We start from the raw sequence: 57,671 nt of genomic DNA on the forward strand, positions 1-57,671 counted from the left end.
GTTGAAGATCCAGTCGCCGCCGTCCGCGGTGCCGACGTAGTCGGTGAAGTCCCCTGGCGCCTCGCGCCGCAGCAGGTCACTCGGCTGGGACGCGGCCATCTCCGCCGGCAGGACCGGGTCGATGGGGGCCTTGGAGAACTCGAAGGTCGCGGGCGTCTGCGCGGGGTCGGCGTAGATGTGCTGGTGGACGGTGGCCAGGTCGCGGTCGCGCACCTCATACGGGCCCTTCGGGACCTGGTTGTCCCAGCCGAACGCCAGGTCGTACCGGTAGGGATAGGCGCTCTCGCCGGGATACGGGAAGTCGCCCCCGGTCGACGGCGCGATGCCGTCCCACTGGACGAAGTAGCGCAGCCTTCCGGCAGCCGGGCCCGAGGCCGTCGGTGCGACGTACACATCGGTTCCCGGCTCGCCCTGGAAGTCGGTCCCCTTCGCGCCGTTGACCATCGCCGATATGACGTCCCACTGCCCGGTCGTGCTCTGCAGGCCCCAGGCCACGGTCTGGTTGATCTGCCGGGCCGGCCGCGGGGTGGCCGCCGTGGAGCGCGTCGTGGCGCTCTTCTCGTCCAGGCTCACCGTGGTGACGGCGCCGCTGCCGGCGGCGACGGTGAAGGCGGAGGACGCATAGCGCAGTTCCGTCGGGTTGCCCTGCTCGTCGAACTCGACGAACTGGGCGACCGCGAAGTAGTGGCCTTCCGGCACGGCGATCCGGGCGATCCCGTCGACGGAGGCCAGCGTGGTCGACACGGCCTCGAACGAGTCCATGTCCCACAGCCTGATGATCGCGTCCGCCGGGCCGGTCAGGCCCTGGGTGTCGAACTGCGCGATCTGGTACGCGTGCTGCGGGGTCACCCCCTGGCCGGGCGCGGCGGCGGCCAGCGCCACCCGGTTCACGCCGGGCAGCGGAGTGGTGCCGGCGGGCCTGCCGGCAGCGAGGTCGGCGGCGATCCGGCCGCGCAGGTACGCGGCGAACTCCTGGGCCGAGGAGGGGGTCATGTAGCCCACGGCGCTGATGCCGGCACCGGAGGAGGTGAGGGTGATCCCGGGCGGCGGGGTCGCGCCGGCGCTGCTGAACGACAGCGCCACGGGGATCCTCGCCCCGTCGGTGATGTTGTCGCGCGCCAGCGCGGAGACGTCGAACAGCGTCCAGTCCAGCGACCGGCCGGCGTACGGGGCGGCCACCGCGGGCACGATGTAGCGGTCGCCGTTCGCTCCGGTGTAGTTCAGCGCCGGGCCGCCGTCCTGAACCACCTGCGTGCCGTCGGCGCGCACCAGGACCTTTCCGCCGGTCAGCGTCGTGACGGTCTGCCCGCTCCCGGAGGTCTGCGCGCTGCCGGGAGCCTGCGCTCCGGCGGCCGTCGGTGCGGCGGCCTCGGTGGACGAATCGGCCTGCGCGGGCGCCGCGTTGAGCGCCGCGGTCAGCGACACCGCAAGCAGCGGCGCGGCGAACACGGCCAGCCACCGCGTGGCCCGGCGACTCACCCCCGCAGGCGGCCGCGGGCGACGTCTGGAGTCACTCATCAGTCAACCTCTCCTTGTGTCAGGACATGCGGTTTCGGCAGCGTCGACCGGCGCGCTCGGTGCCTTGCGCTGCTGCGACGATCCAACCGGTGACTCTGGTCCCGGCGAGCCCGGCCAACCATCCGGCGGATCACCTATTTTTGGGCCGCGGGCTGCCGCGCCCCTGGTCACGGGCGTCCGGCTGGGTAAACTCTGCGTTACCCGGGCCCGCGCCGGTGGCGAGCACCGCCAGCGCGGTGCGCGAGGAGACGCCGAGCTTGCGCATCGCGGAACTCAGGTGCTGGGCGACCGTCTTGGGGGACAGGAACAGCGCCTCGGCGATCTGCCGGTTGCTGCGTCCGGTGGCCACCAGGCGGGTGACCTCCAGCTCCCGGGGCGACAACCGGTCGCCGTAGCCGCGCCGGCCGCCGCGCCGGGGCCGCTTCGCCGCGACTCCGTGCTCGCGCAACGTGGCCACCACTCGGTCCGCGTCGCCGAGCGCGCCCAGCCGGATCAGCCGTTCCCGCACGTCGGCCAGCAGGGACAACGCGGCTTCGGTCTGTCCCGCGGCGATCAGGCAGCCGGCCTGCCGCTCCTGGGCCAGCAGCGCCTCGTAGGGCCGGGGAAGGGCCTGCCAGGCCGCGGCCGCGCGGGCGAACAGGCGGGCGGCCGGGACCCGTTCGCCCCGCGCCTCGGCCAGGATCGCCCTGCACGTGGCCAGCCCCGCCCGCGGCGCCGGCGCGTCGCGGCCGCGCAGCCCCCGGGCGAACGCCGCGGTGAGTTTCCCGGCCTCGTCGACGCGGCCGGCGGCGGCCAGCGCGGCCACCCGCGCCGGCCCGAGCTCCGCCGCCCAGATCCAGGTGCGTTTACGGGCGATGACGGCGGCCGGTTCCTCGGTGATCTCCAGCGCCTCCTCGACGCGGCCGCCGGCCAGCACCAGCCGGGACAGCGCCGCGGCCGGCTCCATCGAGTCCGCCAGCGCGCCGCTGCGCATCTCCTCGTCCAGCACCAGCCGCAGCCGCTCGGCGGCCGGCGCGTACGCTCCGGCGGCGGCTTGCAGCAGCCCCGTGATCAGGAGCGACTCCAGCCGGGCCAGCGCGAGGATGTCCTCGCTGTCGGCCAGCGCGGCGGCCCGCTCTGCGAGCCCGTCCCACGCGCCGGTGAACCAGTCCAGATGCGCCCGGGTCACCAGGGCGGCGGACTGATAGCGCCGGTACCGGCGGCGGTCGGCCAGCGCGAGGGCCCGGTCCAGCCGCCGCGCGGCGACGGCGTACCGGCCCCACACCATGGCCATGTCGCCGATGTTCAGGTTCGCGCGGGTGATCTGCTGCCGCTCCGCCGAGACCGCGGCGTCGTCGGGGATCCGGGCCTCGTGCGCCCACCCGTCCGTCTCACCCAGCATGAGCCGCGCGGTCGCCTGGTCCGCGGCGAAGCCGAGCCGGTCCGCGGCCGTCATCGACGGCACCTCCAGCTCGGCCGCGCGCTCCAGCCACCGCAGGTGGGCCGAGACCGGCCAGCTGCTGCTGCGCGGCCAGCCCAGCCGCATCATCGCCCGGGCGGCCTCGGCCGGATCGTGGGCCAGGTGCGGGATCGCCCGCTTCAGCTCGGCGCGGCCCGCGTCGTCCTCGCCCATGAACAGAAGCACGTTGCCGAGTTGTACGCGGACGTCCGCCTCCTGGCCGGGCGCCAGCACTTCGGAGTCCAGGGCGGCGCGAAGCGGCGGCACCAGCTCCCGGAACCGGGCCGGTCCCGCGAAGGACGCGAACGGGAACTTCTTGATCAGCCGGACCGTCGCCGCGGCCGGCAGGCCGGCATTGACGACCAGGTCGTGCAGCAGGGCGCCGGCCGTCGTCTCGTCGCCCGACGCGAGCGCCAGGTCGGCGGCGTCCTCGCCGTACCGGCACCACTCGCCCTTCTCACCGGCCTGACGGAAGTGGTCGGCGAGCTCGGCGACGGGCCGCGGCGCCAGGCGCTCCAGCGTCCGCCCGGCGCGCCGGTGCAGCGTGCGGCGGCGCGGCGGCGGGACCGCGTCGTACACCGCCTGACGGGCCAGCACGTGCCGGAACGCCACCTGTCCCCAGCCGTCGTCGTCCAGCAGTCCGCCGTCGATGGCCTCGCACAGGCCCGCCTGCGCCCGCCCCGCCGTAAGCCCCGCCACCGCCCGCAGCGTCGCCTCGTCGGCCGGCCGGCCGATCACCGCCGCGGCGCGCAGCATCGCCTGCGCCTCGGGGCCGTGCCGTCCCAGCCGTTCCAGCACCATGTCACGGACGGTGGCCGGAACGCCGATCTCGTCGAGGTGCCGGCGCTCCCACCCGCCACCGCGGAAGCTCAGGTCCGCCCGGTCGGCCATGAGCCGCACCGACCCCTCCACCGCCAGCGGCACGCCGTCGGTCCGCCGGTGCACGAATCCCGCGAAGCCGTCGGAGACGTGCTCCCCGGCCAGCATCGACGACACCAGCCGGGCGGTGCCGGCCACATCGAGCGGGCCGAGGGCCAGCCGCAGCCTTCCCGCGGCCGACGCCGAATCCGCGGCGAGCCGGGTGGCCAGCCGCCGCAGCAGCGACCCGCTCGGTACGTCCTCCGGCCGGCAGGTCACCACCAGGCCCACGGGCTGCGGCACGGCGGAGGCCAGGAACAGCAGGAACTCCAGCGTCGCCTCGTCCGCCCAGTGCACGTCCTCCACGGCCAGCACCGTCACCCGCAGACACCGCAACAGCTCGGCCAGCGCCCGGAACACCCGGTGCCGGACCGCCGTCGCGTCCTCGGCCGGCCCCGGCGCGGCCGGCAGGTCCGCGGCCCACTCCGGGAACAGCGGCCGCAGCGCCCCGGCCAGCGGGCTGAGCGGCAGTCCCGCCACCGTGCCGGTCGCCTGCCGTACCGCGTCGACCATGGGGCCAAGGGTCTGCGGGCGGTGCAGCGGGGGACAGCGCGCCACCAGCACCCGGTCCGCCCGGGCCGCCGGCGTGGCCAGGTACTCCCGCAGCAGCCTGCTCTTGCCGATTCCGGCCTCGCCCTCGATCCACACCACGGCCGGCGGCGCGGCGAGCGCCCGCTCGATTTCGGCCGTCTCGCGCTCGCGGCCCACGAATTCCGGAGGCCGCACGACCGCCGTCTGACCAGTGCCACCAGGTTCGGAAACCTCCATGCCGGCCTTTCGTTCCTTGCCGATTGCCCAGGCAGGAGGATATTGCGCCACGCGGCAGGGCCCGTTGGGCCGTCGTGGGCCGGCCCCGTGCGGGGGGCGGCGGTGTCGTCCGGGCGGGGCGTGGTACGGCCGGGCGGGGCCGAACTTTAGGTCACTTGACTCATCGCCGGGTGGCCGAGGCGGTGGCCATACTCACCCGTCAAGCACCGCCTCCCCCGCGACAGCAAACGGAGAACAGCACCGTGAGCCGATCTGGTGAGGACGCCCCGGACGACGGGCGCCCGGCCGGACCGCAGCCCCCGGACGGCCCGACACCGCCCGGGGAAGAGCAGCCCCCGACACCCCGGACCCCGACATCCCCGCCCCCGACTCCCGGCCCCTCGGCGGACCCGGACGACGACGACCCCTTCACGGACTACGAACCCCTGTGACCGGCCGGCCAAGTGACCCCGCGCACCGAAAGGTGACCACGTTTTGAAACGACCCATACCCCTGATCGGGCACCGCAGGAGCCCGCTGTGGGCCCTCGGACTCGCCGCGGCCTGCGGGCTGTTCGTCGTGCCCGCCTCCCACGCGCAGGACGCGGCGCCCGCCGCCTTCACCCGGACGCCCGCCGCCCCGGCCGCCGCCGCGAACTGCCGGGTCACCCTGCTCGGCGGCATCAAGGCCACGGTCACCCCGAACGGTGCCCGACTCGCCGACCCGGCTGCCGCCGCCGGCCTCACGATGCTGAGCTACCGCAGCGGGGGCCACCAGTACCTCGTCCCGTCGTACGTCGCCGCCCAAGCGGGGACGAAGAACCTGGCCGGCTACGACACGACCGCGCTCGCCCAGCAGGCATGCGGCGCGGACGCGTTCGCGCCGGCCGGGGCGCAGACGGCTCCGGCCGGCCACGGCGCGTACACCATGGCCCGGCTCACCACCCACGTGATCGCCACCACCGGACGGCCCGGGGGCGGCATCGTCCTCCTCATCAACGCCGACCACACCACCTACGCCGACCAGGCCTTCGGTGTCGTCGGCGGCACCGTGAAGGTCTCCGTGCCCACCGGCCACTACGAGGCCGTCTTCTACGACGGCTCGCACGTCACCGTCGCGCCCGAGGTGACGGTCACGGACGGGACCGGCATCACCCTGGACGCCCGCACCGCGACCCACACGATCCCGGCGCCGACCACCCCGCGCCCGGCGACGCTCACCAACTCCGAGCTGTCCCTCTACCGCAGCGACGGCACGGCGAGCGGCGACGCCGGGGCACCGGTCCTCCAGCTCCTGCAGACGGGCTCCGCTCCGTTCGGCGACACGATCAACACCACGACGGGCGTCAAGTACGGCCGGTTCGAGGCCGTGACCACCGCGGACCTGGCCTCGCCGGCCGGCACAGCGCAGCCGTACGCCTACCACATCGCCAACACCTACGACCACCTGCCGAGTTCCTACTCGACCTCGGTCGATCCGTCGTCGCTGGCAACGGTCACGCGGACCTACTCCGCGCCCGCCGCAGCGACCGGCATCGACATCCTGGCCGACAACGTGACGCCGGTGTGGGCGGCCAGGGCCGGCACGCAGACCCTCACCTCGTTCGAGGTGTTCACCCCCGGCACGGTGCGCACGGAGTACTTCAGCCAGCCCGCCGGCCTCGACTGGCGCACCCAGTTCGAGGACGAGCAGACGGCCGTCACGTTCACCGGCAAGGACACCGTCTACCGTCCCGGCACCCGGAGTTCCGAGACCTGGCAGGCCGGCGCCCCGCACCCGAGCACTCAGCTCGACACCGGGACCGGCGCCGTCAACTGCGGCGCGTGCGCGAGTGCGGACGCCATGTCCTTCTTCATCGGCTCCGACGGCGACAGCAACCCCGGCACCATCGGTCAGGGTTTCGACGAGACCAGCACCGTCACCCTCGACCGTGACGGCAAGCTCCTGGCCACCGGCACCGGCGGCCTGTTCGGCGTCGGCGTCCCCGTCCCGTCCGGCCGCGCCACCTACCGGCTGGAGGAGCAGACCGCACGCAACAGCGGGACCCTGTCGCCCAGCACCGACACGATGTGGACCTTCACCGCCGACCCGGGCAAGGGCAAGGCCCTGCCGGACCGGGTGCACTGCGCCGGCCTGACCGGCTCCTGCGCCGCGCTGCCGCTGCTGTTCGCCGCCACCGACACCGACGCGGACGTCCAGCACCGGCTCACCGCCGGCCGGCACACCGTCGACCTCCACGTGACGCACGAGCAGTACGCCAACGCCCCGGCGGTCACCGGTGCGCGGCTCCAGGTGTCGTACGACGGCGGCAAGAACTGGCAGAGCCTGCGGGTGACGGGGAGCAACGGCACCTACCGGGCCGACTACACCGTCCCGGCCGGCGCGGTCGGCGGCACCGTCTCCTTCGAGCTCGCCGCCTGGGACGACCTGGGCAACCGGATCGACCAGGTGCTGCCGAGCGCCTACGGGGTGCGGTGACCGTGACCACCACAGCTTCTCAGGAGCCTTCTGTGACGAAGAAACGCCTCATCCGGCCGCTGACCGGCGTGGTCGCGGTCGCCGGAACCGTCGCCGGCCTGATCGCGGTCGTCTCGCCCTCCTCGTTCGGGGCCGCCGGCAGCGACACCGCCGCCGGCACCGCCACCGCCCCGGTGGCCGTCTGCTCCACCCCGCCCCCAGGGCAGTTCGCCTGCCAGGCGGAAGTGATGCCGGACCACTCGGCCGCGGGGGTTCGCTCCTTCACGGCCGGGAACAGCGCCGCACTCCCGGCGGGCATGGGGCCCGCCGACCTCCAGTCCGCGTACGCCATCGCCTCCGATGTCGCGGCGCACGCCGGCCGGGGCCGCACCGTCGCGATCGTCGACGCCTACGACGACCCCACCGCGGAGGCCGACCTCGCGGTCTACCGCGCCACCTACGGGCTGCCGGCCTGCACCACCGCCAACGGCTGCTTCCGCAAGGTGAACCAGCAGGGCGACGCCGCGCCGCTGCCCGCGGTCAACGCCAGCTGGGCGACGGAGATCAGCCTGGACGTGGACGCCGTCTCGGCGGCCTGCCCCGACTGCGGCATCCTCCTGGTCGAGGGTGACCAGCCCTCCCCGGACGACCTCGGCGCGAGTGTCGACACCGCGGTACGGCTCGGCGCCGACGCCGTCTCCAACAGCTACAGCGCCAGCGAGAGCGGGGTCTCGGACACGGCGCCGAACGGCGTGCCCACCAGCGCCGGCTCCTACGACCACCCCGGGGTGCCGATCCTCGCCGCGTCCGGTGACTCCGGCTTCCAGCTCGACGCCCCCTACCCTGCGGACCTCACGTCGGTCATCGCGGTCGGCGGCACCTCGCTGAGCCGCAGTGACACCGCACGAGGCTGGACCGAGACCGCCTGGGGCCCGACCCAGCGTCCCAGCGGCGCGGGAGCGGCCTGCTCGGCACACGTCGACAAGCCGGCCTGGCAGCACGACGCCGCCTGCCCCGGCCGGACCGTCGCCGACATCTCCGCCGACGCCGACCCCTACACGGGACTGGCCGTCTACGACAGCACCCCGGACCTGGCCGACGGTCTCCCCGGCGGCTGGCTGCGCGCCGGGGGCACCAGCGCGGCCACCCCGCTCGTGTCGGCCATGTACGTGATGGCCGGCCCCGCGGTGGGCATCAAGGACGCCTCGGGCCTGTACGCGCATGCCGATCGCCTCAACGACGTCGTCGGCGGTTCGGACAGCATCCCCGGCAGTGGCATGGAGTGCCCCGCCACCAGTTACATGTGCTCCGCTCTCAAGGGCTACGACGGCCCCACCGGACTCGGTTCGCCGGACGGACTGGACTCCCTGCGGTACTGAGACCGGCTCCCGCACCACCTGTGAGGTCTTGCTCTCCTCACCCCTCGCGCGTCCCGCGGCTACCCGGCCACGGACGCGCGGGGGGCGGTGCGGATCATCGACCAGGAGACCGGGGGGAGTTCCGCGGACAGGCTGCTGGGCTCGACGAAGTGGCGGGTGGAGGTGCGCGGTTCGACCCGGCGCGGGGCGCTCTTGGAGTTGGTCGCCAGCAGGTCCTGCCCGCCGAGGACGACGTGCTCGACGACCTCGTGGTCGCCGGCCAGCCGCAGTTGCAGGGTGGCCGCCTGGCGGTCGTCGCGGTTGACCGCGAAGATCGTGGTCTCGCCGGTCTCCGGGTCCCGGGTCGCGGCCACGTCGACCGCGGCCACGTCGCCGAGCGTGGCCGAGTGCAGCATCGGCGAGACCGGCTCGACCCGCAGCACCTCGCCGCGGGCGTGCCGGGCGGTGAGGGCGAAGGGGTAGAAGATGGTCTGCCGCCAGGCCCCGGTGTCCGGCTCGGTCCTGATCGGCGCGATCACATTCACGAGCTGGGCGAGGCAGGCGATGGTCACCCGGTCGCTGTGCCGCAGCAGGCTCATCAGCAGGTTGCCCAGCACGACGGCGTCCTCGACGGTGTACTCGTCCTCGATCAGCCGCGGCGCCCGGGCCCAGTCCAGGTTGTCCTGGCCCGCGAACCGGCTCTCGTACCAGAGGTTCCACTCGTCGAAGGACAGGTTGAGCTTGCGCCGGGAGCGCCGCTTGGCGCCGATGTGGTCGCAGGTCGCGACGACCCCCTCGATGAAGGAGTCCATCACCTGCGCCGAGGCGAGGAAGCCGACCCGGTCGTCGCCGTGCTGCTCGAAGTAGGCGTGCAGGGATATGTAGTCGACCACGTCGTACGCCTCGTCGAGCACCTGGGCCTCCCAGGAGCCGAAGGTCGGCATCCGCTCGTTGGAGCTGCCGCAGGCGACGAGTTCGATGGAGGGGTCGATGCGCCGCATGGCCTTGCCGGTCTCGGCGGCCAGCCGGCCGTATTCGGTGGCGGTCTTCTGCCCGATCTGCCAGGGGCCGTCCATCTCGTTGCCCAGGCACCAGGTCCTGATCCGGTGCGGCTCGCGCACGCCGTGGGCGATGCGCAGGTCGGACCAGCGGGTGCCGCCGGGGAAGTTGGCGTACTCCAGCAGGTTGCAGGCGTCCTCGACGCCGCGGGTGCCGAGGTTGACGGCCATGATCGGCTCGATGTCGGTCTGCCGGGCCCAGGTCATGAACTCGTTGAGCCCGAAGGTGTTCGGCTCGACGGACCGCCAGGCCAGGTCGAGGGTCTGCGGGCGCTGCTCGACCGGGCCGACGCCGTCCTCCCACCGGTAGCCGGAGACGAAGTTGCCGCCGGGGTAGCGCACGGCGGTGACGCCCAGTTCGCGGGTCAGCTTGACGACGTCGGCCCGCAGGCCGTCGACGTCGGCCTCGGGGTGGCCGGGTTCGTACACGCCGCCGTACACGCAGCGGCCCATGTGCTCGATGAACGATCCGAACAGGCGCGGCGGCACCGGCGCGACGGTGAAGGCGGGGTCGATGGTTGCAGTGCAGGTGAGCACACCTGTCTCCGATTTCTCTGCGGTGGAGCGTGAGGTCACTTGATGCCCGTGGTCGCGACGCTCTGCACGAACCAGCGCTGCAGGACGAGGAACGCGACGGCGAGCGGGCTGAGGGAGATCGCGGCGCCCGCCATGAGCGCGGCGTGGTCCACTCCGGACTGGCTGGAGAACAGCGTCAGGGCGGCCGGCAAGGTCTGCATGTCGACGTTGTTCGTGACCACCAGGGGCCACAGGAAGTCGTTCCACAGCGCGGCGAACTGGATGATGAACAGCGAGGCGAGGACGGGCTTGGCGTTGGGCAGGATGATCCGCCAGAACAGGGTGAAGTCGTTCGCCCCGTCGATCCGCGCCGCGTCGTCCAGCTCGCGCGGGAGCTGCATGAAGAACTGCCGCAGCAGGAAGATGCCGAGCGCGCTGGTCGCGCGGGGCACGATCAGCCCCTGGTAGGAGTTGAGCCAACCCAGGTGGAACAGGGTGAGGAAGACCGGCACCAGGGTGACCTGGAACGGCACCATCAAGGTGGCGAGGATCAGCAGGAACACCACGTTGCTGCCGCGGAACTTCAGCCGGGCGAGCGCGAAGGCGGTCATCGAGTCGAACAGCAGCAGCAACAGTGTCGTGCCGCCGGCGAACACGAAGGTGTTGACCACCAGCCGGCCGAACGGCAGCTGGCTGACCACCGCGTGCACGCCGTGCAGCGTCCAGTGCTTCGGGATCAGGCGCGCGGGATCGGCGTAGAGGTCGGAGTTGGTGCGGAAGGCGACGCCGAGCATCCACAGGAAGGGCACGATCGTCGCCAGGGCGCCGACGATCACCGCGACCCAGGACAGGGCCGCGCCGCTGCGGGCCAGGACCCGGCCAGCGGTGATCAGGCGGACCGTCCGCGGCGAGCGGGGCCCGTCGTCGTACGGGCCGCCGACGCCCGGGGCGGAACGCGGGCGGAGGGTGTCAGTCGGCATCGCGGTACCTCGACAGTCGCAGTTGGAGCGCGGAGACGGCGAGGATGACCACGAACAGCACCCAGGCGACGGCGCTCGCGTAGCCCATCCGGAACTCGACGAAGCCCTTCTGGTACAGGTACATGACCACCGATTCGGTGTGGAAGATCGGTCCGCCGCTGGTCATCGAGAAGACCAGGTCGAACAACTGCAGCCCGGTGACGGTGGCGATGAGCGTGGTGAACAGCAGGGCCGGCCGCAGCGCGGGCAGCGTCACATGGCGGAAGCGCTGCCACGGCCCGGCGCCGTCGAGCGCGGCCGCCTCGTACAGGTCGGGCGGGATCTGCTGCATGCTCGCCAGCAGCACGATCATCGTGAAGCCGACGTTCTTCCAGATGCCCACGGCGATCACCGTCGGCAGCGCGAGCGAGGTCGACTGGAGCCAGTCCGGCGGTGTGACGCCCGCCTTGGACAGCCAGGCGTCCACCAGCCCGACCTGCGGGTCGAGCAGGAACTTCCAGACGATCCCGCTGACCACCAGGGACGCGATGAACGGGAAGAAGTACGCGGTGCGCAGCAGCGCGGTGTACCAGGTGGTGCGGCGCAGCCGCGACGCGATCGCCAGGCCGAGCAGCACCTGCCCGGCGGTGACGGCGGCGGTGTAGACCACCGTCACCCGCAGGGCGTTCCAGAACCGGTGGTCGTGGTACAGCGCGGTGTAGTTGTCCAGGCCGACGAATTTGTGGTGGGACTCGCCGACCGTCCAGTCGTGCAGGCTCATCCAGCCCGACTGGACGATCGGCTCCGCGATGAAGACGCCGATCAGCAGCACGCTGGGGAGGATGAACAGGTAGGCGCTGTTGAAGCGCGGCCGGCGGGGGCGGTGGGACGGACGGGGCCCGTGGGGCCGGCGGGTGCGCGGCCGGCCGGGGGCGAGGGGAGTGCTCGACATCGTGCGGCTCAGTTCTTGTGGCATCCGGTGAGCGAGTCGATCGTCTTCGCCGCGGAGGCGGCGGCGGACGCGACATCGGCGCCGCGCTCTATCTTCTGGACGAGCGGGACGTAGGCGTCGGTGTCGATGCTGGTGGCGTTGGCCTGGCCGGCGAGGTAGAGCTTCGCGTGCGGCAGTGCCTTGGCGAACTCGGCCACCGTGGGGTCGCTCGCGACGGCGCTGCCCAGGTCGGTCCTGGCCGGCGGGAACCCGGAGATCCTGGAGAACTGCGTCTGGGCGGTCTTGCCGGTGTACCAGGCGAGGAACTCCTGGGCCTGCTGGGGGTGCTTGCTGGTGCGGGCGATCATCAGCGGCACGGTCGAGGCCAGGGTGACCGGGCCGGCCGAGCCCACCGGCACCTGGGCGATGCCGAGGTCGATGCCGGCCGACGTGAAACCGGCCGCGGCCCAGGGGCCGTTGATCTCCATCGCGGCCTTCTTGGCGGAGAACAGCGTGTCGGCGTCGGCGCCGGACTGGCCGACCGGGCTGATGTGGTCCTTGGCGACCAACTGGCTCCACTTGGTCAGCGCGTCGGTGCTGGCCGGGCTGTCGACGACGGCGCAGCCGTCCTGGCCGATGATGTCGCCGCCGTTCATCCACTGCAGGATGGGCCACATCTGGATGGTGTTGTTGTCCGCCAGCGAGATCCCGTACTGGCTGGGCTTGCCGCCCGAGCCGGTGGTGAGCTTCTTGGCGTCGGCGACGAAGTCGGCCTCGGTGGCCGGCGGCGCGGTGATGCCCGCGGCGGCGAACATGGCCTTGTTGTAGTAGAGCACCAGGGTGGCCATGTTGGCCGGCACCGCGTAGAGCTTGCCGTCGACGGTGAACGCCGACTTCACGGGGGCCGGGAAGGCGGCGGAGTCGATCTGCGTCGGGCCCGTGCCGACGGAGGAGTCCAGCGGCAGCACCGAGTTGGTCTTGATGTAGGTGAAGATCGAGCCGGGGTCGGAGCTGGGAGTGGCCAGGTCCGGGCCCTGGCCGGTGGCCCAGGAGGCGGGCAGCTTCTGGCCGATGGTGGCCCAGGGCTCGGCCGTCATGGTGACGTGGATCTTGGGGTGGGTGGCGTTGAACTGCTTGACCAGCGCCTGGTACGACGGTGCGTCGGGCCCGGTGAACCCGGTGAGCATGGTCAGGTTCACCACGCCGCCGGCGGACGTGCCACCGCCGCCCGCGCCGTTGTCGCCGCAGCCGGCGAGGAGCAGCGAGACCGTGGTGGCGGCGGCCAGCGCGGCGGCCGCTCTGCCGTAGCCGTGAATTCTCCTGTGACTGACGTGCATGACGATCGTTCCATTTCGTCGGTGCCCCGTGTCCCGGGGCGGGAGGGTCGATAGAGCTGTCTCCTTCAGCGGACCGCCGGGCCGGCGGTCGTTCCGGGGCAGGTCCGGGGGTCGTTCCTGCGGCCGTTCCGACGGCGGGGCCGGCCGCAGGTGCGGCGCTCGGCCGGGTCGGCCGGGGTGGGAGCCGGCCGGGTCAGCCGGAGTGGGGGCCGCAGGACTCGCGGATCACGAGGTCGAAGGGCAGCACGGTGTGGACGGGGTCCGGCGCCGTGCCGTCGAGGAGGTCGAACAGGATGTCCGCGGCCTTGCGGCCGAGGGCCTCGGCCGGCACGTGGATCGTGGTGATGCCGGGGGTGGTCAGCCGGGAGACGCCGAAGTCGTCGTAGCCGGCCAGCGCGATGTCCTCGGGGATGCGCAGGCCGCGGGACCGGATCTCCAGCATGGCGCCGTACGCCATCTCGTCGTTGGCGGCGAAGATCGCCTGGAGGTCGGTCATGCTGTCCAGCACCTGGCGTGCGGCCGCCCGCCCCGACTCCTCGCTGAAGTCGCCGACCGCGAGGGTGTGGGTGCACGGCCGCCCCGACGCGGCCAGCGCGCCGCGGAAGCCTTCGTAACGGTCCACCGCGGTCTGGTGGTCGAGCGGCCCGCTGATGTGCGCGATACGGGTCAGCCCGTGGTCCTCCACCAGGTGGCGGGTGATCGCGGCGGCCCCCGCGATCTCGTCGATGCCCACGCTGGCCGCGTGCGGCAGGTGCACGAACCGCCCGACGAGCACCACCGGAAGGGCGGCCTCCACCATGCGGTTCACGTTCCGGTCGCTGATCGAGGCCGAGGCGATGATCGCCCCGGACGCGGCCTGCGAGCGCAGCACCCGTTCGTACGCGGCCACGCCGTGGGTCTCGTCCGGGTTGGTCGACACCATCAGCGCCGCGTCGCGGGCGTTGGCCTCGGCCGTGACCCCCACCAGCAGGTGCATGAAGTACGGGTGGCCGAAGACGTGCTGGCCGGTGTTCGGCACGACCACGGCGATGGACGTCGAACGCCCCGCGCGCAGCGCCCGCCCGGCGGAGTTCGGGACGTAGCCGAGCCGGGCCGCGGCGGCCCGCACCGCCTCCTTGGTCGTCTCGCTGATGCGAGGGTGGTCGGACAGCGCCATGGACACCGCGCTCTGCGAGATGCCGACGGCCGTCGCGACGTCCTTGAGCGTGACGTTGGCACGCTTGGCCGCCGTCATCGTCCGGCCCCCGGAGCCCGCGGCGGGCCGCCCGGCACGGTGCCTGTCATGAGACACCCCTTTCTCGCCATGGGCCCGCTTTGCGAAGGAAGGGGGCCGATCAGGTGCTCTAACGTTTCAGCGCCATGGACGCTAGGTGCCGGTCGATGGAGCGTCAACCCTTCGGACGACATTTTCCGAGGCGATTTCCCTGCGGTCACGAGGGTTGACGGAGCGGAGGGAGCGCTTTAGCTTCGGAGCGCTGAATCGTATGAGCACCCAGGCGGTGCCCGTACCGCACGCCGCTGGTCGCTTTCTCGTACGGCGCACGACGCACGCCCCCCATCGCACGCCGCACGCCGCACGCCGTACCTCGCACGCCGCGTCGCACATCGCCCACTCCTCGACGCCGCATCACTCCCGACGGAAAAGGGTCGACGATGACCGATCACCCCCCACGCACCCACCTGCGCTCGGCACTTCGGCGTTTCCGCCGCGCGTTATTCGCCCTCGGCGGGGCCCTGGGCCTGACGCTGGGTCTGCTCATCGGCGTGAGCGGGCCGGCGCACGCCGCCGGCACGCTTCCCTGTGACATCTACGGCGACGCGGGCACCCCTTGTGTGGGTGCCTTCAGCACGGTCCGCGCGCTGTACTCCTCGTACGACGGGGGCCTGTACCAGGTCGTCCGGGTACGGGACAACGCGACGCTGGACATCGGACCGGTGGCCGCCGGCGGTTACGCCGACGCGGGCGCGCAGAACGCCTTCTGCAACGGCGCCGTCTGCGTCATCACCAAGATCTACGACCAGTCGCCGCGGCACAACGACCTGACCATCGCCGGCGCCGGCACCGCGGGCGCCGCCAACGTCGGTGCGATGGCCAACGTCCTGCATGTCACCGTGGCCGGTCACGCGGTGTACGGCGTCTACATCCAGCCGGGGCAGGGATACCGCCATGCCCGCGGGGCCGGGGTCGCCACCAATGGGCAGGCCGAGGGCATGTACATGGTGACCAGCGGCACCCACACCATTCGTGACTGCTGTTTCGACTTCGGCAACGTCGAGGCGAACGAGGAGGACACGGGCGCCGGTCACATGGACGCGCTCAACATCTCCCCGATCACGGCGTGCAACCCCTGCCACGGGAGCGGGCCGTGGGTGCAGGCCGACCTGGAGAACGGCATCTTCCAGGCCGACACCAACGCGCACAGCGTCAACGGCGGCAACTCCAGCGCGTTCGTCACCGCCCTGCTGAAGAACAACGGCCAGACCAGCTTCGCCCTCAAGGGCGGCAACTCCCAATCCGGCGGCCTCACGACCTGGTGGAACGGCGCACTGCCAAGCGGCTACGCGCCCATGCGCCAGGAGGGCTCCATCGTGCTGGGCACCGGTGGCGACAACAGCAACCGGGCCGGCGGCTCCTTCTTCGAGGGCGCGATCACCTCCGGCTACCCCTCGGACGCCGCCGACAACGCCGTGCAGGCGAACATCGTGTCCGCCGGCTACGCGGGCGACACGGCCGGCGTCGCGCCGTCGACGATCTCCGCGCCCGGCGGGGCCTGCGTGGACGTCGCCGGTGACGACGTCGCCGGCGACCGCGCCGCCGTCCAGCTCTGGGGCTGCCAGAGCTACGCGGCCGACCAGCACTGGGCCCACGAGTCCGACGGGTCGCTGCGCACGCTGGGCCGTTGCCTGGACATCAACGGCAACGGCACGGCCGCGGGTACGCAGGTCGAGTTGTGGGACTGCAACGGCGTCGGCGGCCAGAAGTGGGTGCAGCGGTCCGACGGCTCGCTGTTCAACCCGCAGTCCGGCCGCTGCCTGGACGACCCCAGCGGCAACACGGCCGACGGCACCCGGCTGCAGATCTGGGACTGCAACGGGACCGCGGCGCAGAAGTTCACCGTCAACGGCGGCGGAATGGTCGCCGGCCCGGGCGCCAAGTGCCTGGACATCTCCGCCGACGACGTCGGCGGCAACGGCGCCGCGGCCCAGCTCTGGGACTGCCAGTCCTACGCGCTGGACCAGCACTGGGTGCACACCTCCACCAACCGGCTGACCACGCTGGGCCGTTGCCTGGACATCAACGGCAACGGCACGGCCGCGGGTACGCAGGTCGAGTTGTGGGACTGCAACACCGCCGGCGGTCAGGTCTGGGTCCAGCAGTCCGACGGCTCGCTGCTCAACCCGCAGTCCGGCCGCTGCCTGGACTCGCCGAGCGGCGCGACCGCCAACGGCACCCGGCTGCAGATCTGGGACTGCAACGGCACGGCGGCGCAGAAGTTCGCACTGAGCTGAGCCCCGGCGTCCGTCCGGCCGATTCACACGGTCAGCGGCGACCCCGGTCCCGGGCCACTGGCGCGGGACCGGGGTCGTGCGGCTTTCCGGACGTCCCACGGCCCGGGAAAGCGGCGGAGCGGTGCGCCGTCACAGGCCGTCTTCGTCCCCGGCGCCGGGAAGCATGGCCGAGGTGCGGGCGTACGCGGACCGCCAGCGGCCGGGCGCGACGCCGTGGTCGCGGCGGAAGGCGGTCGCGAAGGCGAACTCGTTGCGGTAGCCGACGTCCGCGGCGATGGCGCCGAGGGTGGCGTCGGTACGGAGGAGGGCGTCCTCGGCGAGCGCCATGCGCAGGGCCCGCAGGTAACGGGCGGGGGGCTCGCCGACGACCTCCTTGAAGGCGGCGGCGAACGCGGCCCGGGACATCGCCGCCGTGCCGGCCATCCGTTCCAGGCTCCATTCCCCGCCGGGGTCCTGGTGGACGGCTTCGATGACCCGCTTGAGCCCGGGGTGGGCCAGGGCCCGGTACCAGCCGGGCGCGTGCTGCCGGTCCTGCTGCCACCAGGTCCTGAGGGCGTAGACGAGGTTGAGGTCCAGCAGCCGGTCCAGGAGGGCCTGCCGGCCGACGCCGTCCGTGTCGTGCCGGCCTTCTCTGCCGTCCTTGCCGGCCTCCGCCCCGAGCAGGGCGATCGCGGCGCGGTGCTGCGAATCCTGCCGGTCCGCGGGGACGTGGACGTAGCGGGGCAGCGAGCCGAGGAGCATGGTCCCCACGCTGCCGTCGACCACGTAGGCACCGCACAGGATCCGGGCGGCGGGGCCCGGCCGGTCGTCGGAGCCCTGATGGCGGGCATCGGCGATGGGTACGGCGTCCGCGTCGGGGTGGCTGGTGACGCGGTACGGTGCCCCGGCCGTGGCGAGCAGGACGTCCCCGGCGCGCAAGGCCAGCGGCGGGTGCGCGTCGTCCACGACCCAGCCCTCGCCGTCGAGCAGGATGTGCGCGGTCAGCGGACGCTGCCCGCTGAAGCCCAGACCCCACGGAGCGACCCGGCGCAGCGTGGAGAACACCGCGCCCTTCGCCCGGGCCCGGGCGAGCTGGTCACTGAGCAGGTCCACCCCACCGAGGGTAGTGGCGGATGGACGAACACGAATGATCCTGAGCGGAATTGCCATTCGTCATCCACGGCCCGGTGCCTAATGTGGCCGGCATGGCACGAATCGTTGTTCTCGGAGGAAGCGGCAAGGTCGGACGCCGCCTGATGGACGAGCTCACCGCGCGCGGTCACCTGGCGGTCGCCGCGAGCCGGGGCTCCACGACCCGCTTCGACTGGCACGACCCCGCGACGTGGCCGGGCGCGGTGGCCGGCGCGGACGGGGTGTTCGTCGTCGGTCCCGGGTCGGCCCGCGACTGGAGCGACCGGCTGACCGGTTTCCTGGAGACCGCCGCCGCGGCCTCGGTACGGCACGCGGTCCTGCTGTCGGCGCGGGGCGTGGAGTTCCTGCCCGGAGGCGCCGTCGACCGAGCCGAGCAGGCGCTGGCGGGCGGGCCCGTCGCCTGGACGATCCTGCGCCCCTCGCACTTCGCGCAGAATTTCACGGAGGCTATGTTCGCCCCCGTCGACGGCACGGTCCGCGCTCCGGTGGGGGCCGGGGCCGAACCCTTCATCGACGTGCGGGACATCGCCGAGGTGGCCGCGACCGTCCTGGCCGGCCGGCTGTGCACCGGCGAGTCGATCGCGCTGTCGGGGCCGTCCGCGCTCACCTTCGACCGGGCCGCCGCGATCCTGAGCGACACCTCCGGCGTACCGGTCCGCTTCGAGGACGAGGACCGGGAGGCCCACATCGCCCGGCTGCGGGCGGCCGGAACACCGGAGGGCTACGTCCGGTGGCGGATGGCGATGCTCGACGGCATCCGCTCCGGCGCCGACGCGTACGTGTCCGCGGGCGTGGAACGGATCCTCGGCCGCCCGGCCACGGATTTCGCCGCCTGGGCGCGGCGCGAGGTCCCCGGCTCCTCCTGGGCCGCCCGCTGACGTCCCTTCAGGTTCGGGCGGACGCCGCGTCCAGGACCAGGTCCAGCAGGTGCGGGATGCGCGGATCGGAGCGGGTGTCCAGTTGCCAGAGGAAGCTGACCAGGGGCAGGACCTCCTCCGGCCCGAGGTCCGGACGGAGTTCCCCCGCTTCGACGCCGGCCCGGAGGATGGCGTCGATCGCCTCGATGATCCGGTCGTACTGCGCGTTGTGCAGTTCCGCCCGGGTCGCCGCGTCGAGCACCTGGGACAGGGCGTGCTTCTTGCGGCCGAAGACGGCGAGCTCGTCGAACCAGGTGCGCAGCGCCGCCCTGGGCGTGCTGTCTTCGAGCAGCGTGTACGCCGCGGTGACGAGCGCGTCGAAATCGGCCTGGTAGACCTCGAGCAGCAGTGCCTCGCGCGTCGGGAAGTGCCGGTAGATGGTGCCCTGGCCGACGCCCGCGGCCTTGGCGATCGACTGCATCGTCGTCTCGCCGTCCCCGCCGAGCGCGGCACGTGCCACCTCGAGCAGTCGTGCGCGGTTCCGCGCGGCGTCGGCCCGTGGGCGGGGCGTGCCGGGCTGCTCCGTTTGCGAAGCGGACATATGTCCGGGTAGCCTCTCGATTGATGCGGACGCGTGTCCGTTTCAGTCTACGGGTCCGGAGGAAGGACGTCATGACGGGAGTGTCGGGAAAGGTCGTCGCGATCGCCGGTGCCAGCAGCGGGATCGGCGAGGCCACGGCGGTGCATCTGGCCGAGCGCGGCGCCCGCCTCGTACTCGGCGCGCGTCGCGTCGAGCGGCTGGAGACGCTGGTCGAGCGCATCCGCGAAACCGGCGGCGAAGCGGTCGCGGTCAGGACGGACGTACGCGAGCGCGGCGACATGGAACGCCTGGTGACGACCGCACGGGAGCGTTTCGGCCGGCTGGACGTGCTGTTCTCCAACGCCGGGAGCATGGCGGTATCGCCGCTGGACGACCTGCGCGTCGACGACTGGGACCTGATGGTGGACGTCAACCTCAAGGGCGTGCTGAACGGGATCGCCGCCGCGCTGCCGGTCTTCCGCGCGCAGGGCTCCGGCCACTTCGTCCACACGGCGTCCACCGCCGCCTACCGGGTCGTGCCCGAACAGGCCGTCTACGCGGCGACCAAGACCGCGGTCAAGGTCCTGACCGAGGGCCTGCGCCAGGAGGCGGGCCCGAAGCTGCGCGTCACCCTCGTATCGCCCGGCTTCACGAACACCGAAGGCGTCGGCAAGGGCGGCAGCCCCGAGACCGCCGCGGCACTGATCGCCCGCCGCGACGAGATCGCGATGCCGCCGGACGCGATCGCACGCGCCGTCGCCTTCGCCATCGAGCAGCCCGACACCGTGGACGTCGGCGAAATCGTCGTCCGGCCCACCGCCCAGGGCTGAGCCGAGAGCCTGAGTCGTACCGCGCGCCTCGGCCGTACCGGTGGGAGACGTGCGGCCGCGGGTCAGTCCGCGAACGCGGCCACGTACGACACCACGCACTGGTCCGGTGTCGCGAGCGAGGTGACGACGTGGCCGTCGACGGTCACCGGCGGGTCGAGCGGCACTTGGAGCACCCGTTCGGAACGCGAGCCGGCGAGTTGCTCCGCGGGCAGCAGGGTCCAGCCCGCGGGGTCCCGGCCCACCTCGAACAGCACGTTGAGCATGTCCCCGGCGGGTGGCCGCAGCGGCGCCACGGGCAGGGCGGCGAGGATCGCGTCGTGCATCGGCGGGTCGGTGTCGCGGGCGGGGAGCCGTAGGCCGTAGGGGTCGAGGTCGCGCAGGCCGATCGCGGGTCTGCCGGCGGCGGGATGTGCGCGGGACAGCACCGCGTGCAGAGGTTCGGACCAGGCGTGCACCACGGTCAGCCCCGTGGAGGTGACCGCGCCGCGGACCAGCGCCAGATCCAGCTCGCCGTTGCGGACGGCATCCAGGCGCGCGGTCACCGGCAGGTCGACCAGTTCCGGCTCGGCGGGCCGTTCGCTGTCGCGCAGGCGGCTCATCGCGCGGTCGAGCCGCCCGGTGACGCAGGACGCCACCCCGATCCGCAGGACGGCCGCTGGTTCCCCGGCGACCACGCGCACCCGGGCCGCCGCGGCGAGCGTCTCACGGGCCGCGGCGAGCACGCGTTCGCCGGCGGGGGTGAGCCGTACCCGGCGTGAATTGCGGTCGAGCAGGCGCACGCCGAGCTCGCGTTCGAACCGGCTGATCTGCTGGCTCACCGCCGGCTGCACGATGCGCAGCCGTTCCGCCGCCCGCCCGAAGTGCAGCTCCTCGGCGACGGTCACGAAGTATTGCAGCGTCCTCAGTTCCACCCTTCTGATCTATCACATGATGTGATCGCTGCCGAGCGCTTGTGCTCATTGTTCGCGCAGGTCACCCGGGCTGTGATGGGTACGAGCGCGCCGCCGCGGGCCCAGCCGCCGGCTGTCGTGGCGCGTGGCGCGTGGCGCCTGGCACATGGGGCGTGGCGCGTGGAAACGGGAACGGGAACGGAGAACACAAGTGAGCACAACAACGCTCGGCATCATCGGCACCGGAATGGTCGGCGCCGGGGTCGCCCGCCGTGCTGTCGACGCCGGCCTGGACGTCGTCCTGAGCAACTCGCGCGGCCCGCGGAGTCTGGCCGGTCTCGTCGCCGAGCTCGGCGAGCGGGCCCGTGCGGCCACCCCGGCCGAAGCGGCGAGCGCCGGTGACCTGGTCCTCGCGTCCGTACCGCTGGTCGCCCACGACCGGCTGCCCCGGGCCGAGCTGGCCGGAAAGACCGTGATCGACCCGATGAACTACGCGCTGATTCCCGGCTGGAGCTTCCCGGAGCTGGACAGCGACGAGCTGACCTCCAGCGAACTGGTGCAGCGCCACCTCGCCGGCGCCCGGGTGGTCAAGGCCCTGCACAACATCGGCCCCAAGCAACTGCTGAGCCTCTTCCGCCCGGCCGGAGCCCCCGACCGCACCGCACTGCCGCTGTCCGGCGACGACCCGGGCGCCAAGAAAGAGGTGGCCGACCTGCTGGACGTCCTCGGCTTCGACACGGTGGACCTCGGCTCGCTGGCCGACAGTTGGCGCAGTGAACCCAACACCCCGCTGTACGCCCTCCCGTACGTGGGACAGCCGCCGACCGGCCTCGCCCCGACGGACCTGGTGGCCTGGTTCCAGCAGGCACCCGGCGTGCCCGTGTCCGTCGCCCGGATCAAGGAACTCGCCGCGTCCGCGGTGCGCGGACCCGCGGGCTTCCGGATGCAATAGGGGGGACGAAGGGCCGGTGTCACGCGCGGGAGCCGGGACACCAGGGGCTGACCGACGCCGAGGGCGGTGACGAGTTCGTGGACACGTCTGCCGCCCTCGGACAGTTCGCGGACCAGGGATGAGGGGGGGCGGCTGGATCAAGAAATGGCAACGATTTTCATATTTATGCTGGCGATGATGGTGGTGAAAGTCGTTTCCATCTAGCGTGAGGAGCCACCCAGCCGTGCCGGTGGGTGCGCCCCCTGATGCGCATACCGACGCGGCCCGATCAAGGAGTTTCCCGCGCCATGAAGGCTGCCCCCTCCCGCCCGACCGCCCGCCGACCGTTGTGGTCACCCGCCCTCGGCTGCACCGCCGTACTCGCCGCGGCGGCCCTCACCGCATGTTCGACGTCGTCCTCCTCGGGTTCCACGGCTGACGGCAAGTCCGGCAGCTCGTCGTCCTCCGGCTCCGGGGGCGGGAAGGTCATCCAGGTGGTGGCCGCCGAGAACTTCTGGGGGAGCATCGCGAGCCAGCTCGGCGGCGGGCACGTCAAGGTGACCAGCATCATCGACAACCCGGACGCCGATCCGCACGACTACGAGCCGACGGCCGCGGACGCGCGCACGGTGGCGGGTGCGCAGTACACGATCGTGAACGGGATCGGGTACGACGCGTGGGCCGGCAAGCTGCTGGCGGCCGGCGCGGGGTCGGGCCGTACGGACCTGAACGTCGGGGACCTGGTGGGCGTCAAGGCGGGCGGGAACCCGCACCGCTGGTACTCCCCGGCCGACGTGCACGCGGTGATCGAGCGCATCACCGCCGACTACAAGAAGCTCGACCCGGCGGACTCCGCGGACTTCGACACGCTGAAGAACACCTTCGAGACGCAGACCCTCGGCTCGTACAACCGGCTGGTCTCGCAGATCAGGTCGAAGTACGCGGGCACCCCGATCGGCGCCTCGGAGTCCATCGTCAGCCCGCTGGCCGACGGGCTCGGGCTGAAGATGCTCACCCCGTACTCGTTCCTGAGCGCGGTCAGCGAGGGCAGCGACCCCACCGCGCGCGACAAGGCGCTGATCGACGGGCAGATCAAGGGCAAGCAGATCAAGGTCTACGTCTACAACAGCCAGAACGCCACGCCCGATGTGCAGCAGCAGGTGAAGGAGGCGAAGGCGGCGGGCATTCCGGTGGCGACGGTGACCGAGACCCTGACGCCGGCCGGTGCCTCGTTCCAGGACTGGCAGGTCCGTGAACTGACCGGACTGCAAAAGGCGTTGGCCCAGGCCACCGGGAAGTGACCGCGCAGGTGAGAGAGCTGCGCCGACCCGGCACGGCCGCCGGCCCGGCAGGGGGTGCCCCTGCCGGGCCGGGCGGTGTCCGCGCCGGATCCGGCGGCCCGCGCCGCCCTGCCCGCGCCGGAGCGGCCTGACATGGCGCCGGACGACCCGAGTGACGAACCGGCCGAGGCGTACGTGATCGGCCGCCGCACGCCGCAGCGCACGACCGTGCTCACCGCCCTGATCCGCAGCGGGGATTTCGTCAGCGCCCAGGCACTGCACATCCATCTGGCCGCGGCCGGCGAGCGCGTCGGCCTGAGCACGGTCTACCGCACGCTGGCCGCGCTCGCCGAGGCCGGCCGCGCCGACGTCGTGCGGGAACCCGGCGGCGAACGCCTCTTCCGCTACCGCCCCAGCCGGGAACACCGCCACTACCTGCTGTGCCGGTCCTGCGGCCAGGGCGTACCCGTCGACGCCGGTCTCGTGGAGGCATGGGCCGCCGCGACAGCGGACTCCTCGGGCTACGCCGAGGTCCACCACACCGTCGAACTGACCGGCGTCTGCCCGGACTGCCTCGCCAAGCGCCGCGCGGAGAAGGAGAAGTGACATCACGCGCACCACTCCCGGACCACGGCGAGCACCGACTGCCGGAAGGCCTGCGCGGAGTCGGCCCGGCTCCGGCGCCACGGCGGCGCCGGCTGTTCCGTGCGCAGGCCCGGCTCGCGGCGGTGGGCCTCGCGCAGGACGTCCTCGCGGCACACCCGGGCCACCCGCCGTGCGACCTGGAGCGTCACCGGCCAGGGCGCCAGGTACCGCCCGTGCCGGTCCTCGAACGCCAGGGGTTCGCGGCGCAGTTGGTGCGCGCTGATCGCCAGCCAGGAGCAGGTCGGGTCCAGATTCCTGATCTCCAGAACGCCGGCGTCGGCGATCCGGCCCCGCATCCTCACCCGGCCCCGCGGGCGCGCGGCACTCAGTACCAGGCGCGCGGCTTCGAACTCCACGCTGCCCCTGACCGACCGGGACGCGGCGGCCACCTCCGCCGTGCGGCGCTCGTCGTCCAGGAACGCGCCGGCCTGATCCCAGGGCGCCACGAGACCGCGCTGGTCCGCCCACTCCAGTTCCTGCGGGCCGTCGAGAAACGCGATACGCGCCTGGCCCGATCTGAGCACGCCGCCGATCCGGACGATCCGGACGCGGTGCACCGGGCCGCCGGCCGTTCCGGGGTCCGGCCGGAAAGCCCACACTTCGCCGATCTCCATCCGTCAATTGAGCCATCGCCGACCCCGAATGGAGAAGGGAAGTTTTACGCTGCCGGAAGTGCGCGTACGTGAGAACGATTCTCGGCTGACAACGCGAGCGGCCGCCCGCCGGTCCAGCTGAGAATCATTCTCAGGTGCCCGCCCCGGGACTCCTTCCGCCTTATTCTCCCGCCGGGCCGGTGAAAGTGATTTCCATGACTGGATGCGGAAGCGGGAGAGTGGGGCACCTGTTCGGTGATCGGCCCGGTGACCGGCTGACAATCGCCAAAGCGAAAACCCCGCCGATCGCCGTCCCGCGGCGATCGGCGCCGTTGCCCAGGCGCCGGCCGGACCAGGAAAGCGGCAGGTCACACCCGGACGGCCGGACACCGAGAGGCTGCGTGCATACGCCACGGGCATCGGAACAACCTCGCTGAAACCGGAACTTTCCCGCAGTGAGAGATCTGCCCGGGCCTGCCGGAAAACCGACCCGTGACGCACTTCCGGGAGGTGTCCCGGGTGTGAAGCGAAACCGCGCGGGGAAACACGTCGTACGGCCCTGCGCGCACAGCGGAGGGCCGTACGCCCGGATTCGGGGCGTAGCGCTCTGGGGAGGGACCGGGGATGGGCGAGGAGCCCTTGTATCTGGAGCCGCGGCTCGAAGAGCCGTTGCGCTCACTGCTGGAGTCGCCGGGGTTGCTCCACACGCTGACAAATGCGCTCGGGTCACCGCTGAACGTGCTTCTTCCCGACCGGATCGCGGCGAATGTGGAGCGATTCCGTTCGGTGTACCGCGCGCATCACCTGTCCGGGCAGGTCTGGTTCGCGCACAAGGCCAGCGGATCCAGGGCGCTGCTGCGCAGGCTGGCCGCGACGGACGCCGGAGTGGACGTCGCGTCGCTGACGGAGCTCCAGCATGCGCTCGGCGCCGGCTTCACGCCGGACCGCATCGTCGCCACCGGACCGAAGAACCCGCCCTTCCTGTGGCTGGCCGCGCGCACGTCGGTCACCGTCGCCGTCGACAGCCGCGCCGAGCTGGAACACCTCGTCTCGCTGGTACGCGGGCACGCGCTCTCCCGCGCCAGGATCCTGCTGCGGCTGTCGGGGTTCGAGTCGACGGGCGTACGGGTGCTGAGCCGCCGCAGCCGCTTCGGTTCGCCCGTGGCGAACGTGGGGCCGCTGCTGGACGAGGTCGAACGGTACGGCGACGCGGTGGAGTTGGTGGGTGTGGCATACCACCTCGACACGACCGGCCTCGACGAGAAGGCGGTGGCCCTCGAAGGATGCCTGCGGGTGCTGGAGGAGTGCCGCGGCCGCGGACTGCGGCCCGCCGCGGTGGACGTCGGCGGCGGATTCGGGGTCAGTTACGTCGACGAGCGCGAGCAGTGGGAGCGGTACACGACCGCGCTCACCGACGCCGTCCTGGGCACCCGCCCGCCGCTGACCTGGGGCGGACACGGCTACGGACTGCGCAACGAGGGCGGCACGCTGCGCGGCACCCTCGGGCTCTACCCCGCCCACCGCCCGGTCGCCGGAGCGGGATACCTCGACGAACTCCTCTCGCGCCCGGCGGCCTCCTTCGGCGGGCGCCCGCTGGCCGCCCTGCTGCTGGAACACCTCTACGACCTGCACGCCGAACCCGGCCGGGCGCTGGTGGACCAGTGCGGGGTGACCGTGGCGAAGGTGCTGGAAGTACGCGCCGACGACGCGGGTGCGCAGCTCCTGGTGCGGCTGGCGGCGAAGGCCGACGACGTGGCCCTGGAGGACCACGGGGTGCTCGTGGACCCGGTCGTCGTGCCGCGCGATCCGGCGGGCGGGCGCGCCGGCGACGGGCCGGTCGCGGTCCATCTGGCCGGCAGCCTGTGTCTGGAGACCGACCTGATCACCCGCAGGACGGTCTTCCTGCCGCGCCGCCCCGAGCCGGGCGACCTGCTGGCCTTCGCGAACACCGCGGGCTACTGCATGGACTTCCGGGCCACCCGCGCCCAGCAACAGCCCGCCGCACGCAAGGTCGCCGCCTGGCAGGAGGGCGGCTCGTGGCAATGGTGTCTGGACGACGAGTACTGGCCGACCGTACCCGTGGGGGGAACGCAGTGAGATACGACAGCATCACCGAGGCCATCGGCAACACCCCGCTGGTGCGCATCGACCCGGCCGTGCACGGCCTGGAACACATCGACCTCTACGCCAAGCTGGAGCTGTTCAACCCGTTCGGATCGGTGAAGGACCGGGCGGCCTGGAACATGGCGCGCCCGCACCTGGCGGCCGCGGTCGAGCACGGCAGCACGGTCGTCGAACTGTCCAGCGGCAACACCGCCAAGGCGCTGGCCGTCCTCGCCGGCATGCACGGCCTGCGGTTCAAGAGCGTCACCAACCGGATGCGGGTCCCCGAGATCAAGGACCTCCTGCTGCTGCTCGGCGCCGAGATCGAGGAACTGCCCGGACAGAGCGAGTGCCTCGACCCGGCCGCGACCGACGACCCGCTGACCCTCTTCCACCGCACCCTGTCCGAGCCGGGAGGCGACTACCTGCACACCGACCAGTACTTCAACCCGCACAACGTCGAGGCCCACCTCACCGGCACGGGCCCGGAGATCGTGAAGGACCTGGACGGCCGGGCACCGGACTGGTTCGTGGCCGGCGTGGGCACCGCCGGATCGTCCACCGGCATCGCCCGCGCGCTGCGCGAAACCGACCCTGCCGTACGGGTCCTGGGGCTGGTCGCCGCCAAGTCCGACTTCATCCCCGGCATCCGCACCATCGACGAGGTGCACGAGGTGGGCCTGTTCGACCCCGGCACCTATGACGCGATCGAGGCCGTCAGCGCCGACGAGGCGATCGAGGGGATGCTGACCCTCAACCGCCGGTGCGGCATCCTGGCCGGCCCCACCGGAGGAGCGGCCTACCAGGGTGCCGTGCGCCGGCTGGGGGCCCTCGACGCGGAACTGACCGAACGCCAGTCGGCGGTGTTCGTCGTCTGCGACCGTGTCGAGAGCTACATCGGCTACGTCCGGGAGCGCCGCCCGGACCTGTTCGGCCGGCCCCCGCGCCGGAACTCCCCGGCCGACCTGTCCGACGCCGAGGTACGCGCGGCCCCCGCCATCGGGGTCGCCGACGCCCAGGCGTGGATCGCCACCGGCCGGCCGCTCGTCGTCGACCTGCGCAGCACCTTCGCGTACGCCGCCCTGCACATCGACGGATCGGTCAACATCGTCGACGAGGTCTTCGAGGAACTCCTGCGCGGCGGCCTGCCCTTCAGCCGCAGCCGCCCGGTGCTGCTGGCCTGCCCGGTGGGCGAGAAGTCGGCCCGCTACGCGGCGCTGCTCACCCGGATGGGACACCCGGAGGTCCGCAGCCTCACCGGCGGCATCGTCGCCTGGCGCGACGCGGGCGCCCCGCTGGTACGGGACTGAACCCGTTGTGCAGTGACCCGGAGTGACCCAAGTGACATGCACCGACCTGGAGTTGACCGCCATGACCGTACCCGGGACGCACGACGGCCCGCTCACCGACGAACCGTACGCCCTGGACCAACCGAACGACCCGCACGCCTTGGACAGCCTGCGCGCATGGCAGCGCGCCCTGCGCGACCAGTTCCCGATCATCACCGGCAACCCGGACCTCGCCTACCTGGACAACGCCGCCACGGCCCAGAAACCGCGGGCCGTCCTCGACGCCGTGCACACCTACCTCACCACGACCAACGCCAACGCCGGCCGCGGCACCTACCCGTGGGCCAACCGGACCACACAGGCCGTCGAAGGCGCCCGCGACCGGGTCCGGCGATTCCTGAACGACCCGGACCCGGGAACGTCGGCCGTGCACTTCACCAGCGGCACCACCGAGGGGCTGCGCGCCATCGCCCTCGACTGGCTGCCCCGCTTCCTGCGGGACGGCGACGAGATCATCGTCCCCTTCGCCGACCACGAGGCCAACATCTCGCCCTGGCGGGAGGCCGAACGGCTGCTCGCCGACCGGGGCGTGCACATCCGCGTCCTGCCGATGCCGTACCAGGCGAGCTCCGGCGACTACGACCACATCGCGCTGGCGGACCTGGCCGGACCCCGTACCCGGTTCGTGGCCGTCACCCACGTCCACCACGTCTACGGCGGCGACATGAACGTCCACCGGGTCCGCCGGGCCGTCGGCCCCGACGCGGTCATCTGCCTGGACGCCGCCCAGAGCATCGGGCACCTGCCGGTTTCGCTCGCCGGAGGCGGCGAACTGCCCCGGGCCGACGTCGACTTCGTGGTCTTCTCCGGCCACAAGGCGATGGCCCTGCCCGGGACGGGGGCGGTCTGGGCCCGCCAGGCGCGCGGACCGGCGTTCGTCCCGGGCGGCTGGTCGGGGACCCCCAACACCGTCGGCATCGTCTCGCTGGCCGCGGCGCTGGACTGGCTCGACGCCGCCGGTGTCGAGCGGATCGAGCGCTGGACCGTCGCCCTGGCGGCCCGGTTCACCGACGCGCTGCGGCACCTGGCGGCGTACGAGATCCTCGGCTGCCGGACCAGCCTGGCCGCCGACTCGCCCGTCCAGCGGCGCAAGGGCGTGGTGACCTTCCGGCATCACGGCATCCCCTCCGGCGACCTGGGGTTCATCCTGTTCAGCCACGGCTTCATGGTCCGCTCCGACAACCACTGCCAGGGCAGCGCGGGGGAGAGCGCCGGCTCGGTACGGGTGAGCCTGCACGTCCACAACACCGTGGAGGAGGTCGACCGGCTGCTGTCCGTCCTTGCCTCGCTCGGGTGATCCGGCACCCCTCGGAACCCACAATGCGGAATGGAAACCGTTTCCACCTGTAGAGTCCGATCGACAGACCGGACAGATGCGAGACGGCAAGGTGGTACGACCCGATGGGGCTGAGCCTGGCAACGGCCGAGCGATGGGTGCAGCGCTGGGAACACCAGCAGCAGCGGTACGCGGTGGACCGCGAGGACCGGTTCACCGTGATCGCCGATGTCGTCGAGCACGTCACCGCGAACCGGGCGCACCCGCTGCTGGTCGCCGACTTGGGTTGCGGCCCCGGATCGCTCGCGGCCCGGCTGGCCGGGCGGCTGCGCACCGCGGACATCGTGGCCGTCGACCGGGACCCGCTGCTGCTGGCCCTGGCCCGCACCCGTCACGCGGACGCGGCCCGGTACGTCGACGCGGTGATCGGCGAGCCGGGCTGGACCGGGGCGCTCGGCCTGGACCGGCCGCTGGACGCGGTGGTGTCGACGACCGCGCTGCACTACCTGAGCCTGGACGCCCTGCGCCGCACCTACAGCGAGCTGGCAGCCCTCCTGCGGCCCGGCGGTGTCCTCGTCAACGGCGACCACCTGCCGCCGGACGACCCCGCGCTCGCCGAGTTCACCGGCCGTGTCGGCCACCGCCGGGCCGAGCGGCTGCACGCGTACGACCCGGAGGACTGGGCCTCCTGGTGGACGGCCGTCGCCGAGGAACCCGAACTGGCCGACGCCCTCGCCGAACGCCGCCGCCGTCCCCCGGCCGGCACCGGAAGCGCCGCCCGCCTGTCCCTGTCCGGGCACGTACGGCTGCTGCGTCAGGCGGGGTTCGCGCACGCCGGTCCGGTCTGGCAGTGCGGCGACAGCCACGTGGTCGTGGCGATCCGCTGACGCCCACCGCGTACAGCGCTGACACCTGCCCGTACAGCACTGAGGGCGAGCACCAAGGTGCTCGCCCTCAGCCGGGCCGCGTCGCGCGGCGGACCGTTCAGCAGCAGGGCCGCCGCGGCCGCGATCCGGGGTTGACCGCGGTCACTTCGAGGTGGACGGCACGACCTGGATGGTCTTCGAGGTCGTGATCGGCGCCAGCGAGGTGTCGTCGGTGTAGGCGCGCATCGAGTCGTTCGTCACCGAGACGGTCACCGAGCCGCGGCGCAGCGCGGTGAGCGTACGGGTCTGCGGGTCGAGGATCGCGACCTTGCCCTCGTCGCGGGCCTTGTCGACGGCCGCCTTGCCGCTGCCGATCGCCAGGTTGGACGAGCCGCCCCACTCGACGGACATCGGGTACCGCAGCGGCACCACACGCGTGCCGGTCGACACACCCTCCGGCTGGATGATGCTGCCCGAGAGCTGCGCCGTCTTGCCGGCCTCGACCGAGTCCGGGGTGTCGAGCGTGATGGACTGCGCGAAGGCCCGCACGTCGGCCTCGAGCCACTGCTGGTCCGCGTTGCGCTGGGTGTCGACGGACCAGTCGACCCAGCCGGTGAAGCCGCCGCGGTCCGGCGTGCCGTACGGGTCCTTGCCCGACGACGGCAGCACCGTGTACGGCACACCCTCGACGCGGTGGACGTTGGCGATCTGGGCGTGGGAGCCGACCATCGCGGCGCCCTTGCCCGTGGTGTCGCGGAAGTCCGTCAGCATCTTCTCGATGAGCGAGACCTCGTCACGGTCGCCGAGCTGGCTGGACTTGGTCTCGGCGGGGTCGTCCACCGGGTGGTGGGCGAAGACCATGACGTTCTTGACCGTCGGGTCCTTCTCGGCGTCGGCCAGCGCCTTCTGCATCATCGGGAGCTGGTCCCACGCGGTGCCGTGCAGCGTCCCGAGGGAGCTGGCGAGCAGGATGAACCGCGTGCCCTTGTGGTCGAACGTCCGGTATGGCTGGCCGAATTCACTGGTGAAGTTCGTCAGGTCCTGCTGGACGTTGTTGAGACCGTAGGACTCGTGGTTGCCCGGCACGTAGTAGCACGGGATCGAGCCGGCCTTCGGGTCCGGCGTGCTGTACTCCGCCGGCTCCTGGCCGACCGGGATCAGATCGCAGCCGGCGTCGGTGAGCACCTTGCGGGCCAGCGCGAGGTCCTGCGGCAGGCCGCGGTCGGTGATGTCGCCGTTGAGGACGAGCAGGTCCGGCTTGGTCTTGCGGATCCGCTCGATGGCGGCCGTCGCGACCTGGGACAGCGCCGGGTTGTCGGCCGTGAACTGCACGTCCGACAGCGTGGCGAACTTCCACGTGCCGGAGCCCTGGAGCAGCGAGCCGTCGTCGGAGACGAGCGGGTCGGGCTGGAGGTCGGGCTGCGCGGGCAGGTCGATCGTCGTCGGGACGTCGGCCTCGACGCGGTCCAGGACGAACGTGCCCGCCTTCTGCTGGGCGACGCTGGTGTTGATGCCCTGGAAGCTCGAGATCGAGATCGGGAACGCGGTGTTGGCCGGCAGCGTGAACGTCGCGTACTGGTAGTTGCTGCTCGCCGTCAGGCCGGTCCCGTAGATGCCGTTGGCCTTGCCGTTCCCGTCGTAGTAGCCCAGGTACGTCAGGCCGCTCGGCACGCTGATGCTCGACTTGATCCGCACCCGCAGGCGCAGCGGCTGGCCGGGCACCTGGATGCGCTGGGCCGCCGACGCCGCCGTGATGCCCACGTTGCGCATCGCGTTGAAGTCGATCCGCAGGCCGTCGGGGTCCTTGGAGAACGTCGTGGCCGCGGTGCTGTTGTTGTGCCAGCGGGCGAGCACGTCGTCGTCGAAGTCGTAGACGGTCTTGGTCTGGACGCCGACGGTGATGGGCAGCTGGACCGACTTGCCGCCGGCCGAGACGGTGAGGATCGTGCCCGCGTCGGTGAGCGGGGTGATCTTCAGCTTGCCGTCCACCGGCTGGATGTCGACGACGCTGTGGTCGTAGTCCAGCGACAGGTCCCGCGGGTCGATCGGGGCCGTGTAGCCCTGGTCGTCGCGGCCGGTCACGGACAGCGTGACGGCGTCGTCCGGCGTGGCGTCGGCGATCGACAGGCGTTCGGAGGACAGTTCGACGCTGCTGACCGGGTCGAGCACGGTGACCTGCTGCCGCGCCTTCTTGCCGCCCACGTGCGCGTCGATCGTGATCGTGCCGTGCGCCTTGGCCGGGGCCGCGAGCGTACCGTCGGTGACGGACGCGCCGTGCCCGTTCCACCGCACGGACTTCGGGTCGACCGTCACCGGCGTCTGGTTGCTGTCGGTGCCCTCGGCGACGAGGGCGCGGTGCATCCCCGGGAAGACCTTCACGCCGCCGTCGGCCGCCGCCGCGCCGGCCGCGGGCTTGACCAGGAGCTGGTGCAGCTTGCCGTCGCCCTTGGCGACGAAGACCCCCACCCCGTTCGGGTCGCTGCGCTCCCCTCCGTCGGACGGTACGTTGCGCACGGTCGCGGCGTCCTCGCCGAGGGCGCGCGCGACCATGGTGGTCGAGCCGCCGCCGTCGAGGTTGACCGCGGTCTGCACGCCCATCGCGGCCAGGTCGCGCGCCTCCTTGTCGATCCCGACGCCGCCCTTGCCGGTGCCGCCCGGGCCGTCCCAGGTGGCGAGCACGAGCGTGTGGCCGTCGTCCTTGAAGCCGAGCGCGGTGCGCGGGGCGATCGAGGTGTCGAGGCCGTTCACGACCTTTCCGCCGGAGACGATGGTGCCGCCGTCGCCGAGCGCGAACTTCATCGTCTTGGCAACGTTGTCCGCCAGTGCGTAGCTGAGCGCGACCGGGTCGCCGGGCTGCAGCGCGCGGATCGCGGTCGCCGCGGCGCCGCGCCCGACGAGTACGAAGCCGTCGTCCGGGATCGCTCCCGAGCCGGCCGGGCCGGTCGGCGTGACCGAGACGACCTTGCCGTTCTCGACCAGTACCTCGGCGATCTGGTCGTTGGACACGCCGGTCAGGGCACGGTTGCGGCTGTAGGTGCCCCACGCGGACGTGTACGCGATCATGCCGTCCGCGGGGACCCCGCTGCCGTCCGCCGCGTTGATCGACAGGACCTTGTGGTCCGCGCCCGCGAAGTTCGCGCTCGCATTGACCGTGAGGTCCACGAGCTGGGCGATGCCGTCGTTGCTGACGCCCACGTGGTCGCGGCCGCCGATGTCAGCGGACTTGAGCAGCTTTCCGTCCTGGACCTCGCCGCCGAGCGCCGCGTTGGAGTTGCCGATGTCGAAGAACTCGCCATTGACACCCGCGACGGCGCCGGCCTTGTTGGCGACCGCGCTGAGCGGCCCGCCGGAGGCGACCGGCCCGGAGGTCAGCAGATTCGTGCTGACCGCGCTGTTGGCCAGGTTCACGGTGAGGTACTGCGCGTCGTACCAGCCCTTCTGGTCGAGGGCCTTCACGTGCTGCAGGTTGATCCCCGGGCCGATCTTCTCGGCCGTGTCGACCAGGGGGATTCCGCCGGTGACCGGAGCGGCCTGGCTGCTGTCCGCCGTGCCGGTGTCCGCGTGGCCGCTGTCCGCGTACGCGGCGGCGGGCGCGATCACCGTCAGGGCGGTCGTCGCGGCGAGCGCGAACAGTGCCGGTCTGGTCCACCGATGGTTCAGGACCATCAATTTCATCCTTCACTCAAGTGCTGGGACAGGGGTATTCACCCCCCTTTTCCATGAATTCGATCAAGGGGGCGCACTTGATTAAGGAGAGCAACCGAGACGCGCAGAAGACGCTGCCACGTGCGCTCGATGAACGCTGGTGAAAGAGGCAGACCTGCAATGGTTGGGCAACAGGCACGTCACTCGCGGTAGTTGGGTTGACCGCCGCAGCCGGCCGCACCGCCGCACGCTGCCGGGCCGAGGACGCGTCAGGGAACCTGTCCCTGTCGTGCAGCAACTCGCGGCGCCCGTCGCATTGGAGAGGCGTGAGCACCTTGGAGCACTCCAGAGGAGTGACGTGACGCAGACAGCGAGGCCAACCTTCGAGGAGTACGTGAGCGGCCGCGGGACGGCGCTGCTGCGGCTGGCGTACCTGCTGAGCGGCGACAGCCATCTCGCCGAGGACCTGACCCAGGACGTTCTGCTGCGCGTGCATCGGCGCTGGCGGCGGGTGGCGACACTGGACCACCCGGACGCGTACGTCAAACGCATGCTCCTCAACGAGTACCTGAGCTGGCGCCGGCGGCGCAGCAGCACCGAAGTGCCCGCTCCGGCGGACACCGGCGTGCCGGTCACCGGAGCCGACGGCGACATCGGCGAGCGGGTGGCCATGCAGGAGGCCGCGTGGCGTCTGCTGGCGACCCTGCCCAGGCGCCAGCGCGCCGTACTCGTCCTGCGCTTCTACGAGGACCTGTCCGACGCGCAGATCGCCGAGGTGCTCGGCTGCGCGGCCGCGACGGTGCGCAGCCAGGCCGCCCGGGCGCTGGCCACCCTGCGGGCGGAGCCCGCGCTGCTCGGCGTGTTCACCGGGCGCACATTCGACGTCAAGGAGGCATGACGATGGACCAGCCGGAGGAGAACGGCGCGGTCGGGGCCGTACTGACCGAGGCGTTGCGCTCGCACGCCGAACACGCGCCGTCCGCGGCGACCTTGCTGGACGCGCTGTCGGCCAAGGCCGCCAGGCGGCGGGCCGGCAGGCGCAGGGGCGCGGTGCTGGCCGTGACGGCCGCCGTGGTCGCCGCCGTCGGCGCCGGTTTCGTCGTCGCGGAGACAAGCGGCCACGGGGGGCGGCACGGGACGACCGCCGCGCACACGGGCGCCGACACGATGCGGACCTGGACCTACCACGGCCTTCAGGTGAAGGCGCCCAGCGGATGGGGCGTGAACGCGCTGCGGTGCGGCACACCGGTCAAGGACACCGTCGTGATCGACCAGGGGCCGACGGCGGCGTGCGCGATCAAGCTTCCCGGTCCGATGCCCCAGACCGTGACGTTCGGGACCTTGGGCAAGCGGGCCGACCCGTCCGCCCGGAAGGTCACCGTCGACGGCCGGCCCGCCACCGTGCACACCGAGCGGATGCCCGACGGACTCTTCCGGACAACCCTGACCGTGCCGAGCCTGGACGCCTTCGTGGACGTACGGACCAGGTCGCGGGCGCTCACCGCGGCCGTCATCGCCTCCGCCCGCATCGTGTCCGTGGACACGAACGGCTGCGCGGCCCATGTGGATGCGCTGCGCCCCGGTGGCGCGCCGCAGCGCTCCGGCGCCGCCGCGCACCTGGTGCCCGGCCTGCCGTCCGGCGCCACGGTGTGCCACTACGAGGACCACCGGCTCGCGCACTCCACCCGCCTCACCGGCAGCCGGCTGACCGAGCTCCTCGACCAGTTGGCGGCCCTGCGCCCGGGCCTGAAGCCGGCCGACCCGCGGCCGAACCCGAAGCAGCCCCCGAGCGTCACCCTTGGCTCCTGCTTCGACCAGGCCGACCGCGACGGCTACCTGCTGCGCTTCACCTACCCCTCCGGCCCCGCGCTGGACGTCTACGCCCACTTCGACGGCTGCATTCGGCTCGGCGCCGACAACGGCGCCCGCACCGGCGGGCTGACCCCCGCCTTCGGCGACAGCTTCTTCGGAAAGGTCGACCCCGGATTCGGCGGGGTCGTCGCGGGCGGCCTGCGCGAGCCCGTGGGTCCGGTCCGGCACTGAGTCGCGGGTCCGGCCCGGGTCCGGGCCGGACCCGGGCCGGGACCCCGCCGCGCGTCGGCCGACCCGGTTACCGGACGGCCAGCGCGCTGACCAGGTCGGAGGCGGCGAGCAGCCGCACGGACCGGGGATCGAGTCCGGCCGGATACAGCGCGTACGCCTCGCTCCCGCCGGACAGGTCAAGGTCGCCGCGCAGCAGGTAGGCCAGCTCCGCCCGCGCGGGATCGGCCTCGGGGGTGTCGGTCGCCGGGGTCCCGATCCGCTCGGCGAAGGCCGCCGTCCCCTCGTCGGGGCGGCGCCGGTAGGTGGAGGCCGAGCCGTCCAGGTGGCGCAGGACGACCGTGCGTGCGCGGGCCGCCGCCTGCCAGGTGGCCAGCTCGCCCAGGCCGACCCGGGCGCCGGAGGCGAAGTGCGCGGTCAGGTGCCGGCCGAGCGCGGTCAGGCCGTCGGCGTGACGGTGCACGGCGTGATGGGTGCCGGTGACGCCCTGCACGATGTCGAGCCAGCGCATGGTGCGCGCCTGCACGTCCAGCACCAGCGCGACACATGCCTTGGCCGCGGCGGTCAGGTCGAAGCGCTGCTCGACCTGCCGCGGATCGAACACCGGCCCGCGCCGGCCGGGCTCGTCCCGCACCATCACCCCGGCGAACGCCGCGGCCAGGTCGGCGAACGGGACGCTGTTGAAGGAGAAGACGACGCCCACCGCGTACCGCACGCCGGCCGCCGCGAGCTGCTCCAGATCCAGGTCGACGAACTCGCTCGCGCCTCGCGGAGCCGGTGCGCTGGTCAGGTCACCGGAGTGCACGGCGGCGGTGCCGCGGTAGCGCAGGTGGGTGTAGTCGCAGGTGCCGATGTGCGCCCAGTCCGGGTCCAGGAGGGCGACCGACAGGTCGAGGTCGGTACGGCCGGAGGCGGGCGATTCCATCCAGTGCAGGAACAAGCGCACGGTACGGCCCGGCGCGATCGGGAGTTCGCTGCCGCGCGGCAGCGTCACCAGGGCCCGGGACGCCGTCCGCTCGGTGAAGGGGGCGATCAGCCCGTCCAGTTCGGCGTCCACGACCGCGATGTCCACGGCCGGCAACTGCTCCGCGCGGCGCAGGACTTCGCGGGTGAGCAGCGCGGCCGCGTGCTCGACGACATCGGCCGCGAGTACGCCGCGCTCGTCGGCGGCGAGATACGCCTTGGCCGCGCCGCCTTTGGGGAAGAACACCCGTGCCTCGTGCGGGGCGGTACGGGTGCGCACCGAGCCGAGCGCGGACAGCAGCACCGCCGGCGCCACGGCGGGCACCGCCGTACCGAGCGCGGCGAGCACCTCATCGGCGTCGTACGGGCCCGCCAGGCGCAGCAAGTGGTCCAGCCGGCGCACCAGTTCGCCGGGGCGCCGGGCCAGCAGCGCCAGAGCGCCGGGCACGTCGCCGCCGGCCAGGGCCGCCTCCACCCGGGCCGCCCACACCGGGAGGCGGACACCGTCGGCGTCCGCGGTGGCGCCCGGGACGCCGGCCGCGGTCGCCCGCAGACCCGCGGACAGGGCGTCGTCGTGCGGACGGAAGCCACGCAGTGCGGCAAAGGCCAGGGCGGCGCGCGGGTGGCGGGCGGCGTGCTCGAAGGGGTGCAGGACTTCGCCCGCCGTGATCCACCGGCGCCGGTGGCGGCGCATGTCCTCGGCGACCAGCACCGGGTCCAGAGCGTCCAGGGCGCCGAGCAGGGTACGGCGCAGCGGGCGGGGGACCGCGGTCAGGCGCGGCACGTCGGTCAGTCCCGGGTCCCCGCCGGAGCGGACCGAGAGCAGGCGCAGCACGTCGGTGGCGGTGGAGACCGCGGCGGCGACGGCCGGGAGCGTGACGGGGAAGGCCCGCGGGTCCGCCAGCAGCCAGGCCAGCACCCGGGCCTTCGTCGCACGGCCCGGGACGGTCCCGGGCAGCCACGACAGATCCCCGCGGTCACCGGCCTGGTCGAGCAGTACGGCCAGGTCGTCGCTGTCCTGCGGGCTGAGCGCGGTGGTACGGGCGAGCAGCACGCCGAGTTCGGCCGCCGCGTCGGCGCGGCGCGCGGCCGGGTCGCCGCCGAGGGACAGGACGCGCAGCCGCTCCGGCAGTGCCCGGTGCACCGACGCGGCGGGCCGGGGGAGGGCCGGGCGCAGGAACGGGTCGCGCGGGTCGATCCGCCGGTGGCAGATGGGGCAGGCCGAGAAGTCCATGCCGTCGAAGCAGTCGCCGCACACCAGGTGGCCGCACGGGGCGACCGCTTGGACGCTGCCGGTGGTGCCGCACAGCACGCACGGCTGCTCGGGCGCCTGGTACAGCAGCGCCAGGACGCGGTCGACGTAGAAGGCCGTCGTGTCGACCGCGGTCGAGACCGGGAAGCCGCGGAAGAGCGGGGTGTGGTCGCGGTCCGCGCCGAGGCAGGCGTCGATGTCCGCCAGCAACGCGGTGCCGGCCGCGGCCAGTTCCGCCGCGTCCAGGGCGGACAGGGCCGCGCGCAGGCCGGCGGACATCAGGAAACCGCTCTCCAGCAGGTCGCTCTCCAGCAGGGAGACGCCGGCGAGCACCCGAGGGGACGGGTCGGCCGTCCCGGCGGCCACATAGACCGCGCCGCGGCGCGCCAACAGCACCGCGGCCAGGTTCTTCGAGGCGCGCGAGGTGCCGTTGAGGGCTTGCGTGGTCATGGTGATCCTCTCCCCCCTGGGCCTGCCTGGGCTTCGTCCGCTTCCCGCGAGCGGGCGTGCCCGGGCGCCAGGGCGCCGGACGGCGCACGGGGGCCGGGGTGCAGGCCGGATGCGGGGCGGAAATGGGGCGCACTTTATCCATGGGAAAGAGAGTGAGAAGGAAGCACGCCTCGGAGCCGCCCCGCAGCGCCGACCCTACCAATCGCCGCGACCGGTCACACGGGCATTTCCGGCCCGTCACCGTCAGCTCAACTGGTCGCTCCGGGCACCGGAGTTGTCCGGAACGTGCGCCGGCCGGCGGACGGAGGAATAGTAGATCTGCCCTGTGCCCCGCGGCTGCGCCGGGACGTGCCCCCGCCACAGCAGCAGCCCGCGCCTGCGCTCCCAGTAGGTTCCGTACGCGGCGTTGAGCAGCCACATCCCGATCAACGGCAGGTAGCACAAAGCGGCTACGGAATTCCATGGCAGCGAAAAAACCAGAATCAACAGCAATAAGACCGTCATGAGCCCGCCGTCGAACAAGTGATGCCGTAAGGCGTCCTCGGCGGGCAGAACCGCATCGGGGTCCTCCAATGGCACCACGGTCCGGAAAGACCGTCCCTCCACCACCACGTCCAGCACCGCCAGCACGACCGCGCAGCCCGCGAGCCACACCGCCCCCTGCGCCGACGGCGCATGCACCCCCTGCGGCAGCCCCCGTATCCCGAAGGTCACCGCCGACCCGACAACTGTGGCGCACAAGGCCATGCACGCGGACGTCAGCTCATGATGCACATACCTGACCACCGATTTGCCCCCCGATTCCAGCCGCCCCCGACGCGGCCAGTCTGTCGTGCCCCCGCCCCACGCACCCCCGGAACCCACCCCTCCGCCGACAGCTCCCGGCGACGCCGGAGCCGTACGGGAACGCGGCCGGATCGTGCGGGTCCGGGGGGCGGGGCGGTGGCTACGATGCTGGCGCTCCTGCACGGTTCGCCCCTTGAGCCGCGGGCCCTCGGGGGTCCGGGGCGCCGACTCGGAGGTAGACATGCGCAGCACGCACCGCCGCTCGTCCCGGTACGCAACGGTCGCCGCAGTGGCACTGTTCGGTGGAGCCATCGGCTTGCCGGCGGCCTCCGCCGCCGTGGTGGACCCGGCGCCGATCGGGCCGCACCAGTACTTCACCGGCGAGGTCAACGGGGCCTCGGTCAACGCCGTGATCAAGCTCGCCTGCCCCGGCCCGGTCGGTATCGGCCAGACCGGGCACCCGCTCGCCGGGCAGACCGTGGACGTCCTGCCGGCCGCGTCGTCCTCCGCCGCCGGCGTGGGGTACACGGGCGAATCCGCCGACAGCGTACGGGTCGACTTCGGCGGCGCGACCACGACCGCGCCGCTGGTGCTGACCAGCTACGCGGTCAAGGCCGCGATCCCCACCAGCCTGAACCTGCCGTGCTCCGGCACCGGCACGGTCGCCTTCGTCCCGGCCCCGACGAGCACCACCGCGAGCCCGGCTCTGGTGAAGGTCACCTACGCGAACATCGCCCTCTGAGCGCCCGCGTCGGCCACCAGGGGCTCAGGCCAGGGCGAGGAACAGCTTCTCCAGCTCCGCCTCGCTCATGGGCGGCTGGGTGTCGTCGGCCGCGGCCATGCACTGCCGCATGCCGCTCGCCACGATCTTGAAGCCCGCGCGGTCGAGGGCGCGGGAGACCGCGGCGAGCTGGGTGACGACGTCCTTGCAGTCGCGGCCCGCCTCGATCATGGCTATGACCCCGGCGAGCTGGCCCTGGGCCCGCCGCAGCCGGTTGAGCACCGACTGCATCGAGTCCTCGTCAACCGGCATTCCCATGGCCGCAACTCCTCTCGTCCAGCTCCGTTCAGTGTACCCCCGGGGGTATGACGTCCGGGTGGGGTGCCGGGTCGCCGGCGCCCCACCCGCGGGCCCCTGCCGGGGCGGCCCGCTCAGCCGTGGGAGCCGTACGAGCCGTGGGAAAAGCGGACGTCGGGCAGGAGGCGGCGCAGCCACGCCGGGCTCCACCAGGCCGCGCGGCCGGTGAGGCGGAGCAGGACGGGCAGCAGGACGAGCCGTACCAGGGCCGCGTCGAGCAGGACGGCCGCACCGAGGACGATGCCCATCTCCTTGGGCGGCAGCGGTCCGGACAGCGCGAAGGTGAAGAAGACGGCGACCATGACGGCGGCCGCCGCGAAGACGATCCGGCCGGAGTGGGCCATGGCGCCGCTCGCCCCAGGCCGCGAACCGCGGCGAGCGGTGCTCGCCCGCCTTCACCCAGGGCAGTGCCGCCGCGTCCACCCGGTGCCCCAGCTTCGCCAGGACCGCGGGCAGCAGCGTCAGCGTGGCGGCCAGGACGAAGGCGACGGCGAGCATGATGCCGCCGGCCATGGACCGGAACGCCGGGGAGGGCACGAGCATCACCGCGGACAGGCTCACCAGCACGGTCGCGCCGGACAGCGCGACGGCCTTGCCGGCGGTGTCCATGGTCTCGGCCACCGCCTCGACGGTGCCGCGGGCCCGCCCGACCCGGGCGCCGCGGAACCGCATGACCATGAACAGGGCGTAGTCGATGCCCAGGGCGAGGGCGAACATCATCGCGAAGTTCATGGCCCAGATCGACACCGGTGTCAGACGGTTGAGCAGCACCAGTGATCCCGCCGAGGCGGCGAGGCCGGCCATGGTCAGCAGCAGCGGCAGCCCGGCGGCGACGAGCGAGCCGAACGCCAGCACCAGGATGACCAGGGTCACCGGCCAGGACAGGATCTCGGAGTGCATCATCGCGTTGTGGTCGGCGGTGTTGAAGTCGCTCCACAGCACCGAGGCGCCCGTCGCGCGCACGGTGACGCCGTCGCCGGTCAGCGCGGACAGGGGTCCCTTCAGGTCGTCGGCGGCGCGGACCATCGCGTTCGGGTCCGCCTTGGCGCCGGCCAGGACGATCGCGGTCCGCCCGTCGGGGCTGACGGTGGCTCCCGGCCGCGGGGCGACGACCGAGGCGACCCGCGGGTCGGCCCGTACGATCCCCTCCACCTGCCCGATCACCCGCTGTACGGCCGGGTCGCTCACCGGGCGGTCGGCGTGCACCACGATCTGGAGTGCCGACGACGCGTCGCCGCCGAAGTGTTGCTGCGCGATCTGCCGGACCGCCACCGACTGCGAGCCGTCGGCCTGCCACCCGGCACCCGACAGGGCGGACTCCACCTTGGGCGCGAACGCGCCGAGCGCGGCCACCACGATCACCCAGAGGACGAAGACCGCCTTGGCGTGGGTCGCCGCCCGGATGCCCAGCCGGCCGAAGGGTCCCGGACGCGCGGGCGCCGCCGGGTCGTGCAGCCGGCGGCCGGGCGGCCCGGCTGCCTGCGAGGGTGCGGACGTCATGTGATCGAGCCTTCCTGTCGCGCTTCGCCGACCGCGGGAGATACCCCCGGGGGTATCACGGGGACCACCGTAGGCGGAGCCCGGCGGATTGCGCAAATACCCCCCGGGGTATCCATCACGCCGGAAGACAGCAGGTCGGATACCCCCGGGTGTATTCTCGGGCGTGACGGCAAGCCGCAGGAGAGCGAGGGTCGGATCATGACGGTGGACTACGGCCGGACGGCCGAAGTGGACGCGCCGTTCGACGAGACGGTGCGGCGGGTCCGGGACGCGCTGGCGGCGCAGGGCTTCGGGGTGCTCACCGAGATCGACGTCCGGGACACGCTCAAGGAGAAGATCGGTGCCGACATGGAGCCGTACCTGATTCTCGGGGCCTGCAATCCGCCGCTGGCGCACCGAGCGCTGGAGGCCGATCGCGCGATCGGCCTGCTCCTGCCCTGCAACGTGGTGGTCCGTGGCAACCCCGACGGCGGCACCGTCGTACAGGCCCTGAACCCCGATGTCATGGTCGAGCTCACCGGCCGTCCCGAACTGCGCCCGGTCGCCGACGAAGCGCGGCGGCGCCTCGACGCGGCCCTGGACTCCCTCGGCTGACGCGAAAGTGCCCAAGCCGCCCGCGGTGGGCAGGACTTGGGCACCCTCGGCAGTCCGCGCGCCAAGGCGCGGGGGAGTGCGCTACGGGAGCGACCAGCGCTGGGCGTTGGTGCCGTTGCAGTCCCAGATCTGGACCTGGGTGCCCGCGTTGGTGGAGCTGTTGGGGTCGTCCAGGCACTTGCCCGAGTTCGGGTTCAGCAGGGAGCCGTTGGACTGCGGCACCCAGACCTGGGCCCCGGTGCCGTTGCAGGTGTAGAGGTCGACCTGAGTGGCGTCGGCCGTGCCCGCCGCGTAGACGTCGAGGCACTTGCCCAGCACCTGGAGGGTGTTGCCCGCGCCGATCGTCCACTGCTGGGCGTTCGTGCCGTTGCAGCCCCAGATCTGGACCGGGTTGTAGTCGGCCGTGCTGGACGAGCGGTCGTCCAGGCAGAGCGAGGCGGAGACGCCCGAGACGATCGGGCCGGTCCCGCTGCCGCCGCTGGAGCTGCCGTTGAAGGCGCCCAGGCCGTTGGGGGTGCCGAGGCCGGTGGGCCCGTCGTAGCCGGCGCCCGCCGTGCACAGGTAGGAGGGGCTGCACGAGCCGTCCGAGCCGGAGGTGACGTCGTTCAGGCTGCCGGTGTGGGAGTAGACCACCGACGCTGCCGCGGCCGAGGGGGCGCCCGCCAGCGCGTACATCGAGGCGATGACCGGCGACGACACGCTGGTGCCGCCGACCACGAACCAGCCGCCCTGCCCGTACGTGTCGTAGACCGCGACTCCGGTGCCGGGGTCGGCCACCGCGGCGATGTCCGCGACGGTCCGGTGGCTGCCGCAGCCGGTGTCCTTCTGCCAGGACGGCTTGGCCTCCCAGGACGAGCAGCCCGCGCCCGCTCCCGACCACGCCGTCTCCGACCAGCCGCGCGCGGAGGAGTCGTGGCGCAGGCTGGTGCCGCCCGCGGCGATCACGTACTGCGACGTGGCGGGGAAGCTCACGCCGTAGCCGCTGTCGCCGGAGCTGGCGACGTCGACCACGCCCGCGTGGTTGAAGTCCCCGTCGGCGCCCGCGTTGCCCGAACCGTCGCCGGTGCCCCAGCTGTTGGAGATGAAGTGCGCGCCGAGCGACACGGCGGTGTTCTGCGCCGCGTTCAGGTCGCCGGCCTCGACCACCAGGATGTGGCAGTTGGGGCAGATCGCGGAGATCATGTCGATGTCGAGGGACGCCTCGGTGCCCCAGCCGGTGTCACCGGGCGGGTAGTTGCCCTGCTGGCCGCTCTGGTTGACCTTGCGGAAGCAGCCGTTGGCCGTGGTACAGGCGGGCAGGCCGTACTGGGAGCGGTAGGTCGCCAGGTCCGATTCGAGGTTCGGGTCGTCGGCCAGTTCGGCGACCGCCACGGTCGCGCCGCCGCCGTTGGAGGCCGCCGCCGAGGCGATGTTGTACGCGCCGCGGAGGTCGGAGGGGCCGTAGCCGCCCGGCGTCGCGTTCGGCGAGAGCGCGTTGGCGTGCACGGCGGGGAGGTCCGTGCGCACCAGCGCGTAGCAGACGGGCGCGCCGGGGTGGAGGGGCTTGTCGCAGGCGTGCGTGGTGGCGACGTGGGCGCTCGGGCCGCTCGGCGCCGCGGGCGCGGCCTGCGCCGCCATCGGGGCGCCGACGGCGATCCCGGTCGCGGCGGCGAGCGCGAACGCCCACCGGAGGAGTCTTCTCATCTGTTCCACCTGTGGATGTGGGGGGTGGCCAGGGCGACGGCTGCCGCTGGCCGCGAGGGTGTTCGGCCGGGTGTTCAGTCCGGGGTGTGGGGGAGGAGTGTCATGTGCATGACACGACTGAACAACGGACGGGGCAGACGTACCGGGGCTCCTGCGCCCCGCCCGAACGCTCGCTGCACATTGAGCACTCTTGTGGGTTCCGTTGTCAATGCCCCCAGGAGCACGGGGAGTTCCAACAAATCCCCACAGTCGCGCATTGGTGCAGACCAGCGCCCGGGAGCGGCCTGCGGCCCTGCGGAGAAAGGCCGACATCGTTGTCCGGTTCTCGCCGCCGGGGCCCGGCGCTCAGCCGTATGACGGGCGAGGGGTGGGTGCCGTACTACGCGCGACCGGTGGATGCGGGCTACGGGCGAGCGGTGGGTGCCGGACCGCCGAACAGCACCTCCGCGGCGGCTTCCCAGCGCCGGACCAGGTCGATGCCTTCCGGATCGTGCAGCCATTGGATCTGCAGGCCGTCCATCATCGCCACGATGTGGCCGGCCAGCACGTCGGGCTGATCGGTGTGGTCCTTGGCGAGCGCGGTGAAGGCGGCGACGGCCTGCTGCTGTCGTTTGACGAAATAGGCGTGCGCGGGATGGCTCGGCGTCAGCGACTCGGCTTCCAGGACCACGAACAGCCGGACGAACTCGGGCTGCCGCGCGTTGCGGCGGATCGTCGCCGAGCACAGTTGCCGCAGGTCGACCCCGACCGGGCCGGCGTCCGACCACTCGTCCGGCACCTGGTCCTCGCTGACCCCGAGGTGGGCGCGCAGCGAGCGGGCGTCCTCCAGGTCCCGGTGCGCCAGGACGGCGGTCAGCAGGCCGGTCTTCGAGCCGAAGTGGCGGAGCACGCCGGGGACGGTCAGGCCGCAGCGGTCGGCGACGTCCTGCATCGACATGCCCCAGAAGCCGCGTTCGGCGATCAGCCGGGAGGTGATCTCCATGATCTGGTGGCGCCGTTCCGCGGCCGGCAGACGTGGCCGGTCGCGCCGCAGCGGCGGGACCTCCCCGGTCATGATCCGAGCCATCCTCCCCCGGCGGCGGGGCCGTGATCAGTGTCGTCGCCTCATGTTAGCGCTGCCGGTCCGACGTGTCCGGCCGGCCACAGGGGGCCGGCCGGACGGGGTCCTTGCGGGTGCGGCGGATCGGGTGGAGCGGACCCTTCGGTCAGCGGATCCGTCGCTCAGGGGACCCTTCGGTCAGGAGTACACGGCCGACAGCCGGTTGACGACGGTGGGCCATTGCCAGGTGACGCTGTTGCGGTTGAGGAGGCCGAACTGGTCGTCGCCGGTGCCGGTGCTGCCGTTGTCCCACACCATGGTCTTCTGGCCGTACTGCTTGGCGTACGAGGCGATGTGGGTCTCGAAGTTGGCCACCTGGTCGGAGTTGTTGCCGCCGCCCACGGGCTTGACGGTGGCGCCGAACTCGGTCCAGACGACCGGGATGCCCTTGCTGCTGAACAGGCGGTTGGCGTTGTTCACGTCGCCGTCCGGCAGGTAGTTCATCGAGCCGTCCCAGGTGGTGTAGTTCGGGGCGGTGGTCGAGCAGAAGGCCCAGGGGTTGTACGTGTGGACCGATACGGCGACGTGGCTGTCGTTCGGGACGACGAGGTTGTTCGCGCCGGTCTGGGCGTTGGCGCCGTAGGGGACGACCAGCAGCCAGCGGGTGGCGTCGTTGCCGCCGACGGCGCGTACGTCGTTGACGAAGTCCCGGTTGAGGGTGTTGATCGCCCCCCAGTTGTCGGAGGTGCCGCCGCCGTAGCGGTTGCCGCCGTTCGCGTCCTGCGGCTCGTTCATCGCCTCGAACAGCAGATGCTGGTCGTAGCCGGCGAAGTAGCCGGCCACCTGCTTCCAGATGGCGTTGAACTCCGGTTCCACCTGCGGCATCCGCGCGGCGCTGGGGATGAGCCACTGGTCGCCGCCGCCGTCGTGGTGCATGTTGACGTCGACGTACATGCCGTCGGCGATCGCCCAGTCCACGACCTGCTTCAGCCGGCCGAGGAAGGCGGGGTCGATCGTGTAGTTCGGCGCGCCGGAGGTCAGGTGGGGGTACCAGGTGACCGGGATGCGCAGGAAGTTGAACTTGGTCGCGACCTGGTCGATCATCGCCTTCGTCGTGGCCGGGTTGCCCCAGCAGGTCTCGCACGGAGTCGCGTCGAAGGAGTTGCCGAGGTTCCAGCCGGCCTTGATCCCGCTCCAGAAGTCGCCGCCCGTACCGCCGGTCCCGGTGCCGTTGACGGTCCACTGCTGGTTGGCGGTGCCGCCGCAGTCCCAGATCTGGAGGTAGGAGCTGTTGGCGCTGCCGTTGGCGTCCAGGCACTTGCCGGACTGGGGGTTGGTGACGGTCCCGTTGGAGTTGACCTGCCACTTCTGCGCGCCGGTGCCGTTGCAGTCGTAGAGCTGCACCCGGGAGCCGTTGGCGGTCGCGCCGCCGGTGATGTCGAGGCAGCGGCCGGAGTTCGGGTTGAGTACGGAGCCGTCCGCGCGCGGCTGCCACTGCTGGGCGACCGTGCCGTTGCAGTCGTAGATCTGTACGACCGTGCCGTTGGCGGTGCCGGCGGCGGCCGCGTCGACGCACCTGCCGCTCTGACTGCCGACGATGGTGCCGGGGGTGGTCACCGCGGCCGAGGCGGTGCCGGTGCCGAGGCCGGTCCACACCGGGACCAGGCTCGTCGCGCACACCGCGAGCGCCACAAGTACCGCTCGTACGAGACGCCTTGGGCGTGTGTGGGGGCGTTGCCGTCCGGATCGCATGCTGTATGTCCTCCTGCGTTGTCAGGTGCGGCCCGTGTGGGGCCGGAGACGCGACCTGCCGCCCGCGGCAACTGTCCGAGGCACGACCGCGGGTGTGTTGTCGGTCGGGCTCCGGTGGCCGAGCCGCCCGGTGGGGGTCGGACGGCGCCGGACCGAAGCCGTGTCCGTACGGGTCGGCCGGTTCATCGGCCGTGACCCGCGCCCGCCGGTGCGGCGGGCTGCGCTGTACGTACGGTGGCCCGCCTGCGGCGGGAGCCGGAAGGTGGCAGGGCAAGGCATCGGCGGAGCCGTCCTCGCGGTCCGGAGCCCGACGTGCCGGCAGCCACTTCCCGTTGGTTAGTAGTCAGTAGCTGATTGCTGGATTGGACCGAACCATAGGCCCGCGCCCCATGCCCCGGCAAGAGAGCGGACGGCATCGGCCGGCGTTCGACCGGTGAAGCCGTCCGGATGCGCATGACCGGCTCTCGCGCGACGCCTGGTCCGACAACAGCCTGATATCGCAGGCGATTTGCCGTACGTCCTGCCGGCGGCCGTTCCGCGGGCCGCGGGCTCCCTTCGGGACATGAAGTCCTGCGCGCCTCCTTGACAGTGAATCGGCTCCGCAGGCTTCATGTGATGTGGCGGTGAGCGCGCTGGGCACGCTCTCCCGCCGGGCACCGGGCCCCCTTACGAGAGCCGCCGTGCGGGCGCCGCGGACGCGGTCACGCGGCGGCGGCGCGCCGTCACGGGGCCGGGGTGGCGGAAGAACAGCTTGGCTCCGTTCAGCGTCGCGTTCTTGTACGCGATCGCCGCGCGGCCGGTGAGGATCCGGTCCTTGGGCGATCCGTCGGCGTCGAGGAACTGCACCAGGCCGTGCCGTCGCCCGAGGCTGATGCACTCGTGGAAGTAGCGGTAGTGGAACGGGGCGGCTTCCCGGCCGGTCAGCCGGGCCGCGATGGCGTCGGCGGCCGCCGGCGCGGTGAAGCCGCCGGTGCGGCAGCCCATGGCGAGCTGGGCGCCCCAGGAGCCGGGCACGGCCGCCGCGTCACCGATGACGTAGACGTCCGGGTGGGAGACGGACCGCAGCGTGCCGTCCACCAGGGCGCGGCCCTCGTCGTTGACGGCCAGTCCGCCGGCGCGGGCCAGTTCGGGCACCCGGAAGCCGCCGGCCCACAGGCACAGGTCGAACCCGACGCGGTCCCCTTGGTCGAGCACCAGCGCACCGTGCTCGACCTCCCGCACCCGCCGCCCCGTGCGGACGGTGACGCCGAGCGCGGCGAAAGTGCGTGCGAGGTGCCGCTGTGCCCGGCCCGACAGCCAGCCGCCGGGGGCGCTGCCGCTGACCAGGACCACATCGAGGCCGGGCTGGGACTCGGCGACTTCGGCGGCGATCTCGATGCCGGTCATGCCGCCGCCGCACACCGCGACCCGGCCGGTGCGTCCGGCGAGCGCGGTCAGGCGCGTCCGCACCTCGGCCGCCGCGTCCGTGCCGACCAGGCCGTACGCGTGCCGGGCCGCTCCGGGCACGGCCGCGAGGTCGACGTTGCTGCCGAGCGCGTAGACGAGCGTGTCGTAGTGGATGAACCGCCGCGTGCCGTCCCGGCCGACGGTGACCGTACGGGCGGCCGGGTCGATGGCGGTGGCCGCCCCGATCACCGGACGGACGGCGGTGCCGTCGAGGTAGTCGGCGACGGGCACGGCCCGGATCCGCTGTCCGGCCGCCACCTGGTGCAGCCGGGGGCGCTCGACGAAGTCGGGGAACGCCGTCACCAGCGTCACGGACACCTCGTCGTCACGGACCTGCCGCGCGAGTCGCAGAGCCGCGGGCAGACCCGCGTAGCCGCCGCCCAGTACCACTACGTCGTGATGACTCATGAGGGTTTCCTTCAGGTCCGGGAAAGCTGTCCCTCTCTCGGACGAGCGCGGTGGCCCGCTGTGACACCCGTACGCCGGCCAACGGCATGGGCCCGCCTCGCGAAGGCCGCCCGGGACCCGCGGCGGGCCGGCGCTATCGGGCGCGTTCGCCGCGCGGGAGGCCCCGCAACGGGTGGTCCGGCGGGATCAGCGGTGCCAGGTGCTCCAGCTTGTCGGGGTTGACGATCGAGCGGACCGCCTGGACCCGGCCGTCGGCCACGTCCACGGACAGGACGTTGAGCAGCGCGCCGGAGGTGTCACGGACCAGCACACCGGGCTGACCGTTGACCGTCGCGCGGTCGAAGTGCAGGCCGAAGCGGTGGACGGCCGCGGTCAGCGCCGCCAGCAGGCGCAGCGCCTTCTCGCGCCCGGCCACCGGGTTCGGCAGCGAGAGGGTGCGACGGCCTCCGTCGCCGTACACCACGGCATCGGCCGCGAGCATCCGGACCAGGCTCGTGGCGTCGCCGGTCTCGACCGCGGTGAAGAACCGCTCGGCGAGCGCGGCCCGCTGGCCGGCGGACGCGGTGAACCGCGGCCGCCGCGCCTGGACGTACCGGCGTGCCCGGGTCGCGATCTGGCGGCAGTTGACCTCGTTCTTGCCGACGATCGCCGCGATCCGCGCGTAGTCGAAGTCGAACACGTCGTGCAGCAGGAACACCGCGCGCTCCACCGGGCTGAGGCGTTCCAGCACCACCAGGAACGCCAAGGACAGCGACTCCGACAGATCGGCGTCCGCCGCGTCCGCCGCGTCCGCCGCGTCGGCCGCCCCGGCGATCAGCGGCTCCGGCAGCCAGGTCCCGAAGTACTGCTCCCGCCGCACCCGCGCCGACTTCAGATGGTCGATGCTCAGCCGGGTCACCACCGTCGACAGGAACGACTTCAGCGACCGGACGCCCCCGCCGTCCGCCTGCGCCCGGTGCAGCCGCAGAAACGCCTCGGACACGATGTCCTCCGCGTCGCCGACGCTTCCGGTCATCTTGTACGCGATCGAGAACAGCAGCGGACGCAGGCGCAGGTAGCCCTCGACATCAGGATCGGTCATCGGAACTCGGCTCGACGCGGGCGGACGGGTGGCAGACGGGTCGCACACCTCTGGGACGAGGGGACCCCTGCCCCTGTGACAGCCGCGGGCCGATTCGCCCGAGTCGGTGGGGGACTCAGGCGGCGGGCGCTCCCGGGATCACCGCCGCCTCCGCCTTCGGGCGGGTGAAGACCTGGATGAAGGTGTCCAGGAGTTCGCGGGGGCCGTCCAGTGCGACCAGTCCGCATGTGGCGGCCTGCATCAGGGCCGGGTAGGCGGGCGGGTCGTCCGTTTCGAGGGTGATGACGAGGTCGGGGTGGTCCGGGGCCGGGCCCACGCCGGGGGCGAGCCGGCCGTCCGTGACGGCGGCGTGCACCACGATGTCGTTGGCGTGGATCTCCCAGGAGGCCGTCAGTCCGGCCGCCGCGGCGGGATTGAAGGAGGCGCGCAGGGCCATCACGACCGCCGACGGGGTGACGATCTCCCCGGGCCGGAGGTCGCCGAGCTGGGTGACGCCCCAGCGGCCGAGGGCGCTGACGGCCGGTTCGAGGTCGCGCCCGGCGGCGGTCAGGGCGTAGAGCACACCACGCTGCGGCGCCGCAGCGATCCGGCGCTCGACGATGCCCGCTTCCTCGAGTTCCTTGAGCCGGGTGGAGAGCACGTTGGTGGGAATCCCCGGCAGCCCGTCGAGCAGGTCGGTGTACCGCTGCGGCCGCACCGTGAGGTCGCGAATGATCAACATCGCCCACCGCTCGCCCACCAGCTCCATGGCGCGCGCGAGGCCGCAGTACTGGCCGAAGGTGCGACGTTTCATGCTGTCACTGTAGCTGACTCCGGATTTCGCCGTACGCATCGTATGAACAAGTGAGCTTGCAAAAACGAAGTACGCCTGCCTAGTCTCGGGGCCATGAGCAAGCAGAGCCAGGTGATCGCGCCGCCCAGCCCCGTACCGGAGAAGGTCGCGCACGGCCCGCGCGCGATCCTCGCGGTCCTCTCACTCGCCGCGTTCATGGCGAGCCTGGACGTCTTCATCGTCAACGTCGCGTTCGACCGGATCGGCGCGAGCTTCCACGGCGCGTCGATCGGTGACGTGAGCTGGGTGCTCAACGCGTACGCGATCGTCTTCGCGGCGCTGCTGGTGCCGCTCGGCCGCCTGGCGGACAGGATCGGCCGCAAGTCGATGTTCTCCCTGGGGCTCGGGCTGTTCACGGCGGCGAGCGTCGCGTGCGCCGTGGCTCCGGGGCTGTGGTGGCTGGTGGCCTTCCGGGTGCTGCAGGCCGCCGGCGCGGCCGCGCTGACCCCCACCTCGCTCGGCCTGCTGCTGGCGGCGGTGCCCGCGGAGAAACGGATGCCGTACGTGCGGATCTGGTCCGCCGTGGCCGGGATCGCCGCGGCGGCCGGCCCCGTACTGGGCGGCCTGCTCGTCACCGCGAGCTGGCGCTGGGTGTTCCTGGTGAACCTGCCGGTCGGCATCGTCGCGCTCGTCGCGGTGGCCCGCGTCGTACCCGACTCGCGCGACGCCGACGTCTCCAAGGTCCCCGACATGATCGGTGCAGCCGCGCTCACCGCGGGCATCGGCGCGCTGGCGCTCGCGATCGTCAAGGGCGGCGACTGGGGCTGGGGGAGCGGCGGCACGATCGCGTCCTTCGCCGTCGCGGCGCTGCTCCTCGCGGAGTTCGTCCGGCGGGCCGAGCACCACCCCGTCCCGCTCGTCGAGCCCGACCTGTACCGGGTCCGTACCTTCGCCGCCGCGAACATCGCCATGATCACCTTCAGCATCGGCTTCGCCGGCTTCCTGCTCACGCTGGTGCTCTGGCTCCAGAACGTCTGGCACTGGTCGACGATCACGACCGGCCTCGCCGTCGCCCCGGGCCCCGCGGTCGTACCGGTCGTCACCGTGCTGATCCAGCGGTACGCCCGCCGGGTGCGGCCCGGCGTGCTCACCGCGCTCGGCTGCCTGGCCTTCGCGGCCGGCATCGTCACGACGCTCTCGCTCGTCGGCCCGCACGGCGCCGACTACGCCGGCGAACTCCTGCCCGGCGAACTCGTCTCCGGCCTCGGCATCGCGCTGGCCCTCCCGACGCTCCTGGCATCGGCCACCGCCGGGCTGCCGGCCCACCGCACCTCCACCGGCAGCGGCGTCATCACCATGACCCGCCAGATCGGCTACGTCCTCGGCGTCAGCATCCTCGTCGCCGTCCTCGGCACACCGACGTCCTACGACGCCGCCCACCGCGCCTTCGTGCACGGCTGGTGGACCATCGCGGCCGTCGAGGTCGCCGCCGCGGCCGCCTGCCTCGGGATCGTCGACCGGCGCAAACAGCCGGCCACGCCGGCCACGCCGTGACGCGGGTGCCCCGGCCGGCGGCTGTCACCATCCCTGCCGCCACCCCCGTCACCGACCCTCACCACTGACCCCCCACCACAGACCCTCACCACCCGTACGAAGAAAGTGAGTTCCCATGTCCATCGCCGTTTTCGGCATCACCTTCGACGCCCGCGACGCCAAGGCCGTCGCGACCTTCTGGGCCCAGGCCCTGGGCCGTACCGTCCTCGACGGCGCCGACGAGGCCCAGGCGTCCGTCGCCCCCGACCCCGCCGTTCCCGGATCGCGTGTCGGCTTCCGCCAGGTCCCCGAGGACAAGCAGGTCAAGAACCGCATGCACTTCGACTTCGTCACCAGCGACTTCGACGCCGAAGTGACCCGGCTGACCGGCCTCGGCGCCACCAAGCTCAAGGAGGTCGAGGCCGGTATCCACTACGCGACCTTCGCCGACCCCGAGGGCAACGAATTCGACGTGATCGCCGGCTGACCGCCACCGGTGGGCACCGGAATCACGAGGCGAGGAGCTTCCGATGGGTGTCGTGGAAACCCTGGTCGGCCGCAACGCGGAGTTCGCGCGGACCCGGTTCGATCCCCGGCTGAGAATGCGGCCGAACACCGCGACCATCGTCGTCGGCTGCGTCGACGCGCGGGTCGACCCCGCTGTCGTCCTGGGCGCGGAGCAGGGCGACATCATGGCGATCCGCAATGTCGGGGGCCGCGTGACCCGGCGCACGCTCATGGAGCTCGTCATGCTCCGCGAGGTCGCACGGGCCGCCGGTTCCGACTTCGCGGACGGCTGGGAGATCGTCGTCCTGCAGCACACGCGGTGCGGCATCACCCTGCTCCAGGACCGGCCGGACCTGCTCGCCGCCTATTTCCAGGTGGATGAAGCGGACCTGCCCGGCCGGTCGGTGGGCGATCCGCGGGCCGCCGTCGCCCACGACCTGGCCGCGCTGCGTGCCGAGTCCCGGCTCGAAGGGGTGCGGTTCTCGGGCCTGGTCTACGACGTGGCGACCGGGCTGGCCGACCTGGTCGTCGCGCCCTGACCCGGCCGCCCGTCAGCGGCCGGGCGCCACCGCGGACCGCCGCCAGCGGGCCGGGGTGGTGCCCGTGACGGCCCGGAAGGCCCGGCCGAAGGCGGAGGGCGAGCGGTAGCCGACGCTGGCGGCGATGTCGTCGACGCCGCGGTCGGTGGTGGTCAGCAGGTCGGCCGCCACCGTCATCCGGGTACGGGTGAGGAAGTCGGCGACGCCCATGCCGGTGGCCGCGGAGAAGTGCCGTACCAGGGTCGCCCGGGAGACCCCCGCTACCCGGGCGAGGCCGGCGATCGTCCATGGTTCGTGCGGCGCGTGGACCACCGCGTCGATGACGGCGCGCAGCCCGGGGTCGGCCACGGCGGTCCACGGCGGGGGCACGGCCGCGGCCGAGGGGCTGCCGCCGTCCCCCCGCAGGACCAGGGCGAGCAGTGCTTCGCAGAGCGAGGCGAGCAGGGCCCCGGCGCCCGGGCCGTCGAAGGCCGCCTCCTTTCGCATGAGTTCGCCGAGCAGCCGCAGCGGGGAGTCCGCCGCGGTACCGAAGGAGGCGTGCAGCACATCGGGCAGCCCGGCGAACAGCAACTCCCCGGCGCCCGGCCGGAAGGTGTAGTGGCCGCAGAAGAGGTCCACGGCCGGCGCCGCCGTGCCGCGCAGGGTGGCCACCGACGCGCCCTCGTACCGCTCGGCGGGCACCGGCGATCCGCTCACGTCCACCCGCACCCGGTGCTGCCCGGCCCGGGGCAGGACGAGCACGTCGCCCGCCCGCAGTTCCACGGTGCGTCCGCCGGTCTCCGCCACGCAGCGGCCCTCCAGCAGCACATGGAACGGCACCTCGCCGGTCCGCCGCGGCGGGTTGTCCAGCACATGACCGCCGGTCAGCAGGCAGCGCACGTCGAGGGTGGCCTCCAGGCGGGCCAGGCGGATGAGGGTACTGATCGCGTCCATGAGCACCTTGAGCACCTTGAGCACTGCGAGCACTGCGAGCACTGTGAGTCGATCTCGACGGAAAATGATCCTGATCCGCCTTGTCGGATCACCGGGCCCGGGTCGAGTGTAGCCCCATGGACACTTTGCACGCGGATCTGCTGGTCATCGGCTTCGGCAAGGGCGGCAAGACGCTCGCGGCAGTCGTGGGCCGTACGGGACGGCGCGTCGTGATGGTGGAGCAGTCCGCCGCGATGTACGGCGGCACCTGCATCAACATCGGCTGCGTACCGACCAAGGCGCTCATCCACCGGGCGTCCGGCCGGCCGCAGCACGCGGACCCCGACAAGTGGTTCGCCGAGGCGGTGGCGTCGACGGCCACCCTGACCTCCGTGATGCGTGACAAGAACTTCCGCATGCTCGACACCCTCGACTCCGTGACGGTCGTGACCGGCACCGCGGCCTTCCTGGACGACAAGCGGGTGGAGGTCGTGGCCGGCGCCGACCGGCTGGAGATCACCGCGGACACCATCGTGGTCAACACCGGCGCCGAGAACGTGGTGCCGGACATTCCCGGCCTGCGCGCCAGTGCGCATCTGGTCACCGGCACCGACCTGATCGGCTCGCCCGACCTGCCGCGCCGGCTGGCCGTCATCGGCGCCGGCTACCAGGGCCTGGAATTCGCCGCGATGCTCCACCGCTACGGAGCCGAGGTCACCGTCCTGGAGAGCACCGCACGCATCCTGCCGCGCGAGGACGACGACATCGCCTCGGCCGTACGGGACATCCTCCAGGAGGAGGGCATCACCTTCGTCACCACCGCCCGCGTCACCCGGGTCGAGGACGCGGGCGACGCGGCGATCGTCCACTACGAGGCGGACGGCGTCGCGGGCACTGTCCCGGCGGACGCGGTGCTCGCCGCCACCGGGCGTGCGCCGCGCACGGCCGGACTGCGGCTGGAGGCGGCCGGCGTACGCACCACCGCCCGCGGTGCCATCGAGGTGGACGAGCACCTGCGCACCAGCCGCCCGCACATCTTCGCGCTGGGCGACGTCAACGGCGGACCCCAGTTCACGTACATCTCCCTCGACGACTACCGGATCGTCGCGGACCAGCTGCTCGGCGAGGGCGAGGGAAAGCGCTCCACCACCGACCGGGTGGCCGTCCCGTACACCCTGTTCATGACGCCGCCGCTGGCCCGCGTGGGCCTCACCGAGGCCGAGGCGCGCGCCGCCGGCCGCCCGGTGCGCGTGGCCGCCAAGGCGGTCGCCGACCTGATGGCGATGCCGCGCGCGAGCATCGTGGGCGAGGTGCGCGGCCTGATGAAGTTCGTCGTGGACGCCGAGACCGACGAGATCCTCGGCGCGGCCCTCCTCAGCGTGGACGCGCAGGAGCTGATCAACACCGTGGCCCTGGCGATGCGCACCGGCGTGACAGCGAGCGTCCTGCGCGATGCGATCTATACCCACCCCAGCTCCACCGAGGCCTTCAACGAGGTGCTGGCCACCGTCGTGCGCTGAACCGCCCCGGGACGCGGGGGTACGGCGGCAGCGTCACGCCGCCGGGGTGCCGGGCAGGGCGGCGCGGGCCCGGGCGACCAGCCGGCCGCGCTCCGAGGAGGGGAAGCGGTCGAGCATCGCCCGCAGCGCGGGGGCTTCGACGTCCGCGCCGAAGGGCTCGGTGCCGGGCTCCATGCGGACGCCCTCCGCGAGGCCGCCGGCCGGCACGGGGTCGAAGCCGAAGGCGTCCACCAGCGCGGAGACGGCGACGACGGCCGCCGGGTCGTCGCCCGCGACGGCGATGGCCTTGCGGCCGGGAGCGCCGGCCGGCCGGGCCTCGTCCTCCAGATCGTGGTAGCCCATGTGGTTGAACGCCTTCACCACGCGGGACTGCGGCAGGAACGCCTGCACCGTCTCGCTGGAGGACGTGGCCGGGTCGGTGAGGTCCGTCCGGGGGCCGTCCACCTCCCACCAGTAGTTCATCGCGTCCACCACGAGCTTGCCGCGCAGCGCCTCGGTGGGGATCGTGCGGTATTTCCCGAGTGGGAGCGCGAGTACGACCACGTCCGCGCGGCTCGCGGCTTCCGCGGCGGTGGTCGCCTCGGCTCCGGGGGTGAGCACCTCCGTGCTCAGCGCGATCCTCGCCGGGTCGCCGGAGCCCGCGACGAGCACCCGCAGGCCCGCCGCCAGCGCCAGCCGGGCGAGCACGGTGCCGAGCTTGCCCGCGCCGAGGATCGCCAGCGTCGTCCCGTCCGCCGTGCCGGGCGCCGTTCGGGCCGTGCCCGTGGCCGGGTCCCTGCCCGTGTCCGTTTCGGTGTCCGTGGCCGCGGTGTCCCTGCTGTCCATGTCCGTCGTCTCCCGCCTCTCGTGTGCCCGGCCCGGCGCTCCCGGCCGGCGCGTCGCAGCCCTGCCGCGCTAGCGCGCCGGTCGTACCTCCGCCGTATCGCGTGCCGTGTGCCCGGCCCGGCGCTCCCGGCCGGCGCGTCGCAGCCCTGCCGCGCTCGCGCACCGGTCGTACCTCCGCCGTGTCCCCCGTCGTATCGCGTGCCGTGTCCCCGCCGAGCCTCAGTCGGCGAGCAGTTCGCGCACCATCGGGATCACCCGCGACCCGTACAGCTCGACCGCGCGCAGGCGGGCCGAGGCGGGCACGTTCCCGCTGCTGTAGATCATGTCGAACCGGCCGACGCCGAGGGCGCGGACGGTGTCCGCGATCCGGCGGGCGACCGTCTCCGGCGCGCCGATGTACATCGAGCCGTGCGCGATCTCGGTGTCGTACTCGATCCGGCGCACCGGCGGCCAGCCGCGCAGCGCGCCGATCCGGTCGCGGATCACCCGGTAGTGCGGCCAGAAGATCTCGCGCGCCTCCTCGTCGGTGTCGGCGACGAAGCCGGGCGAGTGCATGCCGATGGGGTGCGCTGTGGTGCCGAACTCGGCGGCGGCGCGCCGGTAGAGCTCGATCAGCGGCCGGAACCGGACGGCCGGCCCGCCGATGATGGCGAGCATCAGCGGCAGCCCGTACTGCGCGGTGCGGATCACCGACTGCGGGGAGCCGCCGACGCCGACCCAGGTGCGCAGCCGCCCGGAGTCGGTCTTGGGGAAGACGTCCGCGTTGTCCAGCGCCGCGCGGACCGTGCCGTTCCAGGTGACGGGCTTCTCGTCCAGCAGCTTCACGAAGAGGTCGATCTTCTCCTCGAACAGCGTGTCGTAGTCCCGCAGGTCGTAGCCGAACAGCGGGAAGGACTCGGTGAACGAGCCGCGCCCGAGGATCACCTCGGCCCGCCCGTCGGACAGGGCGTCGACGGTGGCGAAGCGCTGGAAGACGCGTACGGGGTCGTCCGAGCTGAGCACGGTGACGCCGGAGCCGAGCCGGATCCGGGAGGTGCGGGTGGCGATGCCGGCGAGCACCGTCTCCGGAGTGGAGATCGCGTACTCGGGCCGGTGGTGCTCGCCGAGCGCCAGCGCGTCGACGCCGAGCTCGTCCGCGAGCACCGCCTCCTCGACGACATGCCGGATCGCGGCGGCGTAGGAGAGAGTGCGGCCGTCGTCGTCCTGCGGCAGGTCGCCGAAGGTGTCGAGGCCGAAGAGCAGATCAGTCATGGCTTCCGTCCAGGCAA

The 57,671-nt window shown here is 72.6% G+C and carries 44 protein-coding genes and 1 pseudogene (1 of these 45 cut by a window edge); 20 read left to right on the forward strand and 25 right to left on the reverse strand.

Translation table 11 applies throughout. The annotated features are described in order from the left end of the window. Both ITX44_RS16805 and ITX44_RS42205 read right to left on the reverse strand, forming a co-directional pair. Nucleotides 1-1,518, reverse strand: the 5' portion of a protein-coding gene (locus ITX44_RS16805; RefSeq protein ID WP_205358043.1) for a hypothetical protein. Its footprint begins 888 nt before the window's first position; 1,518 of the gene's 2,406 nt are visible here — the first part of the coding sequence; its start codon is at nt 1,516-1,518; its stop codon lies off the left edge, out of view. A 130-nt stretch (nt 1,519-1,648) separates the two neighbouring features. Continuing rightward, nucleotides 1,649-4,600: a helix-turn-helix transcriptional regulator gene (locus ITX44_RS42205; RefSeq protein ID WP_205358044.1), complete on the reverse strand. Its 2,952-nt coding sequence runs from the start codon at nt 4,598-4,600 to the stop codon at nt 1,649-1,651. A gap of 516 nt (nt 4,601-5,116) precedes the next feature. On the opposite strand from ITX44_RS42205, the gene ITX44_RS16815 reads away from it, so the two are divergent. Together ITX44_RS16815 and ITX44_RS16820 are read left to right on the forward strand one after the other, a co-directional pair. Beyond that, entirely contained in the window at nt 5,117-7,099 is a 1,983-nt protein-coding gene (locus ITX44_RS16815; protein WP_205358045.1) for a hypothetical protein, read from the forward strand. A 32-nt stretch (nt 7,100-7,131) separates the two neighbouring features. After that, nucleotides 7,132-8,457: a S53 family peptidase gene (locus ITX44_RS16820; protein ID WP_205358046.1), complete on the forward strand. Its 1,326-nt coding sequence runs from the start codon at nt 7,132-7,134 to the stop codon at nt 8,455-8,457. A gap of 59 nt (nt 8,458-8,516) precedes the next feature. Here ITX44_RS16820 and arfA read toward each other — a convergent pair whose 3' ends face one another. From arfA to ITX44_RS16845, 5 genes are all read right to left on the reverse strand, one after another. Then, the gene (gene arfA / locus ITX44_RS16825) at nt 8,517-10,031 is read right to left on the reverse strand and encodes an arabinosylfuranosidase ArfA (protein WP_307795308.1); all 1,515 of its coding nucleotides are present in this window, start codon (nt 10,029-10,031) and stop codon (nt 8,517-8,519) included. 35 nt (nt 10,032-10,066) lie between these two features. Then, complete coding sequence (locus ITX44_RS16830; protein WP_205358047.1) at nt 10,067-10,990, reverse strand: carbohydrate ABC transporter permease; 924 nt, start codon at nt 10,988-10,990, stop codon at nt 10,067-10,069. After that, nucleotides 10,980-11,921: a carbohydrate ABC transporter permease gene (locus ITX44_RS16835; RefSeq protein WP_205358048.1), complete on the reverse strand. Its 942-nt coding sequence runs from the start codon at nt 11,919-11,921 to the stop codon at nt 10,980-10,982. Before ITX44_RS16835 ends, ITX44_RS16830 begins: the two co-directional genes overlap by 11 nt. Before the next feature lie 8 nt (nt 11,922-11,929). Beyond that, nucleotides 11,930-13,237: an ABC transporter substrate-binding protein gene (locus ITX44_RS16840; RefSeq protein ID WP_205358049.1), complete on the reverse strand. Its 1,308-nt coding sequence runs from the start codon at nt 13,235-13,237 to the stop codon at nt 11,930-11,932. A gap of 193 nt (nt 13,238-13,430) precedes the next feature. Then, nucleotides 13,431-14,471, reverse strand: coding sequence for a LacI family DNA-binding transcriptional regulator (locus ITX44_RS16845; RefSeq protein WP_205358050.1), 1,041 nt, complete (start codon nt 14,469-14,471; stop codon nt 13,431-13,433). Nucleotides 14,472-14,890: 419 nt separating this feature from the next. On the opposite strand from ITX44_RS16845, the gene ITX44_RS16850 reads away from it, so the two are divergent. Continuing rightward, nucleotides 14,891-16,747 (forward strand): arabinofuranosidase catalytic domain-containing protein, encoded by a 1,857-nt coding sequence (locus tag ITX44_RS16850; RefSeq protein ID WP_205358051.1) that lies wholly within the window; start codon nt 14,891-14,893, stop codon nt 16,745-16,747. A 129-nt stretch (nt 16,748-16,876) separates the two neighbouring features. Here ITX44_RS16850 and ITX44_RS16855 read toward each other — a convergent pair whose 3' ends face one another. Then, nucleotides 16,877-17,839, reverse strand: a complete 963-nt coding sequence (locus ITX44_RS16855) for an AraC family transcriptional regulator (protein ID WP_307795309.1) — start codon at nt 17,837-17,839, stop codon at nt 16,877-16,879. 92 nt (nt 17,840-17,931) lie between these two features. Here ITX44_RS16855 and ITX44_RS16860 point away from each other — a divergent pair, with 92 nt between their 5' ends. Then, nucleotides 17,932-18,756: an NAD(P)H-binding protein gene (locus ITX44_RS16860; protein WP_205358053.1), complete on the forward strand. Its 825-nt coding sequence runs from the start codon at nt 17,932-17,934 to the stop codon at nt 18,754-18,756. Nucleotides 18,757-18,763: 7 nt separating this feature from the next. Here ITX44_RS16860 and ITX44_RS16865 read toward each other — a convergent pair whose 3' ends face one another. Then, nucleotides 18,764-19,255 carry a TetR/AcrR family transcriptional regulator gene (locus ITX44_RS16865; RefSeq protein WP_205358054.1) on the reverse strand — a complete coding sequence of 164 codons (492 nt, stop codon included), beginning with the start codon at nt 19,253-19,255 and terminating at the stop codon, nt 18,764-18,766. A 152-nt stretch (nt 19,256-19,407) separates the two neighbouring features. Between ITX44_RS16865 and ITX44_RS16870 the strand changes: the two genes are divergently transcribed. Then, complete coding sequence (locus ITX44_RS16870; RefSeq protein WP_205358055.1) at nt 19,408-20,145, forward strand: SDR family oxidoreductase; 738 nt, start codon at nt 19,408-19,410, stop codon at nt 20,143-20,145. 62 nt (nt 20,146-20,207) lie between these two features. Here ITX44_RS16870 and ITX44_RS16875 read toward each other — a convergent pair whose 3' ends face one another. Beyond that, nucleotides 20,208-21,056 (reverse strand): LysR family transcriptional regulator, encoded by an 849-nt coding sequence (locus tag ITX44_RS16875; protein ID WP_205358056.1) that lies wholly within the window; start codon nt 21,054-21,056, stop codon nt 20,208-20,210. 124 nt (nt 21,057-21,180) lie between these two features. Between ITX44_RS16875 and ITX44_RS16880 the strand changes: the two genes are divergently transcribed. The 3 genes from ITX44_RS16880 to ITX44_RS16890 all read left to right on the forward strand — a co-directional run bounded on the left by ITX44_RS16880 (nt 21,181) and on the right by ITX44_RS16890 (nt 23,852). After that, nucleotides 21,181-21,987: an NADPH-dependent F420 reductase gene (locus tag ITX44_RS16880; RefSeq protein ID WP_307795310.1), complete on the forward strand. Its 807-nt coding sequence runs from the start codon at nt 21,181-21,183 to the stop codon at nt 21,985-21,987. A gap of 287 nt (nt 21,988-22,274) precedes the next feature. Continuing rightward, a complete protein-coding gene (locus ITX44_RS16885) occupies nt 22,275-23,267 on the forward strand; it encodes a metal ABC transporter solute-binding protein, Zn/Mn family (protein WP_205358058.1) in 993 nt (330 codons plus the stop codon). A gap of 132 nt (nt 23,268-23,399) precedes the next feature. Continuing rightward, nucleotides 23,400-23,852, forward strand: coding sequence for a Fur family transcriptional regulator (locus tag ITX44_RS16890; RefSeq protein ID WP_205358059.1), 453 nt, complete (start codon nt 23,400-23,402; stop codon nt 23,850-23,852). Between the two features lie 2 nt (nt 23,853-23,854). Here ITX44_RS16890 and ITX44_RS16895 read toward each other — a convergent pair whose 3' ends face one another. Further along, nucleotides 23,855-24,505 (reverse strand): PE-PGRS family protein, encoded by a 651-nt coding sequence (locus tag ITX44_RS16895; RefSeq protein WP_205358060.1) that lies wholly within the window; start codon nt 24,503-24,505, stop codon nt 23,855-23,857. 603 nt (nt 24,506-25,108) lie between these two features. Here ITX44_RS16895 and ITX44_RS16900 point away from each other — a divergent pair. From ITX44_RS16900 to ITX44_RS16915, 4 genes are all read left to right on the forward strand, one after another. Further along, nucleotides 25,109-26,581 (forward strand): Y4yA family PLP-dependent enzyme, encoded by a 1,473-nt coding sequence (locus ITX44_RS16900; protein ID WP_205358061.1) that lies wholly within the window; start codon nt 25,109-25,111, stop codon nt 26,579-26,581. Further along, nucleotides 26,578-27,897 (forward strand): pyridoxal-phosphate dependent enzyme, encoded by a 1,320-nt coding sequence (locus ITX44_RS16905; protein ID WP_205358062.1) that lies wholly within the window; start codon nt 26,578-26,580, stop codon nt 27,895-27,897. Before ITX44_RS16900 ends, ITX44_RS16905 begins: the two co-directional genes overlap by 4 nt. 22 nt (nt 27,898-27,919) lie before the next feature. Next, nucleotides 27,920-29,233: an aminotransferase class V-fold PLP-dependent enzyme gene (locus ITX44_RS16910; RefSeq protein ID WP_307795311.1), complete on the forward strand. Its 1,314-nt coding sequence runs from the start codon at nt 27,920-27,922 to the stop codon at nt 29,231-29,233. Nucleotides 29,234-29,337: 104 nt separating this feature from the next. Next, nucleotides 29,338-30,099: a class I SAM-dependent methyltransferase gene (locus tag ITX44_RS16915; RefSeq protein WP_205358063.1), complete on the forward strand. Its 762-nt coding sequence runs from the start codon at nt 29,338-29,340 to the stop codon at nt 30,097-30,099. A 141-nt stretch (nt 30,100-30,240) separates the two neighbouring features. Here the strand turns inward: ITX44_RS16915 and ITX44_RS16920 are convergent, their stop codons facing one another. Then, nucleotides 30,241-33,744, reverse strand: a complete 3,504-nt coding sequence (locus ITX44_RS16920; RefSeq protein ID WP_205358064.1) for a phosphodiester glycosidase family protein — start codon at nt 33,742-33,744, stop codon at nt 30,241-30,243. 337 nt (nt 33,745-34,081) lie between these two features. On the opposite strand from ITX44_RS16920, the gene ITX44_RS16925 reads away from it, so the two are divergent. Both ITX44_RS16925 and ITX44_RS16930 read left to right on the forward strand, forming a co-directional pair. Continuing rightward, complete coding sequence (locus ITX44_RS16925; RefSeq protein ID WP_205358065.1) at nt 34,082-34,621, forward strand: SigE family RNA polymerase sigma factor; 540 nt, start codon at nt 34,082-34,084, stop codon at nt 34,619-34,621. Further along, nucleotides 34,618-35,766 carry a hypothetical protein gene (locus ITX44_RS16930; protein WP_205358066.1) on the forward strand — a complete coding sequence of 383 codons (1,149 nt, stop codon included), beginning with the start codon at nt 34,618-34,620 and terminating at the stop codon, nt 35,764-35,766. The genes ITX44_RS16925 and ITX44_RS16930 overlap by 4 nt, the downstream gene beginning before the upstream one ends. A gap of 67 nt (nt 35,767-35,833) precedes the next feature. Here the strand turns inward: ITX44_RS16930 and ITX44_RS16935 are convergent, their stop codons facing one another. Then, entirely contained in the window at nt 35,834-38,428 is a 2,595-nt protein-coding gene (locus ITX44_RS16935) for an MXAN_6230/SCO0854 family RING domain-containing protein (RefSeq protein WP_205358067.1), read from the reverse strand. Nucleotides 38,429-38,671: 243 nt separating this feature from the next. After that, entirely contained in the window at nt 38,672-39,142 is a 471-nt protein-coding gene (locus ITX44_RS16940; protein WP_205358068.1) for a hypothetical protein, read from the reverse strand. A gap of 313 nt (nt 39,143-39,455) precedes the next feature. On the opposite strand from ITX44_RS16940, the gene ITX44_RS16945 reads away from it, so the two are divergent. Beyond that, nucleotides 39,456-39,956: a hypothetical protein gene (locus ITX44_RS16945; RefSeq protein ID WP_205358069.1), complete on the forward strand. Its 501-nt coding sequence runs from the start codon at nt 39,456-39,458 to the stop codon at nt 39,954-39,956. A 24-nt stretch (nt 39,957-39,980) separates the two neighbouring features. On the opposite strand, the gene ITX44_RS16950 is transcribed toward ITX44_RS16945, so the two are convergent. Next, nucleotides 39,981-40,247: a metal-sensitive transcriptional regulator gene (locus ITX44_RS16950; protein ID WP_205358236.1), complete on the reverse strand. Its 267-nt coding sequence runs from the start codon at nt 40,245-40,247 to the stop codon at nt 39,981-39,983. 519 nt (nt 40,248-40,766) lie between these two features. Then, a pseudogene (locus tag ITX44_RS16955) lies at nt 40,767-41,792 on the reverse strand (MMPL family transporter); the annotation flags it as partial. A gap of 204 nt (nt 41,793-41,996) precedes the next feature. Between ITX44_RS16955 and ITX44_RS16960 the strand changes: the two are divergent. Then, nucleotides 41,997-42,386, forward strand: coding sequence for a DUF302 domain-containing protein (locus ITX44_RS16960; protein ID WP_307795335.1), 390 nt, complete (start codon nt 41,997-41,999; stop codon nt 42,384-42,386). An 81-nt stretch (nt 42,387-42,467) separates the two neighbouring features. On the opposite strand, the gene ITX44_RS16965 is transcribed toward ITX44_RS16960, so the two are convergent. The 6 genes from ITX44_RS16965 to ITX44_RS16990 form a co-directional block, all read right to left on the reverse strand. Continuing rightward, on the reverse strand, nt 42,468-44,069 hold the full coding sequence (locus tag ITX44_RS16965; RefSeq protein WP_307795312.1) for a ricin-type beta-trefoil lectin domain protein: 1,602 nt from the start codon (nt 44,067-44,069) through the stop codon (nt 42,468-42,470). 403 nt (nt 44,070-44,472) lie between these two features. Continuing rightward, entirely contained in the window at nt 44,473-45,123 is a 651-nt protein-coding gene (locus tag ITX44_RS16970) for a TetR/AcrR family transcriptional regulator (RefSeq protein WP_205358071.1), read from the reverse strand. 183 nt (nt 45,124-45,306) lie between these two features. Next, nucleotides 45,307-46,800, reverse strand: a complete 1,494-nt coding sequence (locus ITX44_RS16975) for a cellulase family glycosylhydrolase (protein WP_307795313.1) — start codon at nt 46,798-46,800, stop codon at nt 45,307-45,309. A 726-nt stretch (nt 46,801-47,526) separates the two neighbouring features. After that, on the reverse strand, nt 47,527-48,714 hold the full coding sequence (locus ITX44_RS16980) for an NAD(P)/FAD-dependent oxidoreductase (protein ID WP_205358073.1): 1,188 nt from the start codon (nt 48,712-48,714) through the stop codon (nt 47,527-47,529). Between the two features lie 133 nt (nt 48,715-48,847). Next, nucleotides 48,848-49,795, reverse strand: coding sequence for an RNA polymerase sigma factor SigJ (gene sigJ / locus ITX44_RS16985; protein WP_205358074.1), 948 nt, complete (start codon nt 49,793-49,795; stop codon nt 48,848-48,850). 115 nt (nt 49,796-49,910) lie between these two features. Continuing rightward, nucleotides 49,911-50,588: a winged helix-turn-helix transcriptional regulator gene (locus ITX44_RS16990; protein WP_205358075.1), complete on the reverse strand. Its 678-nt coding sequence runs from the start codon at nt 50,586-50,588 to the stop codon at nt 49,911-49,913. A gap of 93 nt (nt 50,589-50,681) precedes the next feature. Here ITX44_RS16990 and ITX44_RS16995 point away from each other — a divergent pair, with 93 nt between their 5' ends. The 3 genes from ITX44_RS16995 to ITX44_RS17005 all read left to right on the forward strand — a co-directional run bounded on the left by ITX44_RS16995 (nt 50,682) and on the right by ITX44_RS17005 (nt 53,146). Continuing rightward, a complete protein-coding gene (locus ITX44_RS16995; RefSeq protein WP_205358076.1) occupies nt 50,682-52,121 on the forward strand; it encodes an MFS transporter in 1,440 nt (479 codons plus the stop codon). 115 nt (nt 52,122-52,236) lie between these two features. Next, nucleotides 52,237-52,587 carry a VOC family protein gene (locus tag ITX44_RS17000; RefSeq protein ID WP_205358077.1) on the forward strand — a complete coding sequence of 117 codons (351 nt, stop codon included), beginning with the start codon at nt 52,237-52,239 and terminating at the stop codon, nt 52,585-52,587. Nucleotides 52,588-52,630: 43 nt separating this feature from the next. Beyond that, nucleotides 52,631-53,146, forward strand: coding sequence for a carbonic anhydrase (locus ITX44_RS17005; RefSeq protein WP_205358078.1), 516 nt, complete (start codon nt 52,631-52,633; stop codon nt 53,144-53,146). A 12-nt stretch (nt 53,147-53,158) separates the two neighbouring features. Here ITX44_RS17005 and ITX44_RS17010 read toward each other — a convergent pair whose 3' ends face one another. After that, nucleotides 53,159-54,112, reverse strand: coding sequence for a cupin domain-containing protein (locus tag ITX44_RS17010; RefSeq protein WP_205358079.1), 954 nt, complete (start codon nt 54,110-54,112; stop codon nt 53,159-53,161). 83 nt (nt 54,113-54,195) lie between these two features. Here ITX44_RS17010 and ITX44_RS17015 point away from each other — a divergent pair, with 83 nt between their 5' ends. Then, nucleotides 54,196-55,578, forward strand: coding sequence for an FAD-dependent oxidoreductase (locus ITX44_RS17015; RefSeq protein WP_205358080.1), 1,383 nt, complete (start codon nt 54,196-54,198; stop codon nt 55,576-55,578). Nucleotides 55,579-55,611: 33 nt separating this feature from the next. Here ITX44_RS17015 and ITX44_RS17020 read toward each other — a convergent pair whose 3' ends face one another. Both ITX44_RS17020 and ITX44_RS17025 read right to left on the reverse strand, forming a co-directional pair. Continuing rightward, nucleotides 55,612-56,403, reverse strand: a complete 792-nt coding sequence (locus ITX44_RS17020) for an NADPH-dependent F420 reductase (protein ID WP_205358081.1) — start codon at nt 56,401-56,403, stop codon at nt 55,612-55,614. 219 nt (nt 56,404-56,622) lie between these two features. Then, the gene (locus tag ITX44_RS17025; RefSeq protein WP_205358082.1) at nt 56,623-57,654 is read right to left on the reverse strand and encodes an LLM class flavin-dependent oxidoreductase; all 1,032 of its coding nucleotides are present in this window, start codon (nt 57,652-57,654) and stop codon (nt 56,623-56,625) included. Nucleotides 57,655-57,671 lie beyond the last annotated feature (17 nt).

This window comes from Actinacidiphila acididurans (assembly GCF_016918855.1).
In the GTDB taxonomy this organism is placed as follows: domain Bacteria; phylum Actinomycetota; class Actinomycetes; order Streptomycetales; family Streptomycetaceae; genus Actinacidiphila; species Actinacidiphila acididurans.

What these genes read in the sequence shown, in the direction of transcription:
- ITX44_RS16980 (WP_205358073.1), bottom strand. Translation starts at nt 48,714, where the DNA reads ATGAGTCATCACGACGTAGTGGTACTGGGCGGCGGCTACGCGGGTCTG.
- ITX44_RS16950 (WP_205358236.1), bottom strand. Translation starts at nt 40,247, where the DNA reads ATGCCGGTTGACGAGGACTCGATGCAGTCGGTGCTCAACCGGCTGCGG.
- ITX44_RS16920 (WP_205358064.1), bottom strand. Translation starts at nt 33,744, where the DNA reads ATGGTCCTGAACCATCGGTGGACCAGACCGGCACTGTTCGCGCTCGCC.
- ITX44_RS16870 (WP_205358055.1), top strand. Translation starts at nt 19,408, where the DNA reads ATGACGGGAGTGTCGGGAAAGGTCGTCGCGATCGCCGGTGCCAGCAGC.
- ITX44_RS16935 (WP_205358067.1), bottom strand. Translation starts at nt 38,428, where the DNA reads ATGACCACGCAAGCCCTCAACGGCACCTCGCGCGCCTCGAAGAACCTG.
- ITX44_RS17025 (WP_205358082.1), bottom strand. Translation starts at nt 57,654, where the DNA reads ATGACTGATCTGCTCTTCGGCCTCGACACCTTCGGCGACCTGCCGCAG.
- ITX44_RS17005 (WP_205358078.1), top strand. Translation starts at nt 52,631, where the DNA reads ATGGGTGTCGTGGAAACCCTGGTCGGCCGCAACGCGGAGTTCGCGCGG.
- ITX44_RS16845 (WP_205358050.1), bottom strand. Translation starts at nt 14,471, where the DNA reads ATGACGGCGGCCAAGCGTGCCAACGTCACGCTCAAGGACGTCGCGACG.
- ITX44_RS16900 (WP_205358061.1), top strand. Translation starts at nt 25,109, where the DNA reads ATGGGCGAGGAGCCCTTGTATCTGGAGCCGCGGCTCGAAGAGCCGTTG.
- ITX44_RS16840 (WP_205358049.1), bottom strand. Translation starts at nt 13,237, where the DNA reads ATGCACGTCAGTCACAGGAGAATTCACGGCTACGGCAGAGCGGCCGCC.
- ITX44_RS16965 (WP_307795312.1), bottom strand. Translation starts at nt 44,069, where the DNA reads ATGAGAAGACTCCTCCGGTGGGCGTTCGCGCTCGCCGCCGCGACCGGG.
- ITX44_RS16970 (WP_205358071.1), bottom strand. Translation starts at nt 45,123, where the DNA reads ATGACCGGGGAGGTCCCGCCGCTGCGGCGCGACCGGCCACGTCTGCCG.
- ITX44_RS16850 (WP_205358051.1), top strand. Translation starts at nt 14,891, where the DNA reads ATGACCGATCACCCCCCACGCACCCACCTGCGCTCGGCACTTCGGCGT.
- ITX44_RS16860 (WP_205358053.1), top strand. Translation starts at nt 17,932, where the DNA reads ATGGCACGAATCGTTGTTCTCGGAGGAAGCGGCAAGGTCGGACGCCGC.
- ITX44_RS17000 (WP_205358077.1), top strand. Translation starts at nt 52,237, where the DNA reads ATGTCCATCGCCGTTTTCGGCATCACCTTCGACGCCCGCGACGCCAAG.
- ITX44_RS17020 (WP_205358081.1), bottom strand. Translation starts at nt 56,403, where the DNA reads ATGGACAGCAGGGACACCGCGGCCACGGACACCGAAACGGACACGGGC.
- ITX44_RS16915 (WP_205358063.1), top strand. Translation starts at nt 29,338, where the DNA reads ATGGGGCTGAGCCTGGCAACGGCCGAGCGATGGGTGCAGCGCTGGGAA.
- sigJ (WP_205358074.1), bottom strand. Translation starts at nt 49,795, where the DNA reads ATGACCGATCCTGATGTCGAGGGCTACCTGCGCCTGCGTCCGCTGCTG.
- ITX44_RS16835 (WP_205358048.1), bottom strand. Translation starts at nt 11,921, where the DNA reads ATGTCGAGCACTCCCCTCGCCCCCGGCCGGCCGCGCACCCGCCGGCCC.
- ITX44_RS16895 (WP_205358060.1), bottom strand. Translation starts at nt 24,505, where the DNA reads ATGGAGATCGGCGAAGTGTGGGCTTTCCGGCCGGACCCCGGAACGGCC.
- ITX44_RS17015 (WP_205358080.1), top strand. Translation starts at nt 54,196, where the DNA reads ATGGACACTTTGCACGCGGATCTGCTGGTCATCGGCTTCGGCAAGGGC.
- ITX44_RS16890 (WP_205358059.1), top strand. Translation starts at nt 23,400, where the DNA reads ATGGCGCCGGACGACCCGAGTGACGAACCGGCCGAGGCGTACGTGATC.
- ITX44_RS16945 (WP_205358069.1), top strand. Translation starts at nt 39,456, where the DNA reads ATGCGCAGCACGCACCGCCGCTCGTCCCGGTACGCAACGGTCGCCGCA.
- ITX44_RS16885 (WP_205358058.1), top strand. Translation starts at nt 22,275, where the DNA reads ATGAAGGCTGCCCCCTCCCGCCCGACCGCCCGCCGACCGTTGTGGTCA.
- ITX44_RS16995 (WP_205358076.1), top strand. Translation starts at nt 50,682, where the DNA reads ATGAGCAAGCAGAGCCAGGTGATCGCGCCGCCCAGCCCCGTACCGGAG.
- ITX44_RS16930 (WP_205358066.1), top strand. Translation starts at nt 34,618, where the DNA reads ATGACGATGGACCAGCCGGAGGAGAACGGCGCGGTCGGGGCCGTACTG.
- ITX44_RS16830 (WP_205358047.1), bottom strand. Translation starts at nt 10,990, where the DNA reads ATGCCGACTGACACCCTCCGCCCGCGTTCCGCCCCGGGCGTCGGCGGC.
- ITX44_RS16990 (WP_205358075.1), bottom strand. Translation starts at nt 50,588, where the DNA reads ATGAAACGTCGCACCTTCGGCCAGTACTGCGGCCTCGCGCGCGCCATG.